Origin of the sequence: Neisseria sp. 27098_8_139, from assembly GCF_041433195.1 — a bacterium.
In the GTDB taxonomy this organism is placed as follows: Bacteria; Pseudomonadota; Gammaproteobacteria; order Burkholderiales; family Neisseriaceae; genus Neisseria; species Neisseria subflava.
This window is the reverse complement of the sequence record NZ_JAPWBA010000001.1, coordinates 1-56,838: the sequence shown is the minus strand read 5'-3', so window position 1 is coordinate 56,838 and position 56,838 is coordinate 1. Positions and strand designations below refer to the sequence as shown.

General features: G+C 45.2%; 63 protein-coding genes and 1 other RNA gene (1 of these 64 only partly in view). 31 read left to right on the top strand and 33 right to left on the bottom strand.

The window, feature by feature from the left end:
• On the top strand, window positions 1–528 hold the 3' portion of the coding sequence (locus O3660_RS00320) for a lactate utilization protein C (protein ID WP_049352253.1). 174 nt of this gene lie to the left of the window's left edge; 528 of the gene's 702 nt are visible here — the last part of the coding sequence; the start codon falls outside the window, past its left edge; the stop codon is at window positions 526–528.
• Window positions 525–1,976 (top strand): LutB/LldF family L-lactate oxidation iron-sulfur protein, encoded by a 1,452-nt coding sequence (locus O3660_RS00315; RefSeq protein ID WP_049352251.1) that lies wholly within the window; start codon window positions 525–527, stop codon window positions 1,974–1,976. The genes O3660_RS00320 and O3660_RS00315 overlap by 4 nt, the downstream gene beginning before the upstream one ends.
• Window positions 1,977–2,165: 189 nt before the next feature.
• On the opposite strand, the gene O3660_RS00310 is transcribed toward O3660_RS00315, so the two are convergent.
• Window positions 2,166–5,999, bottom strand: a complete 3,834-nt coding sequence (locus tag O3660_RS00310; protein WP_049352248.1) for an FAD/FMN-binding oxidoreductase — start codon at window positions 5,997–5,999, stop codon at window positions 2,166–2,168.
• Between the two features lie 260 nt (window positions 6,000–6,259).
• Here O3660_RS00310 and ffs point away from each other — a divergent pair.
• Window positions 6,260–6,356: signal recognition particle sRNA small type (ffs, locus tag O3660_RS00305), an RNA gene on the top strand.
• A 117-nt stretch (window positions 6,357–6,473) separates the two neighbouring features.
• On the opposite strand, the gene O3660_RS00300 is transcribed toward ffs, so the two are convergent.
• The 6 genes from O3660_RS00300 to O3660_RS00275 all read right to left on the bottom strand — a co-directional run bounded on the left by O3660_RS00300 (window position 6,474) and on the right by O3660_RS00275 (window position 11,580).
• Window positions 6,474–7,691: a uracil-xanthine permease family protein gene (locus O3660_RS00300; RefSeq protein ID WP_049352246.1), complete on the bottom strand. Its 1,218-nt coding sequence runs from the start codon at window positions 7,689–7,691 to the stop codon at window positions 6,474–6,476.
• 167 nt (window positions 7,692–7,858) lie between these two features.
• Window positions 7,859–8,170, bottom strand: coding sequence for a hypothetical protein (locus tag O3660_RS00295; protein ID WP_003679235.1), 312 nt, complete (start codon window positions 8,168–8,170; stop codon window positions 7,859–7,861).
• A gap of 63 nt (window positions 8,171–8,233) precedes the next feature.
• Entirely contained in the window at window positions 8,234–8,845 is a 612-nt protein-coding gene (locus tag O3660_RS00290) for a hypothetical protein (protein WP_049352243.1), read from the bottom strand.
• Window positions 8,845–10,107 carry a multifunctional CCA addition/repair protein gene (locus O3660_RS00285; RefSeq protein ID WP_049352240.1) on the bottom strand — a complete coding sequence of 421 codons (1,263 nt, stop codon included), beginning with the start codon at window positions 10,105–10,107 and terminating at the stop codon, window positions 8,845–8,847. Before O3660_RS00285 ends, O3660_RS00290 begins: the two co-directional genes overlap by 1 nt.
• A 75-nt stretch (window positions 10,108–10,182) precedes the next feature.
• A complete protein-coding gene (locus O3660_RS00280; RefSeq protein WP_039863787.1) occupies window positions 10,183–11,145 on the bottom strand; it encodes an SPFH domain-containing protein in 963 nt (320 codons plus the stop codon).
• Between the two features lie 9 nt (window positions 11,146–11,154).
• The gene (locus tag O3660_RS00275; protein ID WP_049352239.1) at window positions 11,155–11,580 is read right to left on the bottom strand and encodes an NfeD family protein; all 426 of its coding nucleotides are present in this window, start codon (window positions 11,578–11,580) and stop codon (window positions 11,155–11,157) included.
• 125 nt (window positions 11,581–11,705) lie between these two features.
• Between O3660_RS00275 and ung the strand changes: the two genes are divergently transcribed.
• Window positions 11,706–12,365, top strand: coding sequence for a uracil-DNA glycosylase (gene ung / locus O3660_RS00270; protein ID WP_049352237.1), 660 nt, complete (start codon window positions 11,706–11,708; stop codon window positions 12,363–12,365).
• Between the two features lie 54 nt (window positions 12,366–12,419).
• Here the strand turns inward: ung and O3660_RS00265 are convergent, their stop codons facing one another.
• From O3660_RS00265 to O3660_RS00245, 5 genes are all read right to left on the bottom strand, one after another.
• On the bottom strand, window positions 12,420–13,493 hold the full coding sequence (locus O3660_RS00265; protein ID WP_049352234.1) for a sulfate/molybdate ABC transporter ATP-binding protein: 1,074 nt from the start codon (window positions 13,491–13,493) through the stop codon (window positions 12,420–12,422).
• Window positions 13,490–14,350 carry a sulfate ABC transporter permease subunit CysW gene (gene cysW / locus O3660_RS00260; RefSeq protein WP_049352232.1) on the bottom strand — a complete coding sequence of 287 codons (861 nt, stop codon included), beginning with the start codon at window positions 14,348–14,350 and terminating at the stop codon, window positions 13,490–13,492. The genes O3660_RS00265 and cysW overlap by 4 nt, the downstream gene beginning before the upstream one ends.
• 84 nt (window positions 14,351–14,434) lie before the next feature.
• Window positions 14,435–15,271: a sulfate ABC transporter permease subunit CysT gene (cysT, locus tag O3660_RS00255; protein WP_371464421.1), complete on the bottom strand. Its 837-nt coding sequence runs from the start codon at window positions 15,269–15,271 to the stop codon at window positions 14,435–14,437.
• Between the two features lie 160 nt (window positions 15,272–15,431).
• Window positions 15,432–15,881: a DUF4124 domain-containing protein gene (locus tag O3660_RS00250; protein WP_049352227.1), complete on the bottom strand. Its 450-nt coding sequence runs from the start codon at window positions 15,879–15,881 to the stop codon at window positions 15,432–15,434.
• A 13-nt stretch (window positions 15,882–15,894) separates the two neighbouring features.
• Window positions 15,895–16,089, bottom strand: a complete 195-nt coding sequence (locus O3660_RS00245; protein WP_049328530.1) for a hypothetical protein — start codon at window positions 16,087–16,089, stop codon at window positions 15,895–15,897.
• Window positions 16,090–16,274: 185 nt separating this feature from the next.
• Between O3660_RS00245 and O3660_RS00240 the strand changes: the two genes are divergently transcribed.
• A complete protein-coding gene (locus O3660_RS00240; RefSeq protein ID WP_003683571.1) occupies window positions 16,275–17,903 on the top strand; it encodes an ABC-F family ATPase in 1,629 nt (542 codons plus the stop codon).
• 223 nt (window positions 17,904–18,126) lie between these two features.
• Here the strand turns inward: O3660_RS00240 and O3660_RS00235 are convergent, their stop codons facing one another.
• The gene (locus O3660_RS00235; RefSeq protein ID WP_049352226.1) at window positions 18,127–19,344 is read right to left on the bottom strand and encodes a D-alanyl-D-alanine carboxypeptidase family protein; all 1,218 of its coding nucleotides are present in this window, start codon (window positions 19,342–19,344) and stop codon (window positions 18,127–18,129) included.
• Between the two features lie 208 nt (window positions 19,345–19,552).
• Between O3660_RS00235 and ilvA the strand changes: the two genes are divergently transcribed.
• Window positions 19,553–21,076, top strand: coding sequence for a threonine ammonia-lyase, biosynthetic (ilvA, locus tag O3660_RS00230; RefSeq protein ID WP_371464419.1), 1,524 nt, complete (start codon window positions 19,553–19,555; stop codon window positions 21,074–21,076).
• A gap of 59 nt (window positions 21,077–21,135) precedes the next feature.
• On the opposite strand, the gene trmB is transcribed toward ilvA, so the two are convergent.
• The 3 genes from trmB to O3660_RS00215 all read right to left on the bottom strand — a co-directional run bounded on the left by trmB (window position 21,136) and on the right by O3660_RS00215 (window position 24,403).
• Entirely contained in the window at window positions 21,136–21,852 is a 717-nt protein-coding gene (gene trmB / locus O3660_RS00225) for a tRNA (guanosine(46)-N7)-methyltransferase TrmB (protein ID WP_049352220.1), read from the bottom strand.
• A gap of 137 nt (window positions 21,853–21,989) precedes the next feature.
• A complete protein-coding gene (locus O3660_RS00220; protein WP_003680203.1) occupies window positions 21,990–22,646 on the bottom strand; it encodes a response regulator transcription factor in 657 nt (218 codons plus the stop codon).
• Entirely contained in the window at window positions 22,643–24,403 is a 1,761-nt protein-coding gene (locus O3660_RS00215) for a histidine kinase (protein WP_049352219.1), read from the bottom strand. The genes O3660_RS00220 and O3660_RS00215 overlap by 4 nt, the downstream gene beginning before the upstream one ends.
• A gap of 258 nt (window positions 24,404–24,661) precedes the next feature.
• Between O3660_RS00215 and mobA the strand changes: the two genes are divergently transcribed.
• On the top strand, window positions 24,662–25,243 hold the full coding sequence (mobA, locus tag O3660_RS00210; protein ID WP_049328535.1) for a molybdenum cofactor guanylyltransferase MobA: 582 nt from the start codon (window positions 24,662–24,664) through the stop codon (window positions 25,241–25,243).
• A 128-nt stretch (window positions 25,244–25,371) separates the two neighbouring features.
• Here mobA and O3660_RS00205 read toward each other — a convergent pair whose 3' ends face one another.
• From O3660_RS00205 to O3660_RS00190, 4 genes are all read right to left on the bottom strand, one after another.
• Window positions 25,372–26,211 carry an NAD-dependent epimerase/dehydratase family protein gene (locus O3660_RS00205; RefSeq protein WP_049352215.1) on the bottom strand — a complete coding sequence of 280 codons (840 nt, stop codon included), beginning with the start codon at window positions 26,209–26,211 and terminating at the stop codon, window positions 25,372–25,374.
• Between the two features lie 41 nt (window positions 26,212–26,252).
• Window positions 26,253–26,735: a DUF2269 domain-containing protein gene (locus O3660_RS00200; RefSeq protein ID WP_049352212.1), complete on the bottom strand. Its 483-nt coding sequence runs from the start codon at window positions 26,733–26,735 to the stop codon at window positions 26,253–26,255.
• A complete protein-coding gene (locus O3660_RS00195) occupies window positions 26,732–27,121 on the bottom strand; it encodes a DoxX-like family protein (RefSeq protein ID WP_049352211.1) in 390 nt (129 codons plus the stop codon). The genes O3660_RS00200 and O3660_RS00195 overlap by 4 nt, the downstream gene beginning before the upstream one ends.
• A 263-nt stretch (window positions 27,122–27,384) precedes the next feature.
• The gene (locus tag O3660_RS00190) at window positions 27,385–27,903 is read right to left on the bottom strand and encodes a GbsR/MarR family transcriptional regulator (protein WP_049333867.1); all 519 of its coding nucleotides are present in this window, start codon (window positions 27,901–27,903) and stop codon (window positions 27,385–27,387) included.
• 244 nt (window positions 27,904–28,147) lie between these two features.
• Between O3660_RS00190 and ygiD the strand changes: the two genes are divergently transcribed.
• On the top strand, window positions 28,148–28,933 hold the full coding sequence (gene ygiD / locus O3660_RS00185) for a 4,5-DOPA dioxygenase extradiol (RefSeq protein ID WP_049352208.1): 786 nt from the start codon (window positions 28,148–28,150) through the stop codon (window positions 28,931–28,933).
• A 244-nt stretch (window positions 28,934–29,177) separates the two neighbouring features.
• Here ygiD and O3660_RS00180 read toward each other — a convergent pair whose 3' ends face one another.
• From O3660_RS00180 to O3660_RS00130, 11 genes are all read right to left on the bottom strand, one after another.
• Entirely contained in the window at window positions 29,178–29,486 is a 309-nt protein-coding gene (locus tag O3660_RS00180) for a TrbM/KikA/MpfK family conjugal transfer protein (RefSeq protein ID WP_371464417.1), read from the bottom strand.
• Between the two features lie 81 nt (window positions 29,487–29,567).
• A complete protein-coding gene (locus O3660_RS00175; RefSeq protein WP_371464416.1) occupies window positions 29,568–30,077 on the bottom strand; it encodes a DUF4189 domain-containing protein in 510 nt (169 codons plus the stop codon).
• A 56-nt stretch (window positions 30,078–30,133) separates the two neighbouring features.
• Window positions 30,134–30,700 carry a type IV secretion system protein gene (locus O3660_RS00170; protein WP_371464509.1) on the bottom strand — a complete coding sequence of 189 codons (567 nt, stop codon included), beginning with the start codon at window positions 30,698–30,700 and terminating at the stop codon, window positions 30,134–30,136.
• A gap of 45 nt (window positions 30,701–30,745) precedes the next feature.
• Window positions 30,746–30,976: a TrbM/KikA/MpfK family conjugal transfer protein gene (locus tag O3660_RS00165; protein WP_371464508.1), complete on the bottom strand. Its 231-nt coding sequence runs from the start codon at window positions 30,974–30,976 to the stop codon at window positions 30,746–30,748.
• A gap of 36 nt (window positions 30,977–31,012) precedes the next feature.
• Entirely contained in the window at window positions 31,013–31,540 is a 528-nt protein-coding gene (locus O3660_RS00160) for a DUF4189 domain-containing protein (RefSeq protein WP_371464415.1), read from the bottom strand.
• A gap of 55 nt (window positions 31,541–31,595) precedes the next feature.
• The gene (locus tag O3660_RS00155) at window positions 31,596–32,171 is read right to left on the bottom strand and encodes a type IV secretion system protein (RefSeq protein WP_371464507.1); all 576 of its coding nucleotides are present in this window, start codon (window positions 32,169–32,171) and stop codon (window positions 31,596–31,598) included.
• Between the two features lie 45 nt (window positions 32,172–32,216).
• The gene (locus O3660_RS00150; RefSeq protein ID WP_053090745.1) at window positions 32,217–32,525 is read right to left on the bottom strand and encodes a TrbM/KikA/MpfK family conjugal transfer protein; all 309 of its coding nucleotides are present in this window, start codon (window positions 32,523–32,525) and stop codon (window positions 32,217–32,219) included.
• Window positions 32,526–32,614: 89 nt separating this feature from the next.
• A complete protein-coding gene (locus O3660_RS00145) occupies window positions 32,615–33,124 on the bottom strand; it encodes a DUF4189 domain-containing protein (protein ID WP_049352206.1) in 510 nt (169 codons plus the stop codon).
• Between the two features lie 31 nt (window positions 33,125–33,155).
• Window positions 33,156–34,301, bottom strand: coding sequence for a type IV secretion system protein (locus O3660_RS00140; protein WP_049352204.1), 1,146 nt, complete (start codon window positions 34,299–34,301; stop codon window positions 33,156–33,158).
• 94 nt (window positions 34,302–34,395) lie between these two features.
• The gene (locus tag O3660_RS00135) at window positions 34,396–35,166 is read right to left on the bottom strand and encodes a hypothetical protein (RefSeq protein WP_152333342.1); all 771 of its coding nucleotides are present in this window, start codon (window positions 35,164–35,166) and stop codon (window positions 34,396–34,398) included.
• Between the two features lie 133 nt (window positions 35,167–35,299).
• A complete protein-coding gene (locus O3660_RS00130) occupies window positions 35,300–35,926 on the bottom strand; it encodes a hypothetical protein (RefSeq protein WP_371464412.1) in 627 nt (208 codons plus the stop codon).
• A gap of 115 nt (window positions 35,927–36,041) precedes the next feature.
• Between O3660_RS00130 and O3660_RS00125 the strand changes: the two genes are divergently transcribed.
• The 15 genes from O3660_RS00125 (at window position 36,042) to O3660_RS00055 (ending at window position 49,237) form a co-directional block, all read left to right on the top strand.
• Window positions 36,042–36,218, top strand: a complete 177-nt coding sequence (locus O3660_RS00125; protein ID WP_371464411.1) for a hypothetical protein — start codon at window positions 36,042–36,044, stop codon at window positions 36,216–36,218.
• Window positions 36,219–36,220: 2 nt separating this feature from the next.
• The gene (locus tag O3660_RS00120) at window positions 36,221–37,369 is read left to right on the top strand and encodes a TrbI/VirB10 family protein (RefSeq protein ID WP_371464407.1); all 1,149 of its coding nucleotides are present in this window, start codon (window positions 36,221–36,223) and stop codon (window positions 37,367–37,369) included.
• A 330-nt stretch (window positions 37,370–37,699) separates the two neighbouring features.
• Entirely contained in the window at window positions 37,700–39,391 is a 1,692-nt protein-coding gene (locus O3660_RS00115; protein WP_049352198.1) for a type IV secretory system conjugative DNA transfer family protein, read from the top strand.
• 63 nt (window positions 39,392–39,454) lie between these two features.
• Complete coding sequence (locus O3660_RS00110; protein ID WP_224783486.1) at window positions 39,455–40,108, top strand: hypothetical protein; 654 nt, start codon at window positions 39,455–39,457, stop codon at window positions 40,106–40,108.
• 11 nt (window positions 40,109–40,119) lie between these two features.
• Complete coding sequence (locus O3660_RS00105) at window positions 40,120–41,829, top strand: calcium-binding protein (RefSeq protein ID WP_053090744.1); 1,710 nt, start codon at window positions 40,120–40,122, stop codon at window positions 41,827–41,829.
• An 84-nt stretch (window positions 41,830–41,913) separates the two neighbouring features.
• Window positions 41,914–42,933 (top strand): P-type DNA transfer ATPase VirB11, encoded by a 1,020-nt coding sequence (gene virB11, locus O3660_RS00100; RefSeq protein ID WP_049329383.1) that lies wholly within the window; start codon window positions 41,914–41,916, stop codon window positions 42,931–42,933.
• A gap of 428 nt (window positions 42,934–43,361) precedes the next feature.
• Window positions 43,362–44,687: a replication initiation factor domain-containing protein gene (locus O3660_RS00095; RefSeq protein ID WP_318251850.1), complete on the top strand. Its 1,326-nt coding sequence runs from the start codon at window positions 43,362–43,364 to the stop codon at window positions 44,685–44,687.
• Between the two features lie 53 nt (window positions 44,688–44,740).
• Window positions 44,741–45,037: a hypothetical protein gene (locus tag O3660_RS00090; RefSeq protein WP_003780479.1), complete on the top strand. Its 297-nt coding sequence runs from the start codon at window positions 44,741–44,743 to the stop codon at window positions 45,035–45,037.
• A 3-nt stretch (window positions 45,038–45,040) separates the two neighbouring features.
• A complete protein-coding gene (locus O3660_RS00085) occupies window positions 45,041–45,238 on the top strand; it encodes a hypothetical protein (RefSeq protein WP_049351586.1) in 198 nt (65 codons plus the stop codon).
• Window positions 45,239–45,315: 77 nt separating this feature from the next.
• Window positions 45,316–45,534: a major capsid protein gene (locus tag O3660_RS00080; protein ID WP_049351585.1), complete on the top strand. Its 219-nt coding sequence runs from the start codon at window positions 45,316–45,318 to the stop codon at window positions 45,532–45,534.
• 12 nt (window positions 45,535–45,546) lie between these two features.
• Complete coding sequence (locus O3660_RS00075) at window positions 45,547–45,822, top strand: hypothetical protein (protein WP_371464404.1); 276 nt, start codon at window positions 45,547–45,549, stop codon at window positions 45,820–45,822.
• A gap of 127 nt (window positions 45,823–45,949) precedes the next feature.
• Window positions 45,950–46,270, top strand: coding sequence for a hypothetical protein (locus O3660_RS00070; protein ID WP_080974656.1), 321 nt, complete (start codon window positions 45,950–45,952; stop codon window positions 46,268–46,270).
• Window positions 46,215–47,762, top strand: a complete 1,548-nt coding sequence (locus O3660_RS00065; protein WP_318250406.1) for an IgG-binding virulence factor TspB family protein — start codon at window positions 46,215–46,217, stop codon at window positions 47,760–47,762. Before O3660_RS00070 ends, O3660_RS00065 begins: the two co-directional genes overlap by 56 nt.
• 1 nt (window position 47,763) lies before the next feature.
• Window positions 47,764–48,054, top strand: a complete 291-nt coding sequence (locus O3660_RS00060; protein WP_049351584.1) for a DUF2523 domain-containing protein — start codon at window positions 47,764–47,766, stop codon at window positions 48,052–48,054.
• Window positions 48,055–48,058: 4 nt separating this feature from the next.
• Window positions 48,059–49,237, top strand: a complete 1,179-nt coding sequence (locus O3660_RS00055; protein WP_049351583.1) for a zonular occludens toxin domain-containing protein — start codon at window positions 48,059–48,061, stop codon at window positions 49,235–49,237.
• Window positions 49,238–49,389: 152 nt separating this feature from the next.
• Here the strand turns inward: O3660_RS00055 and O3660_RS00050 are convergent, their stop codons facing one another.
• Complete coding sequence (locus O3660_RS00050; RefSeq protein ID WP_318250410.1) at window positions 49,390–49,686, bottom strand: hypothetical protein; 297 nt, start codon at window positions 49,684–49,686, stop codon at window positions 49,390–49,392.
• Between O3660_RS00050 and O3660_RS00045 the strand changes: the two genes are divergently transcribed.
• The 8 genes from O3660_RS00045 to O3660_RS00010 all read left to right on the top strand — a co-directional run bounded on the left by O3660_RS00045 (window position 49,588) and on the right by O3660_RS00010 (window position 56,179).
• Window positions 49,588–50,496, top strand: coding sequence for an IS110 family transposase (locus O3660_RS00045; RefSeq protein ID WP_318250408.1), 909 nt, complete (start codon window positions 49,588–49,590; stop codon window positions 50,494–50,496). The two genes, O3660_RS00050 and O3660_RS00045, sit on opposite strands and share 99 nt — an antisense overlap.
• A 285-nt stretch (window positions 50,497–50,781) precedes the next feature.
• Window positions 50,782–51,093, top strand: a complete 312-nt coding sequence (locus O3660_RS00040) for a helix-turn-helix transcriptional regulator (protein WP_049351581.1) — start codon at window positions 50,782–50,784, stop codon at window positions 51,091–51,093.
• 74 nt (window positions 51,094–51,167) lie between these two features.
• Entirely contained in the window at window positions 51,168–51,494 is a 327-nt protein-coding gene (locus O3660_RS00035) for a hypothetical protein (RefSeq protein ID WP_318250403.1), read from the top strand.
• Entirely contained in the window at window positions 51,455–51,763 is a 309-nt protein-coding gene (locus O3660_RS00030) for a hypothetical protein (RefSeq protein WP_283126942.1), read from the top strand. The genes O3660_RS00035 and O3660_RS00030 overlap by 40 nt, the downstream gene beginning before the upstream one ends.
• A gap of 103 nt (window positions 51,764–51,866) precedes the next feature.
• On the top strand, window positions 51,867–52,220 hold the full coding sequence (locus O3660_RS00025) for a hypothetical protein (protein ID WP_250590028.1): 354 nt from the start codon (window positions 51,867–51,869) through the stop codon (window positions 52,218–52,220).
• Between the two features lie 222 nt (window positions 52,221–52,442).
• Window positions 52,443–54,779, top strand: coding sequence for an autotransporter outer membrane beta-barrel domain-containing protein (locus tag O3660_RS00020; RefSeq protein ID WP_371464401.1), 2,337 nt, complete (start codon window positions 52,443–52,445; stop codon window positions 54,777–54,779).
• Window positions 54,780–55,031: 252 nt separating this feature from the next.
• Entirely contained in the window at window positions 55,032–55,838 is an 807-nt protein-coding gene (locus O3660_RS00015; protein ID WP_080974655.1) for a hypothetical protein, read from the top strand.
• Window positions 55,835–56,179, top strand: coding sequence for a hypothetical protein (locus tag O3660_RS00010; protein ID WP_003686500.1), 345 nt, complete (start codon window positions 55,835–55,837; stop codon window positions 56,177–56,179). Before O3660_RS00015 ends, O3660_RS00010 begins: the two co-directional genes overlap by 4 nt.
• A 282-nt stretch (window positions 56,180–56,461) precedes the next feature.
• Here O3660_RS00010 and O3660_RS00005 read toward each other — a convergent pair.
• The coding region (locus tag O3660_RS00005) for a histidine phosphatase family protein (protein WP_371464399.1) at window positions 56,462–56,838 on the bottom strand (377 nt) is incomplete at its 5' end.

The following is a 56,838-nucleotide window of genomic DNA, read 5'->3' as shown; positions in this document are numbered from 1 at the left end:
GTTACTAAAACCAACTGGCCGCAAGTATTCCGCCAAGCAGCCGAAGGCAAAGGCTTGAAAAACATTCTGCTCCCATTGGAAACAGAACATGGTCAGCTGGCCCGTGCAGCTTTGGCCGATACCAATATTGAACCGCGTGGTTTTGAGCGAAAAATCGACGATTGGAAAAACGAATTCTTTACCGATATTGAGGCGGGTTTTAGCGGCTCTAAATGCGGTATTGCCCGTACCGGTACGATTATGCTGGAGTCCAGTCCTGTCGAGCCGCGCAGCCTGAGTTTGGTTCCGCCTGTGCATTTCTGCCTGTTTGACACCAGCAAAATGTACAACGAATTCCATAATGCTGTTGAAGGCGAAAAACTGGTAGAAAAAGGCATGCCTACCAACGTTATTTTGATTTCCGGCCCATCTAAGACTGCCGATATTCAATTGACTTTGGCCTATGGTGCACACGGCCCGCGCGATTTGGTGGTTTTGGCCGTTCTGCCTGATCATATTTCCCCTGCCGATTTGGAGGAAAAAGCATGAGTTCCCAAACCATTAAATTCCATATGAAGCCGGAAACGTTCAAGCAAAACGCTGCGATTTCTTTGCAAGACAAGCCTCTGCGTAAAAGCTTGCGCACGGCGATGGATATGCTGATGACCAAGCGCAAAGCCGTTTTGACTGATGAAGAAGAGCTGCAAAGTCTGCGTGACTTGTGTGAACATGTCCGTCAACGTTCGTTGTCCAAATTGCCTGCATTGTTGGAGCAATTGGAAGAAAACCTGACCAAGTTGGGCGTTAAAGTCCACTGGGCGGAAACACCTGCCGAAGCCTGCCAAATCATTCACAACATCATTACCGATAAAAACGGTAAGCTGATGGTGAAAGGCAAATCTATGGTCAGCGAAGAGATTGAGCTGAACCATTATCTGCAAGACCAAGGCATCAAAGCGATTGAGAGCGACTTGGGCGAGTTTATCGTTCAAATGGCCGGCGAGAAACCAACCCATATCGTGATGCCTGCCATTCATAAAACCAAAGAGCAGGTTAGCGAGCTTTTCCATCAAAACCTCGGCACTCCATTAACAGACGACGTAGACCAACTGACCGGATTTGCGCGTAAAGCCTTGCGCGATATTTACAGCACTGCCGATGTCGGTTTGAGCGGTGTGAACTTTGCCGTTGCGGAAACAGGCACTTTGTGTCTGGTCGAAAACGAAGGCAACGGCCGCTTGAGTACCACTGTACCGCCTGTGCACATTGCCATTACCGGTATTGAGAAAGTGGTTGCGAAGCTGTCGGATGTTCCGCCTTTGTACAGTCTGTTGCCACGTTCTGCCATCGGTCAGAACATTACCACTTATTTCAATATGATTACCGGTCCTCGCCGTAGCGAAGAGCTGGACGGCCCTCAAGAAATGCACTTGGTACTGCTTGATAACGGCCGTAGCCAAGCGTATGCAGAAGATCAAATGCGCCGTACCTTGCAATGTATCCGTTGCGGTGCATGTATGAACCACTGTCCGGTTTATACCCGTATCGGTGGCGCGGCTTACGGTACGACTTATCCCGGCCCGATTGGCGAGATTATCTCTCCGCACTTGTTGGGCTTGGATGCGACACGCGATCTGCCGACTGCGTGTACCATGTGTGGTGCCTGTGTTGAGGTTTGTCCGGTACGCATTCCGATTACCGAGCAAATGCAACGTCTGCGTGTTGAAGCTCAACGTTCACCAACCGAAATCGTTCCACATCCTATCCGTGGTCAAGGCGCATCGCATACTTTCGGCGAACAAATGGCGTGGCGTACGTTTGACGGTATTTTCAGCGGCAGTAAAGCTTACCGTGCATTCGGTTGGACAGCCACTAAATTCCGTGCATTGACGCCTAGCAAGCAGCTGGGCTGGACGGATAACCGTGTTCCGATGAAACCGGCTAAGAAAACGCTGCATCAACTGATGGCAGAGAAACTCCAGAAAGAAAAAGCATAAGGCTTGATAAATAAAACCTGAGAAATAAAAGGCCTTAGGTTTTATTTTTTATTGAATACTACTGGTGTGGCATCGCTATTTGTAAAGGCGTTTGATTTGATTATTTTATCTTGATTCTTTTGAATAAAAAGGCCGTCTGAAAGATTTTCAGACGGCCTTTATTACAGGCCAAAGGTTTTGCCTAAGTCCTTAGAGCAATACTTTTTCTACACCGCCGTTATTGGCTTTTTTCACAAACTCATCTAGCCAGTTTTCACCGAGAATGTGTTTCGCCATTTCGATGACGATGTAGTCTGCAGGCATATTGTTGTCGTCGGCGTAACGGCTCAAGCCTTGCAGGCAGGCTGGGCAGGAGGTAAGCATTTTGACTGGTTCGCCCTGCGGCAGCTCTTTGAGGTTTTTCTCAATTTCCTCTTGTTTGCGGAACTTGACCTGAGTGGCAATGTCTGGCCGTTTGACGGCAAACATACCGGACTCGCCGCAGCAGCGGTCGCTTAAGACGACTTTCTGTCCCATCAGGCTGCTGGCCATTTGGGTGGCATTCATGGTTTTGATCGGGGTATGGCAAGGGTCGTGGTAGAGGTATTGCTGACCTTGTACTCCGTTTAACTGTACACCTTTTTCAAGCAGATATTCGTGGATGTCGATGATACGGCAGCCTGGGAAGATTTCCTCAAAACGGTATTTTTCCAGTTGGTCGTAGCAGGTACCGCAACTGACGACGACGGTTTTAATGTCGAGGTAGTTGAGGGTATTTGCCATACGGTGGAAAGCCACGCGGTTGTTGGTGCTCATTTCTTCGGCTTTAGCCTTATTACCGCCTGCATCTTGCGGATAGCCGCAACACATATAGCCGGGTGGCAGGACAGTTTGGACACCAACATGCCAAAGCATGGCTTGAACGGCAAGACCGATTTGGCTGAACAGACGCTCAGAGCCGCAACCTGGGAAGTAGAACACGGCCTCGGCATCTTCCGGAGAAGCCGGGTTACGGATGATAGGAATACTCTTGTCGTCTTCTATACCCAGCATGGAGCGCGGAGTTTTGGCTGGCACACTTTTTGGCAAAGGACGGTTGATGAAATGGATAACCTGTTCTTTGATTGAGGCGGTACCGACGGTGGCTTTCGGTTCGGCTTTTTGCTTTTTAGTGCCGATCGGAAGAAGCTTGCCGATTTTGTAGGCAAAGTTCTGTGCTGGGAAGCCGGTCTGTATCATGGCGGCGCGAAGGGCTTTGATGGTTTTGGGGCCTGTGGCGTTCAAAAATGCCATGCCCATTGAAGCCGCAGGCGCAAATCGTTTGTGGCCGGAATCGGCAAGGTAGTTGCGGATGGCTACGGTAACATCGCCGAAGTCGATGTTGACGGGGCAGGGTTTGACGCAGCGGTGGCACACGGTGCAGTGGTCGCCGATGTCCATGAGTTCTTCAAAGTGTTTGATAGAAACGCCGCGGCGGGTTTGCTCTTCGTATAAGAAGGCTTCGGTCAGCAAGCCTACACCGAGGATTTTGTTGCGTGGGCTGTACAACAAGTTGGCACGCGGAACATGAGTAGAGCAAACAGGTTTACATTTGCCGCAGCGCAGGCAGTCTTTGACAGAATCGGCAATGGTGCCGAGGTCTGATTTTTCCATAATCAGCGATTCCGCACCTAAAAGCTCGAAGGATGGCGTGTAGGCGTTGCGTAAGTCCGAGCCTTTCATCAGTTTGTGACGATTGAAGGTGTGTTTGGGATCGACTTGGTTTTTGTAGTTCCAAAACGGTTGCAAATCTTCATCGGTCAAAAATTCGAGCTTGGTAATGCCGATGCCGTGTTCGCCGGAAATTACGCCACCGAGCGAACGAGCGATTTTCATGATGCGTTCGACCGAACGATAGGCCGTCTGAAGCATTTCGGCATCGTCTGAGTTAACCGGAATATTGGTATGAACGTTACCGTCGCCGGCGTGCATATGCAGGGCGACGAAGACGCGGCTGCGTACGGTTTTGGCGTGGATTTTGCCCAAACCTTGGATAATTTTGGTATCTGTTTTGCCGCTGAAGATTTCAGAAAGTGGCTTCATTACGTCCGCTTTGACAGACACGCGCAGACGGAAATCACGGAAGGCAATAAAGCAGCTTTCATTGTCTTTGGCTTCGGGAGCGGCGTGGACGGATGCGCCATAGCGTGCTTTATGGTCGGCAAGCGGCGCGTCTAAGTTAGCAAGCAGCCATTCCCATCGAGCTTTGACAGCGGAAACGTGGGCTAGGGCGTGTTTGCTGCGTTCGCCCAACAGTTCGGCGGTTGGCAGGTCTGTTCCCATTTTGTCGATGGGGAGTTTGCCGGACAGATATTGCTCCAAGGCGGCACAGAGTTTGAGTTTGTTTTGGATGGAAAGCTCAATATTGATGCGTTCGATGCCGTCTGAATACTCGCCGAGCCTCTCAAGTGGGATTACCACGTCTTCGTTGATTTTAAAGGCGTTGGTGTGTTTGGCGATGGCAGCGGTGCGGCTGCGGTCAAGCCAGAAGGTTTTGCGCGCTTCGGGAGATATGGCGATAAAGCCTTCGCCGTCGCGGGCGCGGGCGAGTTCGCAGATGTGTTCGGCGGCTGCCTGTACGGCGGCTTCGTCATCGGAAACCACGTCTGCCAACAAGACCATTTTAGGTCGGCCTTTACCTGCCGCTTTGGTGGCATAACCGACGGCGCGGACGTAGCGCCAGTCTAAATGCTCCAAACCGGCCAATCGTACGCTTTCATGGGCAAGCAGGAAATCGCGGATTTCGACGATGGATGGCGTAGCAGTGGCGACCGTACCGAAAAATTCCATACACACAGTACGCGTGTATTTCGGCATTTTATGCAACACGAAGGCAACGCTGGTGATGATGCCGTCCGTGCCTTCTTTTTGCACGCCGGGCAGGCCGCTCAAGAATTTGTCGGTAACGTCTTTGCCCAAACCGACTTTGCGGAATTTGTGGCCGGGGATTTCCAAGCGTTCGGTTTTAACGATATTGAGGCCGTCTGAATCCAGCGTGTGAATGTCGAACACGGCGGTTTCTTCATCGTGGATTTTGCCGAAATTGTGGCGCACGCGCTCGATGCGCAGCCATTCGCCCTGCGGGTTAACCATCTGCCAGTAGGCGAGGTTGTCCAACGCCGTACCCCACAACACGGCTTTTTTGCCGCCCGCATTCATCGCCACATTACCGCCCACGCAGGAAGCGTCGGCAGAAGTCGGATCGACGGCGAACACCAAACCCGCCTGATGCGCGGTTTCTTCTACTCGGCGTGTTACCACGCCTGCGCCGCAATGGATAATCGGATGTCTGCCGTCCAAGCCTGCCAGCTCAACATATTCGACGCCGCGATGCTTATCGAGTTTTTCGGTATTGATGACTGCGCTGTTTGCATCCAAAGGTACCGCACCGCCGGTATAACCCGTACCGCCGCCGCGTGGGATAATGACCAAGTCCAACTCGATTAAGGCGCGCACCAAAGGAGCGATCTCTGCTTCGGTATCAGGATTGACGACGACAAACGGATACTCCACGCGCCAGTCGGTTGCATCGGTAACGTGCGTTACGCGCGCCAATCCGTCAAACATGATGTTGTGCGGTTTGGTGATTTTGCTTAAGCGTTCCAAAATCTGATGGCGTTTTTGGATGGTTTCATCAAAACTGCTATCAAAACGCTCGACTGCTTTTTCTGCTGCGGCAACCAAGACATCCACTTGCTGATTGTCGTCACGGCGCTTGCGGATTTCATTTAAGCGGTGGCGCATTTCGCGTACCAGCGCGGCGCGGCGTTTCGGATGCTCCAGCAAATCATCGACCAGATACGGATTGCGCACGACCACCCAAATATCACCTAATACTTCAAACAACATTCGTGCCGAACGTCCTGTTTTGCGTTGACCGCGCAGGTCTTGCAGGATTTGCCACGCTTCGTCGCCCAACAGTCGGATGACGATTTCGCGGTCGGTATAAGAAGTATAGTTATAGGGAATTTCTCGAATACGCTGAGGGGCAGTAGTCGTGGTCATGGTCGTGTTCCGTTGATGGATGTAATGTTTTTATATTAAAGGCCGTCTGAAAAATGTAATTTCTTCTTGATGGCGTAAAGTGTTAATGTAGTGTAATTTTCGATATTTTTCAACGGAAAAGACAATAAACATTTCAATGGGAATGATTTGCAACTAGGCAATATTGTTTACAATCTTGTCGTGTAAATGGTTTTCAGACGGCCTGATAGATTTTATCGCTTGAGTTTTTCTGTAAAACCGCTATAATGCGTTTCTTCTACGGCGGGTCTCCCCGCATGGTAATTCGGAACACCGGGTCAGGGGCGGAAGCCAGCAGCCCACTCTGATGAGCCAGTGCCGGGGGTTCGGCTCGCCACCTTATTCAAAAATGCCGGAGATGGTTAAGTCTCCGGCATTTTTCATTGTATAAAGCGTAATAAAAAGGCCGTCTGAAATCTCATTTTCAGACGGCCTTTGCGTTTATGAGCCAGCTATTTATGCTTCTTCTGATTTTGTATTGGGCAAAACGCAGTTCAGGATAATGGCCAATACGGCGCACAAGCCTACACCGGCGAAGCTCAAAGTACCTACTTTGATAATCATGCCGCCGATACCGGTCGTCAATACGGAGCTGACGATAACCAGATTTTTCGGCTGCATCAAATCGACTTTCGCATCAATCAGTGTTTTGATGCCCAAAGAGGCGATTGTACCGAACAGCAGCAACATAATGCCGCCCATAACCGGCATAGGAATCGAAGCTAAAAATGCGTTGAATTTACCGAAAAACGCCATGAAAATCGCAAAAATTGCCGCCCAAGTCATGATGACGGGGTTGCTGTTTTTGGTAATCATCACCGCGCCGGTTACTTCGCCGTAAGTAGTCACAGGAGGGCCGCCAATCAAACCGGCCACGCACACGCCCAAGCCGTCACCGGCGAGGGTTTTGTCCAAGCCCGGGTCTTGAGTGTAGTTTTTGCCGGTTACATTACCGATGGCCATAATACCGCCGATGTGTTCGATGGCCGGGGCAATGGCGACGGGCAACATAAACAAGGCAGCCTGCCAGTTGACTTGAGGCGTTTCAAAATGAGGGACGGCAAACCAAGGAGCGTTGATGATGGCGCTGGTGTCGACCAGACCCATGATTAGAGCCAATACATAGCCGGAAGCTACGCCGATCAGAATCGGAATCAGCTTCATCATTTTGCTGCCGAAGACAGAAACAATGACGGTTACCGCAAAGGTAAAGCCCGATAGAATCAGTGAGTCGATATAGTCGATGACCTGTTTTCCATCTGCCTGACCCATGGCCATGCTGCTGGCTGCTGCGGCCACAGACAAGCCGATTACCATAATCACCGGGCCGATAACTACGGGCGGCAACAGTTTGTGTACCGCATCCAGACCGCGCCATCTGATCAGCGCGGCAAAGACAAAGTACATGAAACCTGCCGCAAACAGGCCGAACATGGTAGAAGGCAGGCCCCATTCATCGATGGAGTAGATAATCGGTGCAATAAAGGCAAAAGAAGAGCCGAGGAAAATCGGCACTTTACGTTTGGTAACCAATTGGAACAACAAAGTGCCCAAGCCTGCGCCCAATAATGCCAAAGCTGGGTTCAGTCCCGTCAGTAGCGGCACAAGCACCATGGCACCGAATGCGACAAACAAAATCTGCGCACCGGCCACCGCCGTTTTAAGCTGGTTCATAAAAGCTCCGAAGAAAATTCAAACGGCGCAGATTATACTGATTTATCCTAGTCGTGAACATTTATTTACAAAAGGCCGTCTGAACAAATGTAACGATGACACCTGTTCAGACGGCCTTGTTCGATAGCAAATGGTTAATAACTTATCAAAATCGATTGGGGAAATTTTTAGCCGCGTGTTTCGCGCCAAACCAAATAATCGCGCAGGGGCGGCATGGGCGGATTGATGCAATGCGGACAGATGCCGGTTGTATCCTCATCGTCGCTGTCGATATGGTAGTCGTTTGGATCAAAGCGCACCTGCTGCATGACGGCTTGCGCCAAAGCCTGCGCCTGTACGACATCAAAGCGGAATTTTTCAAGGATTTCGTTTAATAGGCGGATTTCGCCGTCGCTGAAAGATTCGCTGTGTTTGACAATGAGGCGTTGATAATCTTCATTGCTGATTTTTTCGTGAAGTAAATCGGTCTGGATAGTCATGATTTTTATTGTTGAAATAAGATGGTCAAGATGCAGATTATAGCGGATATCGTGGCGGCTGTTTCAAAGTCCGTGTTCTGGTTCGGAAAGTGTCCCTGTTTTGGCTTTTTTCGGTATTAGGTTGTTTAATTTAGAGTTAATTGCTTGGTAATCGTCGCTATAAAAAAATTCTCCAATGTATATGGTTTTACCATGATAAATAAATGACCATGCACCTTGTTTACTATTTGGTTGTCGTAAGGGGCTGGAGATGGTGGATGTATTCCTTCTCTGACTCAAATAGTTACGCAGTGTAATTTTAGTGTTTTTAGTATTTGCATAGTTCTCATGTGGCTGCCATTGTGATATTTCTACGAGTGAAAATTTTTTACCTTTTCCCAATCCAAACAGTGCGAATTGGTGTGAAAGTATTCCATTTTGAACATGGATATATTCTTGTCCAAAAAGTTGCCACAGTAAGTCATAAATACATTGGCAAGAAAGCAGGCCTAAAAATATGAGGAGTATGATATTAAATGTTGATTCAAAGTTTAAATTTGAAATGTTTGCCAATATCAATAGTACGATTACAAGATCTCTGCAAGTTAATAGAAGTTTGAGTCTGTTGCGTATAATTTTTGCTGACAAGGTAATTTTGCTAGGTGTTTGTTCAATTTTATAACGCGAAGATGTCATCAATAGCCTCCTATTTTTTCAGCCTGATACGCTTTTTGCAGCGGTGTAATTTGCGCCAAGCGGGCATGATCGATTTGTTCGGCAATTAAATGGGCTTTCCCTTGTGTGCGGCATTCGGCGGCAATTTTGCCTGCATCTACTTGGTTGGCGGCCTCAAGTAAGGCCAGCCAGTGTTCGCGTTGCGGATAGGGGGTATCTTCAAGATTCAGACGGCCTTGTTTGTCGGCCACGCAGACGTTTAAGGCCGTCTGAAAACGTTCGGGGCGGCGGAATGCGTCGGTTTTTTTCAAAACATTCAAAATGGTTTTGCTTTTGAACTGCTCGACTTGATGGAGCATGATGTGCCAGCGACAGACAAGTTCGGCAAGCTCGGCGCAGTGTTTGGGCGCACGCAGGCGTTGATTGACTTCGCGGACGGGTTCGACGCCGTTGACGTCGTGTCCGTAGTGTTTTGGCAGGATATCGGTCGGTGTTTTTGCCTTGCCTAAGTCGTGCAATAAGGCGGCATAGCGTTCGGCGAGGGAAAGGTTCATTTCTGCGGCTCGTTGTACAACCATCAGCGTATGAATACCGCTGTCGATTTCAGGATGATAATCGGCGCGTTGTGGTACGCCGAAAAGGGCATCAAGCTCGGGCAGTAAAACTTTGAGTGCGCCGCATTCGCGCAAAACTTCAATCATTCGGCGCGGATTTTTCTCCATCAAGCCTTTTGCCAGCTCTTGCCAGACGCGTTCGGCAACCAAGGCATCCGCTTCGCCGTTTTCTACCATTTGCCGCATCAGCGACATGGTTTCATCGGCAATTTGAAAACCATAACGCGCTGCAAAACGGGCGATACGCAAAATCCGCACGGGGTCTTCGGCAAAGGCAGGCGAAACGTGGCGCAGGATGCCGGCCGCCAAGTCTTGTTGTCCGCCAAAAGGATCGATGATCGTGCCGTCTGAATCCTGAGCCATGGCATTGATGGTCAGGTCGCGGCGCATCAGGTCTTGTTCCAGCGTAACGTCTTTATCGGCATGAAAGCTGAATCCGGCATAGCCTTTGGCGGTTTTGCGCTCGGTACGGGCGAGGGCATATTCTTCGTGGCTGTCTGGATGGAGAAAGACGGGAAAATCCTTGCCAACAGGTTGATAGCCTTGAGCCAGCATGGTTTGCGCATCTGCACCGACGACTACCCAGTCGCGGTCTTTGACGTGCAGGCCTAACAGATGGTCGCGGACGGCGCCGCCGACAAGATAGGTTTTGATGGTTTGTGTATTCATATAAAAATCGAACGATATAAAAAGGCCGTCTGAAAAGCCGTATTGGGTTTTCAGACGGCCTGAGTCAGAACGCTATTATGACGCTTTAGGCTTGTTGCCGTCGATGATTTTCAAACCGGCGGAGACCAAGCTGCCGATGTCGGCAACGTTGGCAGGCATAATCAGCGTGTTGCTTTCTTTAGCCAAATTGCTGAAGGCGGCAACGTATTGCTCGGCAACTTTCAGGTTAACAGCTTCAGCACCGCCCTCGGAGCGGACAGCCTCGGCGATTTTGCGGATGGCGTCGGCGTTGGCTTCTGCCACCAGGCGCAGGGCTTCGGCTTCACCTTGTGCGCGGTTGATGCGGGCGATTTTTTCACCGTTTGACGCGTTGATGGCGGCTTGCGCTTCACCTTCGGATTGTTGGATTTCTGCTTCGCGCTGACCGCTGGCAAGGTTGATCTGCTCGATTTTACGGCCTTCGGATTCGGCAATGCGCGCGCGTTTTTCACGTTCGGCTGTAATTTGCGCCTGCATTGAGCGGAGGATTTCTTGCGGCGGAACCAAGTCTTTGATTTCGTAACGCAAGACTTTCACGCCCCATGCGCCTGCCGCTTCGTCCAAAGCAGCAACAACAATGCTGTTGATTTCATCGCGCTCTTCAAAGGTTTTATCCAATTCCATGCGGCCGATGACAGAGCGCAAAGTTGTCTGCGCAAGCTGGGTAATCGCCATGATGTAGTTGCTGGAACCATATGAAGCGAGTTTTGGATCGGTGACTTGGAAGTAGATGATGCCGTCCACAGTCAGCTGAGTGTTGTCGCGGGTAATACAGACTTGGCTGGGAACATCCAAAGGAACTTCTTTCAGCGAGTGACGATAGGCGACGCGGTCGATAAATGGGATAAGGATGTTCAGACCTGCAGTCAGCGCTTTGTGAAAACGGCCTAATCGTTCGACCACATAAACTTCCTGCTGCGGTACAACGATAAAGGATTTGAAACCAAAAACAACAACGACGATGAGTATGAGGACGGGGAGACTGAGCAGAAATTCCATAATGTTTCCTTATGATGATGGTTGGGAGAGTGTGCGGATAATCAGAAGATTGCCGTTTTTGGCGGTAATGACTGCGCTTGAGGCCGTCTGAAAAGTATCTTGGGGCCGTTCGGCTTGTGCCTGCCAATGTGTGCCGCGGTAGGCGACTTCGTAAATATTGTCATGTAGGTGGCGTAGGATGCGGACGTTTTGCCCAATATCCAAATCATCGTTGAGCGCTTGGGGAGCCGAGCGGTTTTTCAGACGGCCGTGTACCAGCCAGATACCGAGTGCGCTGATGATGGCGGCGGTCAAAACGGCGGCAGAAAAGTGTCCGCTTAATCCGTATATGATTCCGGCGGCGACCAGCGCTACGCTGACTACCAAAAGATAAACCGTTCCGATAAATAATTCGACAATCAGAACAACGGCGGCGGCAACAAACCATATCGTCATGCGGCATATCCTTTTAATAATCTTTTGAGAATCCTTATCATAATGGCAACAGCTTGAAATGAAAAGGCTAAGGTTGAAATTTATTTCAGTTATAATAAGTCCGTTCAAATACGGAGCGGCAAATAATGCAGACTTGGCACGAGGCAATTGGTGCAGAAAAAGAAAAGGCGTATTTTCAAACGATTTTGGAGAAGGTACGCCATGAAAGGCAGGCGGGGATAACTGTTTATCCGCCTGAGCGCGATGTATTCAATGCCTTTCGGACGACTGAATTCGGAAATGTAAAAGTAGTGATTTTGGGGCAAGACCCGTATCACGGCGCGGGTCAGGCTCATGGTTTGGCGTTTTCCGTGCAACCTGAAATTGCGGTGCCGCCGTCACTGGTCAATATTTATAAAGAGCTGGCGACGGATATTGAGGGCTTTCAGATTCCGCAACACGGCTATTTGCAGCATTGGGCAGAACAGGGCGTGTTGCTGTTGAACACGGTATTGACTGTCCGTGCCGGTTTGGCGCATTCCCATGCGACTTTTGGCTGGGAGGCGTTTACCGATGAAGTCATCCGACAATTGGATAAGGAACGCGAGCATTTAGTCTTTATGCTGTGGGGCAGCCATGCGCAGAAGAAAGGCGTGTTTATCGACCGCAACCGTCATTTGGTGCTGACTGCGCCGCATCCTTCGCCTTTATCGGCATATCGCGGCTTTTTCGGCTGCAAACATTTTTCGCAGGCAAACGCTTATTTGCAGGCACATGGTTTAGAGCCGATTGATTGGCAGGTTTAAATAAGATGATAGGCCGTCTGAAAGCAGATTTTCAGACGGCCTTATGATTTAGTTTCAAATCGAATATTCAATCAGTTCGTTTTGAGAAAAGACATAAACCTGTTTCGGAATCAGCTTCAATTCTTTGCCTTCGGCGATTTGGTAACGCGCGGCATCGCTGCCTGCCAGCGTGATATGTACGTCTTGTTTGTCGTGTTTGACTAAAATATGCGTCAATGCGCCGACGGCGTGGATTTTTTCGATTTTGGCACGAATCATCGGTGTTTCGTTTTCGGCGGCAAGCTGCCATTCGTGAGGGCGGATGTAGCCGGTGGCGGTTTGTTCCTGCCATTTGTAGTGCGCGTCCAATTTCCACGCGAAGCCGTTGTAGTGCCAGATGCCTTTTTCGATGCGTCCTTCAAATGCGTCGGTTTCACCGAGAAACTCAGTAACGAAGGCGTTTTCGGGTTTGCGGTAAATGGCTTCGGCGCTTCCGGTTTGTTCGATTTTACCGTGGTTCATAACGACGATTTCGTCGGAAACTTCGAGGGCTTCTTCTTGGTCGTGCGTCACTAAAATGCTGGTTACGCCTAGGTTGTGATGGATGTCGCGCAGCCAGGTACGCAATTCTTTACGCACTTTGGCATCCAGCGCGCCGAAGGGTTCGTCCAGGAGCAGGAGTTTGGGTTCGACGGCGAGGGCGCGGGCGAGGGCGATGCGTTGGCGTTGGCCGCCGGAGAGCTGGTGCGGATAAGATTTGGCGAGGTGGGAGAGCTGCACGAGTTTGAGCAATTCTTCGACTTTGGCGCGGATTTGTTCTTTGGACGGGCGTTCGGACTTGGGCAATACGGTCAAACCGAAGGCGACGTTGTCAAACACGTTCATGTGGCGGAAGAGGGCGTAGTGTTGGAACACAAAGCCGACTTTGCGCTCGCGTACATGCTTGGCGGTTACGTCTTGGCCGTCAAAGAGAATTTGGCCGCCGTCGGCGTTTTCCAGTCCGGCGATAATGCGCAGGAGCGTGGTTTTGCCGCAGCCGGAAGGGCCGAGCAGGGAAACGAGTTTGCCGGTGGGGACGTTGAGGTTGATGTTTTTCAGCGCGTGGAACGCTCCGAAGTGTTTGTTTAAGTTTTGAATGGTGATGCTCATGCTGCGTTCCTTTCGGCGGCGGCGAGTTTTTTATCTTGTAATTTTGTGATGATGTTCTGCACCGCCAGCGTCGCCAGTGCTAAAAGTGCCAATACGCCGGAGAGGGCGAATGCGCCGGTGAAGTTGTATTCGTTGTAGAAGATTTCGACCAAAAGCGGGATGGTATTGGTTTCGCCGCGTATGTGTCCCGATACCACGCTGACCGCGCCGAACTCGCCCATCGCGCGGGCGTTGGTAAGGATGATGCCGTAAAGCAGCGCCCATTTGATGTTGGGCAGGGTAACGCGCCAAAACATCTGCCAGCCGCTTGCGCCGAGTATCAGGGCAGCCTGTTCTTCGCTGTCGCCCTGCGCCTGCATTAAAGGAATAATTTCGCGTGCGACAAAGGGGAAGGTAACGAACAGTGTCGCCAAAATAATGCCCGGGATGGCGAAGATAATCTGTATGCCTTGCGCTTCCAGCCAGCCGCCCAATGCCGTGTGCGCGCCGAACAATAAGACGAACATTAAACCGGCCACCACGGGCGATACGGAAAACGGCAAATCGAGCAGGGTGGTCAGTAACTGCTTGCCGCGAAAGTCAAAACGGGTCAGCAGCCACGCCATCGCCACGCCCAATACGGCATTGACGGGAACGACAATCAGCGCGGTAATCAGCGTCAATTTGATGGCAGACCATGCCTCGGGATCGGTCAAGGATTGCAGGTACAAATCCCAACCGCCTTTCAGTGCTTCGTAAAACACGGCGATAAGCGGTACGACCAGCATCAGCAGCAGAAAGCCCAAGGCAGTAGCGGTCAGCAATACGCGCAGCCAACGCGGTTCGCTCAGGTTTGGATTGGTAGAATGGGTTTTCATGTTAGTGAAGCCTCTATTTATTCTTGTATCCGTTTAGGCTGTCTGAAAAATGTTTGCTTGATGTTTCAGACGGCCTGTTGTTTGTTAAACCTTCGCTCCGGCGCGGCGGCTCAAAGTCCATTGCATAATGTTCAAAATCAGCAGGATGACAAACGAAATCATCAGCATAAACAGAGCAACGGCTGATGCACCCTGAGCATCGTATTGCTCCAGTTTGCCGGTAATAATCAAGGGTAGGATTTCAGACACCATCGGAATATTGCCCGCGATAAAGATGACCGATCCGTATTCGCCGGTAGAGCGGGCAAACATCATGCCTGCGCCGGTCAACAGGGCCGGTGTGATTTCTGGCAAAAGGACGCGGCGGAACGTAGTCCAACGGCTTGCGCCCAAAGTCGCCGCCGCTTCTTCATATTCCCCCGACAATTCTTCCAATACCGGCTGCACGGCGCGGACGATAAAGGGCAGGCTGACAACAATCAGCGCAATCCAAATGCCGATGGGCGTAAACGCGATTTTGATGCCCAAAGGCTCGAAAAAACGGCCTATCCAGCCATTGGGCGCATATAGGGTTGCCAACGCAATACCTGTTACCGCTGTCGGCAGCGCAAACGGCAAATCGACCAAAGCGTTTACTAACCCTTTGCCCAGAAATTCATAACGCACCAATACCCAGGCAACCAACGTGCCGAACACGATATTGGTCAACATCGCATAAAACGACATCCGCAAACTCAGCCAGACGGCCGCCAAGACATTGGGTTCGGTAATCGTGTTCCAAAATCCGCTCCAGCCGATTTCCGCCGCTTTGGCCGCCATCATCGCAAACGGCAAAACCACCAAAAGCGACAGGCATAAAACCGTCAAACCCAGGCTGAGTTTGAAACCCGGCAATACAGAAGGCGTTTTGAGTAACAACATAATGGCAATCGTCAGAATTTAATACACGCTTACTTTAACAAGGCCGTCTGAAAACTGGAAAGAATACTTTGTTTGGTATAAAGACGATTTTGTTATATTGAAAAGATGAAAAGGCCGTCTGAACATCAAATTTCAGACGGCCTTGCTGGTGTGGTAAGGATTAATAGGCAACAGGATCTTGAGATGCAGGCTGGCGTTGCGCCGCATCATAGTTTTCCTGAGCCGAGCGGACGGCTTTTTCCAAACCGTTGATCCGATCGAGATAGCGGGCATAGTTGCGTTCATTGCCATAACGCACTTTTTTGCCTTCTTCCAAATTTTTCTTGGCGGTATCTAAAGCACGCTTGGCCGCGCCGACATCAGTCGGATTGACCGGGGCGACAGCTTCTTCTGCCTGCTCGGCTTTGCTTGGGGAAATCGGCGTTGCCGGTGTTGAAACAGGCGCAGAAGTATATACGGACGGTTTGCCGATATTGCTGGCTTTGCAGTTTTTGCCGCCGGCTTGGGTATAGACTTTGCGGCCGGCAGAATCGGTACATTCAAAAATAGGCGCGGCGGAAACCGCAGTTGCCAAAGCGAGCAGTAATGTGCTGATCCAGAGTTTGTTCATTTTTTATTTTTCCTTAAAACCATTTCCACCAAACAAATAAAGCCGCAATCATGATGATGTTGGCGAAGAGGATGGGTTTCCACTGTCTGGGCGCACGTCGTAATTCAGTGCCAGAGCGCGTGCGGCGGATATGGAAAAACGGGCTGAGCAGCATGGAAGCGGCACATACCAAAATAATCACGGCGTAATAGATTTTGTGCGTTTCCATATAGATTCTCCGTTTCAGACGGCCTGAAATGCTGCCTACAACGCGTTTTTGCGTGAAGCGTTGCCTGTTTTCATCTTACATCGGCATTGGGCACATTTGCCATGGCCTCAATCCTGAGGTCTTTGCAAAAATATGCTACAATCGCGTCCGATTATAACATTCTATTTATAAAGGTTTTACGAATAATGATTTCTACCAACGGCATCACCATGCAGTTCGGCGCAAAGCCGCTGTTTGAAAACGTATCCGTCAAATTCGGCGAAGGCAACCGTTACGGCTTGATCGGCGCCAACGGCTCAGGCAAATCCACCTTCATGAAAATCCTCGGCGGCGATTTGGAACAGACTGCCGGCGAAGTAGCGATTGAAAACGGCGTGCGTTTGGGTAAATTGCGCCAAGACCAGTTTGCCTACGAAGACATGCGCGTGCTGGACGTGGTGATGATGGGTCACACCGAAATGTGGGCGGCGATGACCGAGCGTGATGCGATTTACGCCAATCCCGAAGCCACCGAAGACGACTACATGAAAGCCGCCGAACTGGAAGCCAAGTTTGCCGAATACGACGGCTATACCGCCGAAGCACGCGCTGCCGAATTGTTGAGCGGCGTGGGCATTTCCGAAGATTTGCACAATGCGACCATGGCAGAAGTCGCTCCGGGCTTCAAACTGCGCGTATTGCTGGCACAAGCCCTGTTCTCCAAGCCAGATGTATTGCTCTTGGACGAACCGACCAATAACTTGGACATTAATACCATCCGCTGGTTGGAAGGCGTGTTGAACCAATACGACTCCACCATGATTATCATCTCGCACGACCGTCACTTCTTGAACGAAGTCTGCACCCACATGGCGGATTTGGACTACAACACCATCACCATCTATCCTGGCAACTACGACGACTACATGCTCGCCTCCGCCCAATCGCGCGAACGCGCTCTGAAAGACAACGCCAAGGCAAAAGAGAAACTGCAAGAGCTGCAAGAGTTCGTTGCCCGCTTCTCCGCCAACAAATCCAAAGCCCGTCAGGCAACCAGCCGTCTGAAACAGGCAGACAAAATCAAATCGGAGATGGTCGAAGTCAAACCTTCTACCCGTCAAAACCCGTATATCCGTTTTGAAGCTGATGAAAAAGCCAAGTTGCACCGTCAGGCTGTGGAAGTTGAAAAACTGGCCAAACGTTTTGAAACCCAGTTGTTTAAAAACCTGAACTTCATCCTTGAAGCAGGCCAGCGCCTCGCCATCATCGGCCCGAACGGCGCAGGTAAATCTACCTTGCTGAAACTCTTGGCCGGCGCATACAACCCCGAATATTCAGACGGCCTGCTGCCGGACGAAGGCACCATCAAATGGGCGGAAAAAGCCAGTGTCGGCTACTATCCGCAAGACCATGAAAACGACTTCGACGTCGATATGGACCTGAGCGAATGGATGCGCCAATGGGGTCAGGAAGGCGATGACGAACAAGTCATCCGCGGCACTTTGGGCCGCTTGCTCTTCGGCAGCAACGATGTCGTGAAAAAAGTGAAGGTTCTCTCCGGTGGCGAAAAAGGCCGTATGCTTTACGGCAAACTGTTGCTGTTGAAACCCAATGTCTTGGTTATGGACGAACCGACCAACCACATGGACATGGAAAGCATCGAATCTTTGAACATGGCGCTGGAAAAATACAACGGCACGCTGATTTTCGTATCGCATGACCGTCAGTTTGTATCTTCATTGGCTACCCAAATCATCGAATTGGATGGCAAAGGCGGATATGAACACTACTTGGGTGATTACGAGAGCTATCTGGAGAAAAAAGGCTTAGTTTAAGCCCATACTGATAAGCTATTAAGGTATTGAAATGCCGTCTGAAAACCGTTGTGTTTTCAGACGGCATTTTTTGAAGCGTTTCATATTGGCAATCACTGAAACTGCTAAGATTAAAATGGATAAATTTCTTGTTAGGAATTTTTATTAAAGCCATAAAACAGATATACAAAAGGCCGTCTGAAAATTTCAGACGGCCTTTATTTATGTTTTGATAGAAAGAGGATTAACTGAATAAACTTTTAAACCACAACACAATCGCGTCCCACATACGGCGCAACCAGCTGCCTTCTTCTACGCCGGTCAGGGCGACGACGTCTTTTTCGGCAATAATTTTACCGTCTTTCATGACTTTCAGCTTGCCCAATACTTGGCCTTTTTCAATCGGGGCGAGGACGGGCTGAAGCGTTTCTAAGATTGGTTTGACGTTTTTACCGGTATCGTGGGGAATAGTAATGTAAACATCGTCCAAGAAGCCGATATCTACGGCTTTGGTGCTGCCTTTGTAAACTTTGACTTGGGAAATCACTTCTCCGCCGTTGTAAAGTTTAGGCGTATCAAATGCCTGCAATGACCAGTTGAGCAGTTTGCTGCTTTCGCTGGCGCGCGCTTCGGTGGATTCGGCACCGGCAAGAATGGAAACAATACGGCGGTTGTTGCGTTTGCTGGAAGCGGCAAGATGATAGCCTGCGCCTTCGCTATAGCCGGTTTTCAAACCGTCGATACTGCTGTCGCGATAGAGCAGGAGATTGCGGTTGGGCTGCTCGATATTATTGTATTTGAAAGATTTGTTTGCAAATAAAGGATAATATTTCGGATAGTCATTGATGAGCGCGGCAGCCAAGATGGCAAGGTCGCCAACGGTTGAAACATGGCCGTTAGAAGAAATACCGGTCGGGTTGTTGAAGTGGGTGTGCTTCATGCCCAAGCGTTTGGCTTCTTCATTCATTTGTTTGACAAATTCGTCGATAGAGCCGTTGCCAAGGGCTTCGGCAAGGGTAATGGCGGCATCGTTGGCTGACTGGATGGTTGTACCCTTAATCAAGGAGCTGACGCTGACAGGAACTTTAGGATCGAGGAACATGCGCGAACCTTCGACTTTCCATGCAGCATTGGAAACAGTCAGCATTTGGCCTGCCTCAAGCGTACCGTTTTCCAGTGCTTTAAAGGCAAGGTAGGCAGTCATCATTTGCGTCAATGCGGCAGGCTCGATAGGCGTGTCGGCATTGTTGGATGCCAAAGTTTGCTTGCTGTGCAGGTCGGTAACGATATAGGCAGTTGCTGCGATTTCCGGCGGCGTTGTCGGGCTGTTGATGCTGTGTAACAGCGGCTGCGTTTGAGCCTCGCTCTGTACGGCAGGTGCGGATGCAACCGGGCCGGCAGCAAGGGCAGCAGTATTCAGGAGGGCAGCAAAAATTAAGCTAAGTAGCGTTTTTTTCATCATTATGTGTGGATTTGAATATGAGTGGGCACTGTTTCTTTCAAAGTAAACAGTTTGGCATATTAAATAGATATTAAGTGGACATTATACCGTCTCATTTAGGCTTTGCTAAGATTTTTCTTGCCTTCAGACGGCCTCAGGGGTATGGTTTTAACTTTTTCCTCCGGTCGATTTGACCGAATTGCAATTTATTTCCGAACACTAAAATACCATGAACCATTCCCTTCCTCTTTCTGATTATCTAACCCGTATTTTGACCGCTTCCGTTTATGATGTAGCCGTAGAAACGCCTTTGGATTTGGCGCGCAGTTTGTCAGGCCGTCTGAACAATCAGATTTTGCTCAAACGCGAAGATTTGCAGCCGGTGTTTTCGTTCAAAATCCGCGGCGCGTACAACAAAATGGCGAAGCTGCCAAAAGAAGCCTTGGATTGTGGCGTGATTGCAGCAAGCGCAGGCAACCATGCGCAGGGTGTGGCTTTGTCGGCGCAATATTTAGGTTGCCGCGCCGTCATCGTGATGCCGGAAACAACGCCCAAAATCAAAATTGACGCGGTCAAGAGTCGAGGCGGTGAAGTGGTATTGAAAGGTGTGTCTTACAACGATGCCTATGATTATGCGATGGAGTTAGCAGAAAAGGAAAAACTGACTTATATCGCGCCGTTTGATGATCCTGATGTGATTGCCGGTCAGGGAACCATCGGCATGGAAATCCTTCGTCAACACCGCAATATCAATGCGATTTTTGTCCCGATTGGCGGCGGCGGTTTGGCAGCAGGCGTGGCGGCATTTATCAAACAGGTTTGCCCTGAAATTAAAGTCATTGGCGTGCAAACCGATGATTCTTGCTGTATGAAGCAATCGGTCGAAGCAGGGGAAATTGTACATTTGAAAGATGTCGGCCTGTTTTCAGACGGCACAGCAGTTAAAGTGGTGGGTGATGAAACTTTCCGCTTGTGTAAAGAGCTGTTGGACGAGATTATTACGGTCAATACGGATATGTTGTGCGGCGCGATTAAAGATATTTTTGACGATACGCGCAGCATTACCGAGCCTGCGGGCGCATTGGCCCTTGCCGGCCTGAAGGCTTATGTTGCGAAAAACAATATCCAAGGTCAAAATTTGGTTGCGGTCACTAGTGGTGCCAACATGAACTTCCACCGCCTGCGCCATGTTTCAGAACGCAGTGAGCTGGGCGAGGGTAACGAAGGTATTTTTGCTGTTACCATTCCTGAAGAAAAAGGCAGCTTCCTCAAGTTTATCAATGTATTGGGTAGTCGGAATATTACCGAGTTCAACTACCGCTACGGCAATGACAACAATGCTCATATTTTTGTCGGCTTGCAAACTGCCGGTGCGCAAGACTTGGCCGTCATCAGCAAACAACTGGCTGACGCAGGTTTGCCGAATGTTGATCTGACCAATGACGAAATCGCCAAAATCCATATCCGTTACATGGTCGGGGGGCGGACGGAAAAAGTTTCCAGCGAACGCTTGGTCAGCTTTGAATTTCCTGAGCGCCCCGGTGCATTGTCCCGTTTCTTGAACCATATGCGCGCCGAATGGAATATCACTTTGTTCCATTATCGCAATCATGGTGCGGACTACGGCCGTATTTTGGTCGGTATTGATGTACCTGAAAGCGACAATGAAGCCTTTACCGATTTCTTGGAGAGCTTGGGTTATGTTTATAAAGAAGAAACCGATAATCCGGCTTATAAACTTTTCTTGGCTTAATCAGTAAGATAAAAGGCCGTCTGAAATTTTTCAGACGGCCTTGTGTTTTATGTTTGGCTTTATTTTTTACGGAACACCAAGTCCCAAACGCCATGACCCAATCGTTTGCCTCGGGCTTCAAATTTGGTTTCAGGACGGTAATCAGGCGTAGGGGCGTAATCGGCAGCCGTGTTTTGCAAAGAGTCGAAACTGCTCAAAACTTCCAGCATTTGCACGGCGTATTCTTCCCAGTCGGTCGCCATATGGACATAGCCGCCGCTTTTAAGTTTGGGCAGCAGCTTTTCAACAAACGGCACTTGTACCAAGCGGCGTTTATTGTGACGTTTTTTGTGCCAAGGGTCAGGGAAGAAAATATGAATGCCGTCTAAAGACCCGTCTTCCAGCATCTTTTCCACTACTTCCACCGCATCATGACGCATCACGCGGATATTGGAAATGTGTTCTTCCTCAATCAGCTTCAAGATATTGCCGACGCCCGGGCCATGAACATCAATCGCTAAAAAGTCGGTATCGGGCAGACGTTTGGCGATTTCCACTGTTGCGACGCCCATACCGAAACCAATTTCCAAAACTTTAGGATTGTCCCGTCCAAAAGCGCGGTTCAAGTCCAAAGGAGCATCTTGAAAGTCCACACCAAATTGCGGCCACATCGTATCGATGGCGCGCTGTTGGGCCGCGGTCATATGGCCTTGGCGTAAGACGAAACTGCGGATGCTGCGTTTGTGTTCTTCCGGAACGGTATTTTCGGGTGTATTTTCTGGAATGTTTTCGGACATGTTGTTTTAAATCAGTGAAAAATCAAATAAAAAGGCCGTCTGAAAGAATCAGACAACCCTGCATATAAATCGGCGTGATTATAGCGAATAAACGCTTTTCCTGAAACCTTTTAAAAAGAAGGTTTCAGACGGTCTGATTAAGACAATACCGGTTGCGGTACTTTGTGTTGTACTGCATAAACCGCTGCTTGGACGCGGCTGCTTAGGTTCAACTTGCGCAACAGGTTTTGCACATGCACTTTGACGGTTGACTCTGCCAGATTCAAATGGCGGGCAATGATTTTGTTGCTGTGTCCGGCGGCAAGATAGCCCAAAATTTCCATTTCGCGCGGGGTCAGTTGCTCCAGCAGATGATCGGAGCGGGAAGGAGAGGGAGAAATCAGCGATTGCACCAAGCGGCTGGTCATTTCCGGAGAGAAGACATTGTCGCCATCGACGGCTTTGCGGATGCTTTCCAATAGGAAGTCGGCATTGATGTTTTTCAGCAAAAAGCCTTTTGCACCCATACGCATACATTCGGTCAAATCGTCGCTGTCTTCAGAAACGGTCAGCATGATGACGGTCAGCTGCGGATTGATACTTAAAATTTGAGCCAATGCTTCGCGGCCGTTCATAACCGGCATATCCAAGTCCAGCAAGACCACATCAGGCTTGAGCTGCTCAACCATTTTTACGCCGGCCAGGCCGTCTGAAGCTTCGCCGACGACTTCAAAATCAGGCTGGCGCGAAAGCAAGGCCTTGATACCGCTGCGAAATAGGGTGTGGTCGTCAATAAGGGTAATTTTAATCGTCATGATGCTGTTCTCATTTGTTGCGGCAAAGTCAGCATAACCGCCGTACCTTGCCCAATCTGCGATGTAATGGCCAATTCTGCGTTAATCCGTTGGGCCCGTTCTTGCATAATGCCCAAGCCGACATGTTCGCCTGAAGGCCGGTTTGATAGGTGTTCTTTATTAAAGCCTGCGCCGTCGTCACGAATCGTCATGACAAAATCGCCGTGGTTGGCAATTTCGACGCTGACATGTTGCGCACGCGCGTGCTTCCGGATATTAGACAGGCTTTCCTGCAAGATGAAGATGATCTGCAAATGCTCATCATAATTCAAAGCCTGCCCGTCGTCCTGCCATTTTAAATCAACTGGAATACCGGTTTGTCGTTCAAAACGCGCCAGCAGCGATTCTACCGCTTCAGGAAAATCTTTATTACTGATTTTGGTGCGGAAATTCATCAAAAGTTCGCGTACATCCTCGTAGCATTCCTGTACTCCGTCTTTGATGAAGCCGATATTTTCTCCTGCCTGCTCGCGTTGGTCTGAAGCAAACGCGCTTTCCAGCATTTGTACCTGCAAATTCAAAAAGGTCAAAGCTTGCGCGATGCTGTCATGCAAACCTTGCGCAATCAAGTTACGCTCCTGCAAGACTGCAAGCAGGCGGCGCTCTTGTTCCATGCGGTTGTTGGCGATGGAAATGCCCAGCTGTCCGCTTAAAGTATGCAGCAGTTTTTCGTCTTGCTCATCAGGCATATGGCCGTCTGAAAAATATAGGGTCAACACGCCGAGTTGTTCGTCTTGATAAACGATCGGAAATTCTACACGATTTCCTTTTTCGGTTTCACCGACACTTGCTGCCAAATCAGAACGTTTCCGTTCCTCATCGGAAAGATATACCGTACCGCCCAAAGCGGAAAACGCTGGTAGAATCTGAGTTAAAAATTCTTCTGCCGCTTGTTGCGGCGTAAAAGTTTGGTGCAGATTGCGCGTGGTTTGGTAGATCAGGGTCAAATCACGGTTTTGCCGCGCCAAGTCTTGGGTTTGTTTGGCAACTTGTCCTTCCAAGTCTGTATAAAACGTATGCAGACGGCGGCTCATTTGGTTGAAGCCCTTGCTTACTTGGGCAAACTCACGAATTTGGTCTGTCTCGATTTGAACACCGAAATGCCCTTTGCTGATGGTCTCTACACCATCGCGCAGTTTTTCCAAGGGTCGGATAATCCATGAATAATGCCAAACAATCATCAAACCGGCAGCCACAACAATCATCAGCATCATGGCCATTTGAAAGCGGCGCAGCCACAAGGTATTTTGCTCGTTGGCATTTTCCATCGCCTGTAAAAACAGCTCGATGTTGCCGGCAAAACGGTACAGGCCGATTTGGGTCGGACGCTCGTAATGTTGCAAAGACGGTTTGATATTGGATTCCCAATCAATCAACAGCATCGATTGAATCAAGTCGTAAGCCAGCGGCATTTGAGACGGAATCAGCGGATGAATGGCATCGCTTTGCGTCACATTGGCCAGCGTACGCTCAAATTCTTTGATTTGGTTGTCAATTTGCGCATTGGGTGTACGGACGCTTGCCATATAAGCCAAACGATACACCTGCATTTTCAAACTGCCTGCATCTTCAATCGTTTTGGCCGCGCTTTCCAAACGCCAAGAAAGCAGCAGGGTAAAGACAATCGACAAAAACGCCGAACTGACCCATAAAAAAGTCAGCAGTTTTAAACGCGAAGATAGGCTAAGGCCATCTGAAGATCCGGAGAATAAACGCATAAAGCACGCAGGGAACTAATCCGATAATCTTATAAAAATATCATTCTTTCGGTATATAAACAACCTGTCTAAAATAATTGTATGGTTATGATAAGAAAAAACAGGGGTTTAATGTAAAATCATGTTATGATAAAATTCATCTCAAGTGAATTAAATCATAAAAATAAGGTTTCAGACGGCCTGAAACCTTGAAACTTATCCAATAAACACAACATCTTGAACCACACTCCATACTCTGCTTCTCAAAGGACTACCAAAATGAAAATTTTCGCACTGATATTGGCCGGCGGGCAGGGAAGCCGGATGGGAGGTGTCGATAAGGGGTTGGTGCAATGGCACAACAAAGCCTTGATAGATCATGTTATCGAAAAAATCCGCCCACAAGTCAGCCACATCGCCATCAGTGCCAACCGTAATCTTGAATCTTACGCACAACGCAGCGCACACGTTTTCTCGGACGCGCGCCAATGGCAGCATTACGGCCCTTTAGCTGCTTTGTGTACAGCTGCTAACGATTTGCAAATTGCCACCGCCGATTGGCTACTTATCGTATCCTGCGATATGCCGCGTTTGCCGGAAAACTTGGTTTCCCAATTTGAAACCATCGCGCGGCGCACGCCATTGTGCAATGCGTTTTATGTGGAGACCCCTGCCAGACCGCATTACAGCGTGATGTTCATCCGGCCGCAAATCCTGCAAAGTACCGTGCCATACCTTTATTCAGGAATGCGCAGCATCCGCGGCTGGCTACAGCAACAGCGTGCAAGGGTTGTCCATTTCCCTCATGAACAGGATTTTATCAGCTACAACACGGAAAACGATTTGGCCCAGCCTTTGTAGTTGGGTAGGTAGAAGCAATAAGCCGATAAAAGTGTGAATTGTTTTGCAAAGAAGTATTTTATAAAAGCTTTAGGCCGTCTGAACAACAAACAGACGGCCTTTGTTTTGTCATTTTAAAACTAAACAAATTATAGGCAACCGGCAAAGTTTTTTGCTGCCAATGGTTCCCTGCCTAGTAAAGCTGCAAAATCAGAATAGTCAGCGCATGAGTCTTGCTTGAGCAGGGCAAAGCTGTTGCGGCTGATGATGCCGTTGCTGAGGATGTTTGCCAACGGCAGCGCAGGGTCAATCAGGCGCAGGGGGATGGGCAGAATATGTTGTGGCAGTTTGTGGTGCAGGGTTAAGCGGAGGGTGGTTAGGTATTCTGCCAAGGTCAGCGTTTGGCTGCCGGTCATGTTGATGATGCTATGGTCGGCATCGGTTTGGACGGCAAGTTTTGCCAAACCTTCGGCAACATCGGCAAGGTGTACGGGCTGCAAATGAAAGCGTCCGCCTTCCGGCAAAGGAAGCAAAGGGAGGCGGGCTAGTTTGATGAACAGTTCGCAGCTGGTTCCTCCTCGACCGTAAACAACGGATGGCTTGGCTATGGCAATCGGTATGCCGCTTTGAGCAATAGCATCATCGCCACGTCCTTTGCTGCCGACAAAGTTGATGGATTGAGATGGATCGGCTCCCAACGCGGATAGTTGCACCCAGCGTTTTATGCCAGCTGCTTTTGCCCATGCGGCGAGCTGTTTGGGCGTGTGGTGGTGCACAGTTTCGAGTATTTCGGCATGACGGCTCATAATTCCAATGCAGTTGATAAGAATGTCTTGTCCTTCCAATAAACGGCGTGCGGCTGTTTCATTGGGATAAAGAAAGTCGAAGGCGCGGCGGTCGGGCGTGAAAACTTGGTGGACTTGTTCTTTGAGGATTTGAACGGTACGGCTGCCGATAAAGCCGCTGCCTCCGAAAATGATGATGTTCATATGTTTTTCTTTATATTGTTGCTGAGGCCGTCTGAAAATCTTTAAATCGGTTTCATCACCATCAGGAAGTAAATCACAATAGTGGCGCAAAAGGCTGGATAGCCGAGCAATTCCCAGCGTCTGGCGTAACGCCAGTAGGGCTCCGGAATGGTGTCTGCGTTTTCTTTGTGTGCTTTTTCGGCAATCTTGGCCATACGGATTTGCAGCCAGACAACGGGCAGCCAGCAAATGCCTGAAAAGATGTATAAGGCAAGCGTCATCCATACCCAATTTTGTTCCAGCATAGTGGAAACAGTGTAGCCGCGTTCATACAGCATCCATAAACCGGACAAGGGTTGGAAAATAACGGCGGGGGTTGTAAACCACCAATCTGCTTTGATGACCCAATGGGAGACGACCGACTGCGCGGCAACCGAACCGCTGCGGTTTGCCCAAAAGAGGTAGAACGCCGTACCAAAGCCGGTGCCGACCATTAAGGTGGCCGAGATGATGTGCAGGGTTTTAACGATTAAATAGGTGTTCATTTTTTATCTCCTACGGATTGATACAAGAAAAACAAAGCAGCCATAATCGGCAGGTTTTTTACCAAAGGCGCAAATGGATGCGCCCACATTTCGGGCAGTCTGAAGGCAATAATCAGGCTGTATGCCGCGACGGTTATCAATTGCAGCAGCCATATTGCTGAACGGGAGCGAAAGCGGCTGAAGCATAAGAAGGCAAAACCGATGTCCAGCAGCGAAGCGGCGATTAATGTTGGCCATTGCAACGGATTGGGGATACCGACCGAATGCAGCAAATCCAATGACATTTCAGGCATGAAAAACAGAGGTTGGGTACCACTCCAGAGCCATAGCAGCCCCATCGAGTAAGGCAGGTAGGTGGGGAGGGTATGTGTAGAGTGGTCGGGCATATTGCTTTCCTGATTTCATTTCAGTTTAAAGATATAATTAGTTTGAAATTTCTATAATTTCTGTTAAAAGAGAAATTATAGGATAAAAAATTTTAGATAGTCTTCGGGATTGTTTCTTTAGGAGGGAAACCCATATCCAGTGATTCAAAATCTACCAAGGAACATTAAGCTTCAGATAAACATGCCCATACAAGGACACTATGAGCATGTTTCCATATCCTAAATAGCATTGGCTGTGTTTATTGCTCACAAGCCCATTGCCATCAACGGAAAAATTTTTGTATTCCGGCGCCTATTTTCAGAATTTTCACCATGGTTGAAGTAGAAAGTTTCAGCATTTCATTTGCCCACATGGTCAGCGTACTGATGAAATCATGGGTTTGCTGGATTCTCTGCTTAGCAGTTTCATTTTCCTGGCTAAATTCAGGGCTGTCGATCAGGCTTTGCAAAAATTGCCGCGTCGGTTCGATTTCACGCTGCATACGCACTTCTGCGATGGTGCGGAACAAAGTCCAGACATCATCCGAAGTTTCAAAATGATCGCGCCTGTCGCCCAAGATATGCACGGTATGCACCAGTCTCAGGTTTTGCAGCTCTTTGATGCTGTTGCTGACATTGGAGCGCGCTACGCCGAGCGTTTCGGTGATTTCTTCGGCGTTCATCGGTCTCCCTAAGATGTAGAGCAGGGCATGGATTTGCGCAACGGTACGGTTTACGCCCCATTTGGTACCCATTTCGCCCCAATGGAGGATAAATTTTTCAGTGGTCGGATTCAGTTTCATAGTGATGGTATTCTATTTTTATCTTTTATTTCTGTCAATACAGAAATAAAGAAATTTTTGGCCGTCTGAAATAAAATGTTCAGACGGCCTTTTATATAAATCCTTATCCTACATATTCTCTCAGAAACTCAAGCCCCTATCAGTCATGATTTCTTATTAGTAAAAAATGTTGTTCATAAACCGGTATTTTTTGAATAAAAATTTATCCGTACAATCTGCTGTATCCGATAACGAGGAGTAAATCATGAAAAAAATGCCTGTATTATTTGTTGGGCATGGTAGCCCGATGAATGCGTTAGATAAAGAAAATTCGTTCAATCAGAATTTCAGTCTAATTACGCAACAGTTTGCTAAACCAAAAGCCATTTTGATGATTTCAGCGCATTGGTACAGTAGCCGTTTGCAGGTTACGTCTGGCAAACGCCCTGAAATGATTTACGATTTCTACGGCTTCCCCGATGAACTCAGTCAAGTGCAATATCCTGCGCCTGGTTCGCCTGAGTTGGCGGAGCAAGTACGGTCATTATTACAGCCGGAAAATGTGGAGCTGAACCCAACACGAGGCTTTGATCATGGCGCATGGGCGGTGTTGAAATATCTCTATCCCGATGCCGATATTCCTGTGGTGCAACTGAGTCTTAATCGTTTGCAATCGGCAGAATGGCATTTCAACTTGGCGAAAAAGTTAGCTGCTTTGCGAGAACAAGGCGTGTTGATTATCGGCAGCGGCAACATTGTGCATAATCTGAGAACGATAAACTGGGAACATATTGATCAAATCGGTGCAGGGTATGACTGGGCGTTTGCTTTCCGTGAAGCGGTCAATCAGGCGATTGCAACACGAGATAATGAAACCTTGGTGCATTATGATCAGCTAGGCGAAAAGGCTAAGCTTTCTGTACCAACTCCAGATCATTACTTGCCGTTGCTTTACATCATGGCATTACGTGAACCGCAAGACGAGATTACGTTTTTCAACGATAATTTGATTGCGGGATCGCTCAGTATGACGTCGGTTTTGGTGGGGTAAAAAGGGAAGAATCAGAACAAAACAAACCATTCTTTATTTGTTCGATCCGCTTTGCGGATGGTGCTCAGTTGTTTCAGACGGCATTTCAAATCCATATAAAAGCCTTAACCTATATTGGCAAAGATAAGATTAAGCTTGTGTAAATAATCTAGCAGACTAGACGGTTAGATTTGAAGGTAACTTGCAAAATCTCTTTGTAAGAGAAAAGGCCGTCTGAATTTCAGACGGCCTTTGTATAAATAGATTATCGATGTACGACTATTTCGATAATAGGAGCAATCTCTTTGTCACGGGAAGCAGGACACTGCTGGAGGAAGCGGCGGCGAGCGCTGATGGTGTCTTGCGCGTATTTGTGGTGAATGGAATAGAATCTGTGCAGTGCAGGGTTGCATTCTTTAGGCGGCGTACCCGGAGAAGTCAGGCAGGCAATGGCCTCGCAGGCATATTTTTTATCGCCTGTCAGTAGTTTGCCGGCAATATCTGAAGCGTTGACGGCAGATGCAGAAAACGGTAGCAGAGCCGCTGTTAAAATAATAATTGATAAATTTTTCATTGTGCCGTACTCGTTAAATTTAAGGTGGGAATTTAGAAAAAAGTATTAAGTGCAGTCTGAGCGAGAGACGGCATTTCCTGATTAGAATCTGGGCATTGAGCAACCTTCGTTAGCAATAATTCTGCATTGTAAAGTTCCACGCTCTTGACATTTCCTTAAAGCCTCTGCTTCGGCCATCCCTGGAGGTGTTGTGCCATAAAAAAGTTTTCCATCTTTTCCTTGAGCAACGGCGATACAACTATTCCTAACCCAAACCAAAACTTTACACGGTTTATTTTTCCCACCATGTTCACAGGTTTTAATGGCTTGTTTTTTTGCAGCTGCATATGAATCCATCTCGAGCGCCCCACCAGATATACCTGTTTTAGGGTTGATTGCCCATGCACCGTATTTTGAAGGAACATTGATGTTGATAATTTCCGTAGGTTGTCTTTGTTGGCGGTAACCAGATGAGCCACAGTTAGGATTATAGCCGTATTGGCACAAGCTAGAGTCATTCTGCAGTGCACCTCTAGTTGCATCATAAGTAGGATTGGCAACGCTGATATTCAGGCTTGTCAGTCCCAATAATATAAAAAGCAGTTTTTTCATTTTAGATCCAATCTATTGGTTATTAAAATCTTTATTTATCTGCTACTACAAAAATACTAGGATTTGCTATCATTTTTACGCTGTTCACCAGACAGTTTCATTGTATCAGTGGTCATACTGTTAGCTTGGCTGCTACCAGTCGTCCATGTATTTTGTTTACCAATGTTTGAATCATTATTAACAGTATTAACAGCTGAATTCTGTACATTGATATTAGCCCGCTGACTTGCTCCTCCATCCAAATGGGGTGGTACTTCTTGGCGATTTCCATTACCGATGACTGAGTAAGCACTGAAGCTTGCCATCATTCCATTAAACCAAGAACCTGCCATAGGCGGTACGGTAATCAGCAGGGTGGAGAGCATCAGACCCAAGCCCAGCTGTTGGGTAACGGTTTCCATAATGCCGGTAGTGCCGCCTTCGCCGATGATGGTTGCCACAAATTTGCCGGCTGCCGCGCCGCCGAATAAGTTGCCCACCAAGTCCATGGAAATCTCCGCCATGACGCCGAGCAAGACGCTGGAGAAGATGGTAGCCAATCCGAAGTATAGCCATTTTTGGAACAGCGGGGCGGTTCTTTTGAATAGGAGGCACAAAATAAAGATAGGCGCGAAACCGACTATTTACAAAAGGCCGTCTGAATATCAGACGGCCTTTGTGTAGATAGATTATCGATGTACGACTATTTCGATAATGGGTGCAATCTCTTTGTCACGGGAAGCAGGACACTGCTGGAGGAAGAGGCGGCGTGCGCTGATGGTGTCTTGCGCGTATTTGTGGTGAATGGAATAGAACCTGTGTAGTGCAGGGTTGCATTCTTTAGGCGGCGTACCCGGAGAAGTCAGGCAGGCAATGGCCTCGCAGGCATATTTTTTATCGCCAGAAAATAGTAGGGAGATTAGAGGGAAGTATCAAGGATTGTCTAAAAAAGTTGGCTAGAATTTAGGTAGTGAGCAGGCCTCGTTTACAACAATTTTGCATTGTGAAAGTCCATGTTCTTGACATTTACTTAATGCTTCTATTTCAGCCATACCTGGTGGAGTTGTTCCGAAAAAATTTCTCCATGATTTACTATCCTTTCCTTGAGCAACAGCGATACAGCCGTTTCGAACCCAAACTAAAACTTTACATGGTCTATTTTGCCCACCTCGTTCACAAGTTTTAATGGCTTCTCTTTTCGCAGCTGCAAGTGAATTCATATCTAGTGCACCGCCTGCAATACCAGTTTTAGAATTTAATGCCCAAGCTCCGTATTTTGAAGGGACATCGATATTGATAACCCTAGGTTGACTCTGAGCAGAGCCACTAGAAGATTGTGGAGCACCCACATTATATAGGATTTGCCGACCAGAGCTATCAATAATACGACAGGTCCCAGTTGCAGGTTGGTATTCACCACCACAACCATTGGCATAAACATTAAGACTTACTAGTCCTGATAATAAAAAAAGCATTTTTTTCATTTTAAGTCCAGTCTGTTGACCATTAAAACTTTATCATATTGTTGCCGCATAAATACTAGGATTTGTTATCTCCTCTGCGCTGCTGACCAGGTAATTTCGTAGTGTCAGTGGTTGTGCTTTCTGGTTGACTACCACCAGGAGTCCACATATTTCTTTGTAGTACGGTGTCTGCTCTTGAGTTATCTGCATTTCTGTTGTCAAGATTTTGTACATTATAGTTGGCTTGAACCTGTTGGCTATTCATCCCCGGTGGTGTTGCAGGCTGACCGTTTCCCCAACCCTGCATTGCATTGTATCCGGAGTAGGATGCCATGATACCGTTAAACCACATGCCTGCCATAGGCGGCACGGTAATTAGCAGGGTAGAGAGCATCAAACCCAAGCCCAGCTGCTGGGTAACGGTTTCCATAATGCCGGTAGTGCCGCCTTCACCGATGACGGTTGCCACAAATTTTCCGGCTGCCGCGCCGCCGAATAAGTGGCCCACCAAGTCCATGGAAATCTCCGCCATGACGCCGAGCAAGACGCTGGAGAAGATGGTAGCCAATCCGAAGTATAGCCATTTTTGGAACAGCGGGGTGGTTCTTTTGAAAAGGAGGCACAAAATAAAGATAGGCGCGAAACCGACTATTTACAAAAGGCCGTCTGAATATCAGACGGCCTTTGTGTAGATAGATTATCGATGTACGACTATTTCGATAATAGGCGCAATCTCTTTATCATGGGAAGCAGGACACTGCTGGAGGAAGCGGCGGCGAGCGCTGATGGTGTCTTGCGCGTATTTGTGGTGAATGGAATAGAACCTGTGCAGTGCAGGGTTGCATTCTTTAGGCGGCGTACCCGGAGAAGTCAGGCAGGCAATGGCCTCGCAGGCATATTTTTTATCGCCTGTCAGCAGTTTGCCGGCAATATCTGAAGCGTTGACGGCAGAGGCAGAAAACGGTAGCAGGGCCGCTGTTAAAACAAAAATGGATAAGTGTTTCATCGTGCCGTACTCGTTAAAATTGAATTGGGGATTAGAAGAAGGTATCAAGTGCTGCCTGAAATTTCAGACAGTACACTTTTATCTAACTACTAAGGCAGAGAACAACCTTCGGGCATAATAATTTCACAATCATCCAATCCGCCCTTTTTGCAGTTTTGCAAAGCTATTTGCTCAGATGTTCCTGGATGGCCTGCACCGGTAACTACAACGAATTTATTTTTAATTTTTCCTACTGCTGATGCAACACAACCATTCTGTACCCATACAATTACTTTGCATGGGGTATTCTTGCTTCCACGTTGACAACGCTGAATTGCAGCCTGTTGAGCTTCAGCCTTAGAATTATGATTCAGAGACCCCGCAATATGACCAACCTTTGAACTATATGCTAAAGCGCCAAATTTTGGGGGTCTATGAACATAAATGTGTTCAATTGTTTGTTGTGACTGCTTATGTGCCTGAGAACAATTAGGATTGTAACCATATTGGCATAGCGTTGGATCATTTTGTAATGCACCTTTGGTTACATCATATGTAGGATTTGTTGCCAAAGCTGTATTTACCAATCCTATTGCAAATATAAAATATAAGTATTTCATCAGTAAGATCCTTTGTCCGATTTTGTTTTGCCTATTGAGGTTCTTGAGTCTGACTAGCACCAAATTTAGACTGACCAATAGGTTTAACAGTATTAGAACCAAAGCCTTGGTTAGCGTTTCCATATCCTCCTGTAGTATAACTCGATATAGGTTGCTGATACTGATCCTGGTAATAATTCATAGGCTTATCAATATTTGAAATTTGTTGTCTACTTGCCCCACCATCCAAATGAGGCGGAACTTCTTGGCGATTTCCATTTCCATTGCCGATGACTGAGTAAGCACTGAAGCTGCCCATCACACCGTTAAACCACATACCTGCCATAGGCGGTACGGTAATCAGCAGGGTAGAGAGCATCAGACCCAAGCCCAGCTGTTGGGTAACGGTTTCCATAATGCCGGTAGTGCCGCCTTCACCGATGATAGTTGCCACAAATTTGCCGGCTGCCGCGCCGCCGAATAAGTGGCCCACCAAGTCCATGGAAATCTCCGCCATAACGCCGAGCAAGACGCTGGAGAAGATGGTAGCCAATCCGAAGTATAGCCATTTTTGGAACAGCGGAGCGGTTCTTTTGAACAGAAGGCATAAAATAAAAATAGGCGCGAAACCGACAAACAGGGAAATCGCGATACGGTACATGATGAGCATGGTGCCTGCCACGACGGCTGGACCTGCCGTACCTACCCCGGCAAACCATTTGGCTTCGGAAAGCTTATCTTCCAGATGGTCGTCATCTGCTGTATCGATGGCAGAAAGGCTGGATAGGACAAGTTGAGTTGTTTTCAGGTTTAAGTCGATTTTACAGCCGGTAATATAGGAGGTCTGTTCGGTCAGACACTCGCTGCCGAAATCGTTACTACCATGCATAACTTGACTGATGCCATTGGCAAGATTATCAGTCAACACACGGACGCTAAAGCTGCTACCTAAGGAGACCCCAAGTGCAATGGCAATAACAACATAGTTTTTACCAAGGTTAAAAATAAATCCTTTGAGGCCTTCCTGACTCCGACCTGTTACGATCAGATAGCCCTGAACCATAATCCATAATGTCAGCAATGCCAAAACCATTGTAAGGGCGAGATTTAAGTTCTTAGATAAGACTACTTCGGTAAAGTAGCCGATTCGCGCATAAAGATAGTCGCGAATGCCGGTATAAAGGAGTAAATCCATCATAATGAGAAGAGCTTTCGATTAATTTTTGTAAAACAATGGGATGATTGATTTGTTTGGGCCGTCTGAAACCGATCCGGTTCAGACGGCCTTATACTCAATTGGATTTATAGATCGGTTTGGTTTTGCTTTCGATTTCTTTTCTATCATCAACTACGTCTTTTGCTTTTTCTCTAAAGCGATTCGTAGCTTCAGTCAGTTTGCCGTATGTAGTTACTTGAGTAATTTTTTTGTTCAAACTGCTGCCGGTAAGCTGCTCTTTGGTCAGCATTTTACGCATTGAGTTGTAATGTGCAATCATACTGTCTAAAGTTTCAATTCGGTTCTTGTACTGATTATACTTGGCAATTACGGCATTTACTTGTATCTGTACATTGTTTTCGGCAGTTTCAGCTTTACCTGCCTGATTCGAGTAATTAAAACCTTTCGTGTCTTTAGACAAAGGGGTTGCAGCAGCCATTGAATTTGCTGATTTGCCTTGAGATTTTACCAAGCCGTTGATTCTATCAAAATCATCTTTAAGCTCCTTATCTATTTTAACCAGCAGGTCATATTTTTCTTGTTCTAATCCTGTAATTTTTAGACAAATCGTACCTGAGGCAGGGTTGTTTTGTTGTATTTCCCTGCATTTTTTCTTGCGTCGCTCAAACATTTTTTTTGCTTGAGAAGATTCTCGAACATTTGTATCTGCGCCTTTTAATTTGTCCAATCCCCCACGAGTGAGAGCGGATAATTGAGCCTGCCAGTTCATCAGCTGTTGGAAGGCATTGGTCATCGCTGCTCCATCAAATACCGGAATACCTGTTGCCGTTACGGATGTATTTCCCAGCATTCCTGAGCACACTAAAACTGCTGCCAGTTTTTTCATTGTGTTTTTCATTTGCTTACAATCTTTCTTAAATTAAATTATTTAAACGTATCCAAGTTTTTTGTTTTTCAGTAAGGAACATCTGAAATACTTGCTGCTTTCAGACGGCCTTTGGGTTTATTCGTCTATACGACTAATCCGCGTTGCGCATCACGTTGGTGGCTGCTTTCTTACCAGAACCCTTACGTTCATCGTAGAAGGTCTGTAACCAATCCTCCGGTCTTACCGCATCGATGCCGACACCAAGACGTTCGGCCGTTTTTTTGATGATGCCGTCCATGATGTCGATGTTGTCGGTACTGGCGGAGATAACTGCCAATTCATCGTCAAATCCGCGTAGGTTGAGCTGGCATACTGCGGAAGCATGACCCTGTTTGACCAAGAAGCAGCGGCTGCGCTCGTCCAGGCTTTTAATCACTTGGAACTCTGAATCGGTCAGCTTCAGTCCATCGATGTAGTCTTTTTTATCTGCATTCGGATTTGGCAGCAGTATCATGGTAGCTGTCTGCTCAATCAGTGCGGCGGAAATATCGCTTTTGAGGGCGTCTTCCGGAGACTGGGTGGCAAAGATACCCATACCGTTTTGCTTACGGATGGTTTTTTGTTTGTTTTTAGCAAACTCTTTCAAGCCGCCTTCGCCATCAAGGATTTTCCAGAATTCATCCATGATGTAGATGAAGCGGCGGCCATCGATAAGCTCTTCCATTCGATGAATAAGATAACCGATGACTGGATCGCGTACCTGTGGGTTTTCAATCACGTCGGTGTAGTCGAAGCCGATGATGTTGGCACCACTGAAGTCGATTTTGTCCTGAGGGTTATCAAAGACCCAGCCGATAAAGGTTTATGATGACGGTAGATTTACTTATGTACATTTGAGTAAGGGAAAATTCACAGGAGATTTTCCTACCGTTTATGGTCGAAAGTTTGAAAGAGGGACTGAGTTTGTCCTAAATAGTAATGTTGAAGGTAATGTGGTTATTATCCATGGAACTTATCCGTTTTTAGTTTTAAGACATGGAGATGATGTAGTTGGGTTGAGGAGAAATTGAGTATGTCTGATAAGCTAAATAATGAACATCATAAAGATAGTGAGTCATCACAAAACTTATATTCAAATCAGTATGAGCAAGATCAATTGGCAGGGCTGGAGGAGAATGCTCCTCAACTGAATGCTCCAGTTGATCGTACTGTTAACAAAAAAGCAATTGCTTTTATTGTGGCAGCGGGATTTGGATTGGCTGGGTTAGGGGCATTTGCATATCATCAATTTAGTGGCACTGAGGAGACACCTCCACCGGAACGTCCTCAGGTGGTTACTGTTCCAGATTTACCTGCTCCGGAGCCTCAAGCTACTCAGATACCTCCGGTTGACTTAGTGGAAGAGCAGAAGCCTGATCCAGAGAGTTCTAAAACTACCGAATCTGTTACACCACCAATAGAAACACTATCTCCACCGATAATAGATACCCCTCCGCCTATAATTCCTAATATTCCCGTGCAGCCTGCGGATATGTATGCCAACACGGATTCTAAATTTGTTGAAGATGGGGAGGCTGCTCAGAAAGAATCGGGAGCAGGCATAGCTCAAGCTAATGCTGTCCGTTATATGCATAACAGGGATAAATTACTTTTGCAGGGTACTTATTTACGCTGTGTATTAGAAACTAAAATTGTTTCTGAAGTAAAAGGGTTTACATCTTGTATCATCACTGAGCCTGTATACTCTGCCAGTGGAAAATATCTCTTGTTGCCGAAAGGTTCGAAAGTAATGGGACAATATGGTTCCAGTAATCCTACTGGCCCGCGGATGGAGGTCATTTGGAATCGAATCATAACACCAGAAGGCGTTGATGTAACACTAGAATCCCCTGGAGTAGATAATCTTGGTGCGGCTGGCCATGTTGGTAAATTTAAGTCTCATTGGGGATCACGTTTGGCATCGGCTTTATTGATTAGTATGATTTCAGATGCTTTTAAATATGCTGCTACTGAATATGGTCCACAAGGACAAACAGTTACAACCAACACATCGACTACCACTAATCCTTACAAGAGTGATACAGCCAATACATTGAAGCAACAGGCTATCAGCCAGCTTGAGCGAAATAATGCTCGTCCTAATACAGTAACGATCAACCAAGGGACCTTGATTAATATTTATACTGCCCAGGACATTGATTTTAGTTCGGTTATGCAGTAATTTTAAAGGGCCGTCTGTTTTTTCAGACGGCCTAATCATTATGTGTTTATCATAAAGGATAATTGCTGATGAAGCCTCTCGTCCTACTATTATCTATAGTTCTATTGCCAGCTGTATCCCTAAGAGTTTGTATAGAGCAGTGTGCATGAGTATTATCAAAAAAAGCAAAAAATATTTAGTTCAAACATACAGTGAAACTGCCAAGGATAGTACTAAAAGAGAGTGATAAATTTCATAATACACTCATCACCTTAACCTTAGGCTATCTGAAAACTAATATCTTCACTAGAAAGCTAAAATAATCTATTACTTTGACTTACAGGTATTGAAATGACTCTAAAAAACAAATCTATTATTACGGTAGTTTTACTATTAATTTCTTTCATATTAGGCTGTTACCTTTCAGGCTTTATCCTGCTGCAATGGTTAGGCTTAGATAAAACTCCCTTACTACTTACAACATGGTTCAAATATTATAATACGCTGGATATTCCTCAGGTTGCCAAATATTCACTACAAATTAAAACATCAGGAATTGTTGGATTTGGTTTTACTTTTCTGATTGGTCTGCTTGGTTTAATTCCTATTTGGCGTACAGCTTCCCAAAGTCTTCATGGAGAAGCACGATTTGCCGGGATGGCTGATTTGACAAAAGCAGGATTTTTCAAACAAACGGATACTTCAATTGTCGTCGGTAAATACAACGGCAAATTGTTACATTACAATGGCCAGCAATTCGCATTGTTGGCAGCGCCAACACGTTCGGGTAAAGGTGTCGGTATCGTTATTCCGAACCTGTTAAGTTATAAAGGATCGGTAGTGGTTTTGGACATCAAACAGGAGAACTTCAATTTGACTAGTGGCTACCGCAAAGAAGTATTAGGTCAGGAAGTCTATTTGTTCAACCCGTTTGCCGAAGATGGAAGGACGCACCGTTGGAATCCGTTTACCTATGTTTCTTCCGATCCTGACCAGCGAGTATCGGATTTAATGTCGATAGCTGCAATGCTATATCCTGATGGGGATAGTCGTGATAAGTTCTGGGTAGCGCAGGCAAGAAATGCGTTTTTGGCGTTTTCACTTTATTGTTTTGATGAGTATGAAGCAATGGCTGATTTTCCCGTGGTGGGCAAAGAAAATGAGCCGGCCTGTACATTAGGAAAAATATACCGTCTTTCATCAGGTAATGGAACAGAACTCAAGGAATACTTTACATCTCTATCACAACAACCATACCTCAGCGAGGCTACAAAAACTGCTTTTTCCGGTTTAATCTCTCAAGAAAAAGAAACCTTCGGTTCTATCATGGGTACATTTAAAGAACCCCTCAACCCGTGGATTAATCCTGTCATTGATGCCGCCACTTCCGCTGATGATTTTCTGTTGACTGACGTACGTAAAAAGAAAATGACTATTTATATCGGCATTCTTCCTAACAAACTTGCTGAGTCAAGAGTCATTGTTAACCTCTTTTTCTCTCAACTTATCAACCAAAATACGAAAGAGCTGCCTCAGGACAACCCAGATTTGAAACACCAATGTATGTTGTTAATGGACGAATTCACAAGTATTGGTAAAGTTGAAATTATTGCTCATTCCGTCAGCTATATGGCAGGTTACAACATTCGCCTATTTCCGATTATCCAATCAGTCGCCCAGCTAGATGCTGTTTATGGCAAAGAATATGCGCGTACTATTATCACTAACCATGCTTTGCAAATCATCTATACACCTAGAGAACAGCAGGATGCAAATGAATACTCCGAAATGCTAGGTTATACCACAGTGAAAAGAAAAAATGTCAGCCGTGGACGTGAACGTAGTGTCTCAGAAAGCGAAGAGCGTCGCGCACTGATGTTGCCGCAAGAGTTAAAGGCAATGAGCCAAGATAAAGAAATTATCCTTTACGAAGGTATGTCACATCCGGCGCAAGTGGGGAAAATCCGTTATTACCAAGATGGAACATTTACCAAACGACTGATGGAGACAGTGAAAGTTGCCTCGTTAAAAGGAAAACGGTAATAGTAATAAAAGCTCAAGGCCGTCTGAAAATTAAATTTCCAGAATGATTAAAAAGGAATTTATATGAAACTATCAGCGATTACAGCCATATTAACTGTATGCTTGGTGACCTCCTGTACTCCGCAGATTAGTAATAAAAATATTAAGGATTCTTCCAAGATGCAGAATATACAAAAGGAAATAACTATGGAACAAGTGCGCAATCGTTGCCGAAGTATGTTGCACAAAGTGGAAAATCGGGATGATCTAATTAAGCAGATGTATGATACGGCATTTAAAGATGACTGCCTTTATACGATGTACGCAAGTGAATTACAAGAGATTTGGCAAATACCCGTAATAGAGGCATATGATTATATGCAACATAATCAAGATATTCATTCATCTATAGGTATGTATGTCGTTTTCAGGCATACTGAACTTAAATCTAGTTTATATATTACTCAAACAAAAGAGTACCTAGATAAAATAGGTAGCATATTTCCTGAAAATGCATTCCCTAAATTTTTTCCAAAGCCTATGACACATGAAATACCTGAGGGGGTGTATTTAGATTTTGAGTATTCAGCCAAAAGAAAAGATGATGACTCAATAAAAGAAAGACTAGATTATTATTGGAGAGAATCAGGCCGTGAAATAATTGCTACTAATTCTGGGGGAGGTGCAATTTTAGCTTTAGAGTTTTGTAGCAATCTTAAAATGAGCCCAATGCCATAAGGAGTTTTAGGATGCCAAAGATTATACTGAATAAAAGAGCAGAAGCAGAATTGATGACACTTGGTTTTCATAAAATAAGATTCAATAATCAAATGTCTGAACTAGATAGAATTAAGCAAGACTCAGAATTAGTGGAGCAAATTAACCATTTCGCTAGTAAAGGGGGACATATCAAACCTGCTCCAAAAAATCGTGAAGGAGCATATTATGATCCGAAAAATAAAAGTATCCATTTTGAACAAGATATCCGATATATTACCGCTAGAACAATGTCTCATGAGGTAGGACATGCATTAGGTAAACATCAAGCTAAATCAGCTAGTTATTATGATACTGCTAAGGCTTATGCTCAAGCGCGAGGCTATGGAGAAGCTGAGGCGATCTTTAACGAAGCGCGTATGGTTGCTTACGAAGAAAGATATAATGGTAGGGCATATAGTACAGGAATTAGTGGTAATCTTTACCCATACGTTAAAGGTAAGAGTTTTGGAGAGGTTAAAGATTTAATTGCTCGCCAGAATATGTATGGTATGTACCCAAGTAATGGAACTGGATCAATCAGAATGACTTATTATGAAACTGATATTGAACATTTCCTGAATACCCGTACTAATTTTTCCAAAGACTTTAAAGAAGCATCCATAAGCCCTAATTCCAAACAAGTATTTGTTAAACATATGGCAAATTATGACACTTTTGGAAATAAGGGCAACAATAAAATTGTTGCTGATGGATCATATAGCCGTGATAGTTTATTAATAGGCAGGGCTAAGACTTATTTAAAAAGTGGGGCATATATGTATGGAGATGCCGGAGATGATGTTTTAAAAGGTACTAATCAAAATGATATTTTATTAGGCGGTAGTGGTAATGATGTATTAATTGGTGGTAATGGTAATGATATTTTAGCCGGTAATTCTGGAAGAGATAAATTGTTTGGTGGTAAAGGACATGACAAATATCGTGCTGACAATTTAGATATTATCCGAGATTCAGACGGCAAGGGTGAAGTATCATTGAATGGCTATATATTACAGGGTGGTGTACGTGATTTATCTCAACCAAACCGTTTCGTTTACCGTAGTGCTGGAATGGTATATGAATGGGATAGAAATACGGGGACATTAGATATAAATGGTCTTAAAATTGAAAATTTCAAAAATGGGGATTTAGGCATTCATTTACAAGAAAAGAAAACAGGCCAATATAGTAGTGGTGTCAGAGATAGTAATAGTATTAGAGTACATTCTGCTACAGGAATAGAGAGTACTAAGATTTTACATCAACCTAAGAGCAACATAGCGCATGCTCCTGTTCCTGGCGATTGGGATAATATGCAATCTGTGAAGCCTTTAAAGTTGGAAGCTATCCCACAACATGCTCAAAATATCTATCAGCAAAGTAAACAAATTTTTACTGAATTCTGTAATAAAAAGGATATTAGCTACGATGAAAGAAGCTTAGATAATATTGCTATGGCATTGGCTGCTGAAGGATATGCAAATAAGATGCGAGGGGCTTCTTTAATCAATATCAAAGAGAATGGTCAGATTCTTATTGGTGATAAGGCTCCTGAATTAAGAACTGCTTCTGTGGATATGCAAAAAGCTGCAGTTACACCGATAGAGGAAAGTCTTATAAAGGTACAGGTAACAGCTCAGCAATTTGAATTAGAAACACAGCAAAGACAGTTGTCACAAGTACAAGCTCGGGGAATATAGGTGTTTCTTAATCTTGAATAAAAAACTTCCTCAAGTTTTAAATTTCATTATAATCGCATATTTTAAATTAATTTATTTTTAACTATGGATGAATTAAACTCAACAATTTCAGCGGATTTCTTAGATTATCAATATGAAGTATTGGGAATTACCTCTTTCTTAAAAGATCCTGATGTGACTGAGATTTGTATTAATAGACCAGGAGAGGTATTTTTAGAAACCTCTCAGGGTTGGAAAAAGGTAGAAGTAAATACGCTAAACTTTGATAGGGCACGTCAGTTCTGTACAGCTGTTGTTAATGAAAGTAATACTGGTCAACGAATTACAGAAGCAGAGCCGATGGTATCGTTGACATTCCCAACAGGACAACGTGCCCAATTTGTGATTCCTCCTGCCTGTGATGCAGGAAAAGCTTCAATTACGATCCGTTTGCCATCAAAACACACAAAGAGCTTAAGTCAGTATAGTAAAGATGGTTTCTTTAGTCAGATTATTGAGTTAAATGGAGAATTATCTCCTCAAGATAAGGAATTAGTAGAACTGAAGAACAATCGGAACTACGAAGAATTTTTTAAAAAAGCCGTTGAATATAAAAAGAATATAGTCGTTTCAGGTGCAACTGGCAGTGGTAAGACTACTTTCATGAAAGCATTGGTTAATCACATTCCTTTAAGTGAGCGACTAATCAGCATTGAGGATGCTAGGGAACTATTTATTCCTCATGAAAATGTAGTTCATTTGCTTTACTCAAAAGGTGGACAAGGTAGTTCAAATATTACGGCAAAAAGTTGTATGGAATCCTGTCTGCGTATGAAGCCGGACAGAATTATTCTAGCAGAGCTACGTGGTGACGAATCATTTTATTTTATTCGAAATTGTGCATCTGGACACCCGGGATCTATTACAAGTTGCCATGCTGGTAGCACAGAACAAACATGGGATCAATTGGCATTAATGGTAAAAGCATCACCAGAAGGAAGTGGTCTGGAGTTTGAGGTTATTAAAAACCTGCTTAGGCAGACCATTGATATTGTTGTGCACATTAAAGCTCATGCTGGACAACGTTATATTACGGGTATTGATTTTAACCCTATTAAAACTTAATGTTGAAGATGACGCAATTGAAGCAATATATCATTGGATGATACAGAATGTGTGAAACATGCAAAGCAACTGTAGGCTTATGTTGTTAAGGTTGTGATATTAATGAAGGTTTAAAGGCTGTCTGAAAATCTTTCAGACGGCCTTATATATTGCGCCCTATCGCAGGGGCATTTTTAACATAACTAAAGCCCCTTTAACAAAGGGGCTTTTCTCATGTGCATAGTTTTCTACACCGTCAATTCCGAACCACCGACTTTTCCGAAGTCATTTATCGTCCGTATTTTCAAAGAAGATGACACAGATTTCCTTTGTCTTCGAACCGTCAATTTTCCTATCTCTTCACCCGACCGCATTTATAAAACCCAAAACGAAGCCAATGAATACGGCCGGTTGTCCGTTCGTGAAATTATGAGTAAGGAACTCCCACAATGATGAATCAGGAAATTAAGAAAGCGCGTATAGCCGCCTTTGGCGGTGGCGGCGTAAGCGACACGCCAAAGGCGGATTCACGCGCGCCGATGGCGCCCCCCTTATCTAACAGGGGGGGAGCAGAAACCGAAGCGGCTTTGAGTACCGAACACGAAACCTTTGAGAAATACACCACGTTTCTTACTGATTCAAAAGGCCGTCTGATTGAAGTGCCTTTGCGTCGTGGCAAAGCCAATTCCGCTTTCATCGACCAAATCAGTTTTTCAATCCACGAAGATACATTTTCCCTGCTCGCCGGTTATCCATTGGTTGCTGATGATGAATACATCGTCCGCGCATCTATGGTTCTGGCCGATATTTTTGGTTTCGGTATTACCGAAAAAGCCAAGCATTCAGGTGGCCGTTTTTATGATTCCTGCTGGTTGATGGGTACAGACAATGCCCAATATGGCCGCGTTCATTTCGGTGGGCAAAACAATACCATGCTGATTGAAGTCACGGCCACGGGTTGCAATGCAGCATCTGACGGTTGGGAATCACGGCTTTATAACTTCATCATACAGGCAGTCCGTCCAAAAATTACCCGTATCGACATTGCCAAAGACTTTTTTCAAGGCGAATACACGCCCGAGCAGGCCAAATCCGACCGCCTCGCAGGTAAGTTCACAAACCATCACATGATGCCTGATGGCGAATCGGTCGGTACGGATTGGGAATCAAACAACGGCAAGGGAAAAACCTATTACGTCGGTTCCCGTGAATCATCTAAATACGTTCGCGTTTACGAAAAAGGTAAACAGCTCGGCGACAAAGAAAGCCAGTGGGTGCGTTTTGAAATCGAATTCAAAGCTAAGGATATTGTGATTCCGTTCGAAGTATTGACAGTTCCGGGGGAGTATTTCGGCGGGGCATACCTTGTATGTGCCCAATTCCAAGAGAAAGCCAAACGTATAGAAGCAGTGAAAAAGAATCTTGAATTGACATTTGAACGCTGCATCGAAGTAGCAAAAAACCAAGTCGGCCGTGCCATCAATGCCGCGAAATCCATGTTTCCGCACAAAGACCGTTCGGAAATCTTAGCCATGTTCGAAGCCGATCATGACTTATTGCCTAAACGCTTAAGCCTTGAAGTTTATTCATGTACCGAAAACCACGCACCGGCCATACACGATAAGCCCGAAGGCAGTTTATGGCTTAACGAATCCGCCCAAATTTTGCTTGAAATGGAAATTGAACAGAAAAACAAAATGACGAAGCTCATTGAGGCCAAGCACGAACAAGATTATCTGAATCTGATGTACGACCGATACGCATATAGATTTTAAAAGGCAAAACGCTGCCGCCTTCAAGTGCAGTGTATTGAATAAGGAAACACATCATGCAAATGCAAATTCAAGGCCAAATCATGGGCGTTAAACGCTTTAACGGACAAATTGACGGTAAAACCTTTGACTATTGCCGCGTTATCGTGTCTACACCGTTGGACAGCAGCCAAGGCAACGCATTAGGTAGCTCGGCTACTGAATACGACTACGGCGGCTCCGTGAACTTCGAACAGTTCAAAAGTCTGTCATTTCCTTTTGAAGCCTCTTTGACGGTTGAATTAGTGACCAACGGCAAAAGCCAAAAACTCAAAATTTTAGGTTTCCAGCCTAAAACCCCAAACAAAGGCTAAAACATGACAATTACCCGCGTTTACATTGTTCAGTCACGGGAAACGGGCGACTTCCTTTATCCGTCTGATACGGGTGATGTGGGTAATACACCGTTTGTCAATGAAGCCGGTTATTTCTACGACCGAAACGAAGCGGTAGAAACCGCGTTATCCGAAATCGGTGAAAACTTTATTGTCTTCAGCTTTTTATCAGAATTTTAATTCAGGCTACGGGTGCGGTCTGAATCATAGAAAAAGCACCTATTCAATTTTGTTTAACTCACTAAAGGAAAAACATCATGAAATTGATGAACACTTGCCGTAAATACGGCGCAAAACTGGCCGTTGTTGCCGCTGCTCCCCTGGCTTTGGCTACACAAGCCTATGCCGCTTTGCCCGAAGCAGCAAAAACAGGTATTGAAGCCGCTAAAACTGACGGCCTTGAAGCCGGTTGGCTGGTAGTCGGCGTATTTGCCGCTCTCTTCGTAATTGCCATTGTGAAACGCTTGTTACGCTAATAGGTAATTAAGATGTACTACCAAGTCGGGAATAAATGTCTTGAGCAAAGCCAAGCTGAAAACGTCTATTTCAGCTTGGTAGTACCTCAAATAACCCAAGACGGCAAAATCATCAAACCTGAGTACAACGGCACAATTTGGAAACTAAACGGACAAACGATTAAAGCTGATCTACCAAAATGCGATCCAGGCGAAAACCTGAAAAGCGGTTTGGATACAGGATGGCTCTTGTTTGGCGTGATGGCCGCTGTTTATTTCGTATCCATTTTGAAAAGGGTTCTCAAATGATGGATTACTATTTTTACTTGGGGCTGGCGGTACCTGTTTTAATAGGGGCGATTTTATTCAAGGATTGATACCCTATTCGGGTAATGGCAAAATCTAACTTTCAGCAACCATTACGAAAGTTAGCATTATGTTTTATATTTCAGAAGAAGAATTGAGATTTAAAAAAGATACGAATCCTAATTATTCAAATGAAAAATTGTGTCATGTGTTTATGACTGAATTATTCAATTTGAAAAATTTGTATCCGTTCCATAATTTTATTGAGATTGCAAAAAACGCAATGCAATATTATTTGAACAGAAGTTACTTAGATGAAGTAATTGTATTTTTTGAAGATTGTTCAATTCTGAAAGTGAATTTCACAAAAGATGGGTTTGAGTGGTCTGAACATTATGATGAAGATATTACAACGGCTTTTTATTACGGTCGTTATACTTTTAGGGTTTAATTTTTCGTTCGCTGATGTCGATATACACGTTGAAAAAAATGGTCGTATGCGTGTACCGGCTGGCGGATTTAATCAGAATGGGATACGCCCTTGGATGTATCTTGATAATAATGGACCTAAGTTTCATCATGAATATGTTTCAAGATTTGATAAATCACTTCACGTCCGTGAAGCCTCCACCGGTCTCCGCTCTGCCTCAACTGTCCCCGTAACGTTAGAAGCTCGAGTATCCCGAAAAGCCGTCCTTTCAGGCGCATTTGGCCTGGTAAAAGCAGGCGCAAAACTTGGTTTAAAAGCTTTACCATACGTTGGAGCTGCTTCATATGCTTATGATGCCTATCAATTAGTAAACCCCACATTAGAATCAGCAGGTTATCATTATTCTGAAAATGCCGATACATATCTTAAAGTTTATGATGATGCTTTATGTATGGGTAAGTTAGGGAATCAACCTGGCTATCATTCATGCATTGGAGTAGATTCTTCCGTAATGCTTGCTCTTTCAAAGGGAGGAAAATCAGCACAAGATGCTAAATCCCTCCTAATAATGCAAGTTCAATCTGACTATGAAAAAATACATAAAGATTTAATGAAGCAACATTATCCAGAATATGAAAATGTTTCCCCTAAATGTCGCTGGAATGGCTGGGGCGTTAGTTGTGATATAAAATCATTAGCTATATCCTACAAATTTATAAAAAATCATAGCGAAGAATTAACCACCAATAAGTTTTTAGAAATTGCAACATCTAAAATTGATAGTAATCCTACCCCTTTTATAGAAGGATCAGGCAGACCAGGCTACAACGAAAAAGTATCAGTCCCTGCCGGTACAGTCGTAACCATTGGCCCTGTCACCCCCGAAAACGGCAAACCGGTGCAAATCACCATTACTTTCGGAAAAGACTCCAACGGCAATACAACGGCAGAAGTCGCAACTACTCAACGTCCTGATCTTGATCCAGGTAGCCCAGCAGCGCCAAATACCAAGCCTGATCCAGATCCTAATCCTAATCCAGATGGAAAGCCCGATAAAAAACCTGATGGTAATCCCGATGGAAAGCCCGATAAAAAACCTGATGATAATCCCGATGGAAAGCCCGATAAAAAACCTGATCCGGATGAAGATTCATCTGATAAAGATAAAAGAAAAGAAAATAAAAAAGATGATAAGAAAGAAGAATCAAAAGGCTTACTTTGTGATTATTTTCCAGACATTTTAGCTTGTGACAAAATGGGCAAACCTCAAGAAGGTATGTTCGATGACATTAAAATTCCTCAAGTAACTGATGAAAAAACGTGGGATAGTGACAATTTCTTGCCGCCAAATGGCGTTTGTCCTCAACCCAAAAGCTTCAACATTTGGGGAAGACCGGTACAAATAACCTATGAACCGCTCTGCGTTTTCATGGAAAAAGTTCGTTTTGCCGTTCTTCTTGGATTCATTATCATGTCCGCCTTTATCGTATTCGGCTCTTTGAGAAAGGGATAATATGCCACTGCTCGCCGGATTGATTCCTCTTTTGGGAATCCTGTTAAAAATGCTCATTGTCAGAATAATTATTGCTACTGGCATGACATTTGTAACATATGCAGGCTATATTATTGCGCTAAATAAATTTAAGGATTACACCCTAAATGCAATAAATTCCATGCCGTCTGACATACTTAATTTACTTTTAATAGGTGGTTTTGGCCAAGGTCTTGGTTATTTATTCGGCGCATTCAGTTTTTATATTGGTATGCATACATTAAATAAATTAACTTTTGTTATGCCAAGGTAGCGTTATGATTTATTTGTTTACTGGGAATATGGGCACTGGCAAAACATCACGCGTTGTTGCCATGATTCTGAACAACGAAGACGGCTTATTTAAAATGAAGCTTGAAGACGGTACTGAAGTAGATCGTCCGCTTTATTTCTGTCATATCGACGGCTTGGATAAACGTAAATTCAACGCCCACGAACTCACGGAAGAAGAAATAATGTCTGCGCCTTTAAGGGATATTATTCCAACCGGTGCAGTCTTGATTGTTGATGAAGCGCACTATACCTATCCTGTTCGCGCTGCCGGTCGCCCTGTTCCGCCTTATATCCAAGAATTAACAGAACTCCGTCACCACGGCCATACAGTTATATTGATGACTCAACACCCTAGTCAGCTTGACGTATTTGTCCGTAATCTTGTGTCAAAACATACGCACCTTGAGCGTAAAGCAGTAGGCATGAAGCAATACACCTGGTATAAATGCGTTACCAGTCTTGATAATCCTGCCGCAGTAACAGGCGTTGAATCATCAAGTTGGAAGCCGCCAAAAGAAGCGTTTAAATACTACAAATCATCCAGCCAGCATCAGAAGTTTAAAAAGAACATTCCGCTTGCTGTTTGGGCTTTGGTAGCTATTTTTGCTTTCATGGCTTGGAAAGGTTTCAACGTTTATCAGATTTATAAAAAAGGTAGCGGCCAAGTTGAAGAAGTTCAATCTGTTTCTGATTCTTCTGTAAGTGAACAGCAGGCAATTAATGAAATTGAACAACCTAAAATTCAACAAGATATAAATTCAAATCTTAAGCCTGAAGATTTTGTACCTACTCTAGCCGAAAAACCTGAAAGTAAACCCATTTATGACAATGTAAGACAAGTTAAAACCTTTGAATACATCGCCGGTTGCGTTGAAGGTGGTAATAGTGGTTGTACTTGTTATAGCACCCAAGGCACACCGTTGAAAGAAGTGACTAAGGCAATGTGCAAAGACTACGTCAAAAACGGTTTGCCGTTTAACCCATATAAAGACGAACAGCACACCGTACAACAGCCACAAACAGCACCGCAGACAGCCTACACGCCTGAAAATGGACAAGTGCTTACAATGGGCGGTAAAAGCCCTCAAAACCTGATGTATGACGGTTATGTTGAAGCAGGCGAAAAAACAGGCTTCCAAAACGGTGCAAAGGTCGGCAGTTAAGAGATATTTATTTAATTGTTGATGTAGCCTAAGCGGAATCAACGGTTAAATAAATATCAACGGGGTGCGGGAACGCCCGCTACTTTGAATACTAGGATAACTATCCGAAGCTGTAAGCTCTTTTATTTAGACGGCTTACAGGTTCGGATTAGCTACCCGAACCGAAAAACGCCCATCTTGAAACGGCCTAAGTCATCAGACTGTAGAAAAGATGAAGAGGGCGTTTTTTTGTTGTCTGAAAATTGAGTAGCATCAAAGAACACACAAAAGTGTGAATCTGCATAGTAAGGGAAATTATGAGAAACGCTGTTGGTTTGGATATATCGCAAAATACCTTTGACGCTGCCGCTATTGTCAACGGTAAGCGCAAGCAAGCTCTGTTTGACAACAGTATCAACGGCTTTGAAAACTTCAAAGCCTGGCTTGACGGCTTTGACTGTGACTTGCATATCTGCATGGAAGCAACCGGCAATTATTTTGAAGATGTTGCCGATTATATCGGCCAGTTTTACACCGTTTCCGTTATCAACCCCTATAAAATCAGCGAATACGGCAAAAGCCGCTTTCATCGCACAAAAACAGACAAACAAGATGCAAGGCTTATTGCCGAATATTGCCATACGGCCATGCCCAAAGATTTACCCGCTCGGCAAAAAATAAGCATAGGTCACTACCGCTTGAAACGCCTATTGGCTCTATACGAACAGCTCAAAACCCAAAAGACCGCCCAAAAGAACAGGCTGAAAGTAGCTAAAGACGAATTTGTTCGAAAAATTCATCAAGTTCAAATCCAAGAATTGGATCAACACATTCAGCAAGTCGAAGCAGAAATACAGGCAATAACGAACGGCAATCAAGATTTGAAAACCGTTTCAGAAGTCCTACAAACCATTCCAGCCATTGGCAAACTAACAGCGGCCATACTCACAAATTATCTGCTTAGCGGAGACTTTAAAACCGCCAATCAATTCACCGCCTTTGCCGGCTTGAATCCGCAACAAAAAGAATCAGGAACCAGCGTAAAAGGTCGTTCAAGCATGACACGCTACGGAAACAGACGGCTAAAATCAGCTCTGTTCATGCCTGCTATGGTTGCGCTCAATAGGGATTACTTTCCCGATTTCGTTAAACGTTTAAAAGCCAAGAACAAACCAAAGATGCTGATATTAGGTGCGCTCATGCGTAAGCTGCTTGTCGTGTCTTACTACGTCCATAAAACCCAAAAACCTTACAATCCTGAACGCTACAAACTTACCTAGAGTTTGCACAAAATAACAAAGCTGTTTTTGCCTGATTGTCAAGCAAAAACAGCTTAAAACGCTTGCGCCCTGCTTAATTATATAAAATAAATATCAATAAAAATCAATATCCTATGAAAATTACTCAAAATTGCGCTAGACGATTAAAGTAGCATCTTTTCTTTTAAGCAGCTAAGGTTAAATAATCCTGATTTAAAAAACCTTCTTAAATTCCCTTTGACATTCCCCCTCATTCCCTTTAAAATGAGTTTAAGTTTTTAAACATATAAACTCAAGAAGCCGAATATGCCGCAACAAACCATGAATTTAATGCGCGAGTGCATTCCCATTTTTACCGTGTTGAGTGATGAAAACCGCCATCAAATCCTGCGCGTGCTGTGGGAACACGGCAGGATGAATGTGAATGAGCTGACCGAGCATCTGCATCTGTCGCGCCCTGCGGTGTCACATCATTTGAAAATTATGTTGCAAGCCGGTGCGGTGGCGGTGGAACAGGTCGGCAAAGAGCGGTTTTACAGTATTGCCATGGCGGATGCGGTGGCGAAGTTGAAACAGCTTGCCGATTTGATGGCTCAAAATTGCCCGCTTTCAAAATAGGGTTATCCGTTAACCCTTTAATTTTTACCTGAATACGTTTACATTTTTAAACTTATCAACTTAAAGGAACGATTATGTTATTCACGCCATTCGCTTTTCAAAACGGCAAAACCGCTAAAAACCGTATCTTTAAATCCGCCATGGAAGAGCAACTTGCCCAAAACGACCAGCCGTCTGAAAAACTCGTCCGCCTGTACGGCACTTGGGCGCAAGGCGGCGCAGGCGTTTTGGTAACGGGCAATGTGATGGTCGCCGAAAGCGGCAAAGGTTCGATAAACGATGTGGTGATTTCAGACGACCGCAGCCTTGAGATGCTGAAAAATGGGCGAAAGCCGGCACGCAAAACGACACGCTGCTCATCATGCAAATCAATCATGCGGGCAAGCAGTCGCCTGCGGTAGTCAATAAAACGCCGCTTGCGCCGAGCGCTGTACCATTGGTAGGCATGGATGGCTTTATCAATCCGCCGCGCGAATTGACTGCCGATGAAATCAACGGGCTGATTCAGCAATTCGTGCAAACCGCCAAAATTGCCGAGCAGGCAGGCTTTTCAGGCGTACAAATTCACGCCGCGCACGGCTATCTCATCAGCCAATTCCTCTCGCCGCACCACAACCGCCGCCAAGACCAATGGGGCGCATGCCGGTTTAACCGCAGCCTATTTATTTAATAAAGGTCGTCCGGCTAAATCGGTTTTCACCATTCATAATTTTTGGAACAAGGCACAAGAACAAACACAGTTACAATCACAACAAAAATTCCAACAAGATTTGGTGGCTGCAGTTCAAGCTCAAGATGAGAAAAAAGTGAAAGAAGCGATTGAAACATTTAATCAATCAGTAAAAGATACAATTACAAGCTTAGATGCATTAGATGTAAAAGCAGAATCAATTAAATCTATCAAAGAGCAAACCAAAAATGTATTAAGCTTGGCGAGTGGTTTATTGGTTGATCAAGCTAATATGAGTTTCACTAACCCGACACAAACACCGGAGCAACAAAAAGCTTATGCTGAAAAAGCTGAAGTATTAAGAAATGCAATGGCCGAGTTACAAAAACAAAGTGTCGAATTAGAACAAAAATTTAATCCTGCACCGGTCGCAGCGCCGGCACAAGACGCAAAATAATATTCTGACTTATTTATCTAAAAATAAATCGCCTTATTGTTCCGCAGTAAGGCGATTTTTTATATGAAATATACCTTGAAAAATTACCGCACTTTTTGGATTTAATTAGAAAAGTGCGGTGAGTTTTCTGTCAGTTTTTTCCGAAACACTCCTTTAATTTGTGTTGGGGTATATGTCGTGCTAAAATTTGAACTCTGTTTAATTAAAAACGAGGATAAAATAATGGAATTCAAGCTTAATAAGCTTACATTAGTTTTATTATCAGCTCCGCTTATTGCTAATGCGAGTATCACTCATAACGGAACCAACGTTCTGCCAAGTGGCTTAGCTACAAACATCACGGATAATCAAGAGCATACTATAAATGGGTTTTTAACCATTGCGGAGGGGGGTAAAACAACCCCTGCAGGGCAAGCAAATGGTGAAATGACCATTGATAATGGCTCTAAGTTAAATATCAGTGATACAGTAATGATTGGAAATCAAAACAATGACGGTTTCGGTGGTAAATTGACTGTCACTGGTGCCGGAAGTGAATTAAATGTAGGCGGGATATTAAATATCGGTAACTACAGTAATGCGAATCTCTCTATTTTAGAGGGCGGAAAGGTAAGCTCAACATTTCATGGTGATCCTAACGCGCCTCACTTTTGGGGATGGCTTCTTCATAAGCCAGATGGTCGAACAGCTATTAATACTAAAATTATTATTGATGGTGAAGGTTCTGAACTTTCTTATCATAAAGACTCATTAATTCGTGTAGTTGGTGGCGGCCACAAAGAAACAAATGTTGATGTATTGATTTCTAATGGCGGTAAACTCAGCGCAGGTGTGTTGCAATTAGAAAATGGCACAGCCAATATCCAAATTGGCAACAAAGGTAAAGGTGGAACACTAGATGTTAAACGTTTTTCTATTGGTCTTACAAAACCAACATTCACCTTTGACCAAAATGATGAGTTGAATTTTACCCCTATTATCCACACGTATGGTTCACTGAAAGAATCTCATGTTAATTTCATACAAAGTGGTTCTGGCACAACGTTATTTGCGCCAACAAGCATGAGAGGCGTAAATTCTAAGATTGATATTACCGATGGTACATTGAAAGTCGGTAGAGATAATGTCTTTTTTGGTGCTGGAACTAAAACCAATGAGATTAATATTGGTTCCAAAGGTACATTAGCATTAAATGGTCATAATGCTGATGCGTTAACCGTTAATAATGAAGGTACTATTCGTCTTGCCTCTGATGATGAATCGGCAAATAAAACACTTCGAGTGCTTGACTATACTTCTAATAACGGAAAATTGATTGTCAGTTCCGTTTGGAATAATGATTCAAGTACAACCAAGTCAGATCTTTTGTATATTCTACGTTCAGCAACCGGCCATACTGTAGTTGAAACGGCTAGTGGTTATATTGAAGGAGACATTCTTCGTAAAGCTCATGAAGATGCTTATTCAGCTCCTGTGGTTTGGGACGCAAATATAAATTCTCAAGCTACGTTTACTGGAACGGCTAAAACAAGAAATGCCGGAGAAGCTCAGTTAACCAAGAAGGATCGTTCTATTTACGCATGGACATTAAAAGCATTTGGCCATGATATTTATGCGGTACCGGTTTCTGCGTATATCCAAATGCCACGAGTCAATATGGAATTAGGTTATAGCGTGTTGGATACGTTACACCAACGTCGTGGTGAAATTAGTCAATCACCAAATTCTTCCGTTTGGGCGCGTGTTTCCGGTAAACGCTTGGAAACCGAGGGACGTTCCCGTTTAGACGTTGATAGTTCACAATATGTCGCACAAGTAGGTTATGACTTTAACCGCAGCGAAATGCAAAATGGCGTACCACAATCTCTAAGCGGTGTATATTTTGCTTATTCTCGTGCAGATAGTCGCTTCTACGACCAATATCGTGCTGAAAACGGCGTTGTGGCTGCTGATAAATATACCGGTAAAGGTAAAACAACAGCAGCAAACATCGGTGTATATCACTTATACCGTGCAGTAAATGATGCTTATGTGGATACTGTGGCTCAATTCTCTTACTTAACCAATAAGTATAATCCTAATCTTAGCCGTGAAGTAAGACAACATGGTTGGAGCGGTGCGGTATCTGTTGAGGGTGGTCACAGCTTTGCATTAGGCAATTCCAACTGGCGCCTTGAACCACAAACCCAATTGGTTTACCAACATTTAAAACTTCAATCATTCCATGATGGAGTTCGTGATGTTGCACAAGGTTCGGACAACAACTTACGTGGACGTATTGGTGTGCGTTTAAGCCACAGCAAAGACTTCCAACGTAACCCAAACGTGTATTTTGTCGCAAACGTATGGCATGATTTTGTTAAAGCAAAATCTGTCTTAATCGGTGATACCAAATATGGCGAGAATTATTCCCGCACTTGGTTGGAAGGTGGTGCAGGTTTAAATGTACCATTCGGTAATCACGCTATTCATGCAGATCTTCGTTTAGAACATTCTCTAGGCAATAAAGGTAACCGTTCTGGTGCGAAAGCCGTGTTAGGTTATAGCTACGCTTGGTAATTCAAATAACAAATATATAAAACAAAATCCACCTTCTTCTGAAGGTGGTTTTTTATTAGATGTTTTGGTTCTTATAATATGGTTGCTAATTTGTTTCAGCAATAAAAAAGTGATATGATCGCGCCCCGTCTTAATTCTGAGACAGAGAGGAAAAAAACTATGGAATTTAAACTTAATAAACTTACGTTGCTTCTATTAGCCGCGCCATTGGCTGCGAATGCAAGCGTTACTTTGTAAGGGACTAATGACGGAATTCCGGAAACCCTTGGGAAGGTAAACCCAGATACGGTTAACGGCTTAGTTCAAGTTGGTAGTGGTAATGGTAATGAAGGTAATCTTAGAATTGATGGGGGCTCTGTTGTAAATATACAAGGGACATTACATATAGCCAACCATCGCAAGTCTAAAGGAACTGTTGTCGTTGACGGGCAAGGCAGTAAACTCATTGTAACCAGTGATGCCAATAATTCAATGAATATCGGTAACTTTGGTAGTGGTAATTTATATGTTTCCAATGGTGGGCAGGTAATCGGTGAATTTGAAGGGACTGAACCGACACCTCACTTTTGGGGATGGCTTCGTGATACCCCGGAAGATGTCACCAATACGGTAATTTCAGTTACCGGTAAAGGTTCATTGCTTCAGTACCCGAAAAACGCCGAAATTCGTGTTGCCGCAAGTGATTGGAGCTCTAAAACCAATACTGTTAATGTATTAGTTGCAGATGAAAGTAAACTTACTGCGGGGACATTAAGAGTAGGAAATGGTACAACCAACATCCAAATTGGTGATAACAACAAAGCAGGCACGTTTGATGTAGAAAAAATTAAACTTGAAGAGAATCCTCAAAAGGTCAAATTTGATTTCGCACAAACAGATGATTTTAACTTCACGCCTGAAATGACCTCAGCTTCCCCTACTACTAAGATTGTTGACTTTGTTCAAAGAGGGAGTGGCACCACTTTATTTGCACCAAGAAACATGAGTGATATTAGCTCTAATGTCAGTATTACTAACGGTACATTAGAAGTTGGTAGAGATTCAGCCAAGCTCCGTTGATTATTACGGGTGGCTTCCGTTCGCAAAACGCCATGGAAGATGCACTCGCCAGCGGCCATTTGGATTTGGTCGGCGTCGCCCGCCCGTTTGCCTTAGTCCCTGATTTGGCAAACAAAATGCAAAACGGCACTTACCAAACCGTGCAGACCGATCGCATCCAAACGGGCGTAGCGTTGGTTGATAAAAAAGCGGGCGCGATGCTGGAAATGAACTGGTATATGACGCAAATGGACTTGATCGGACAAGGCAAACAGCCCAATCCTAAATTGTCGGCGTGGAAAGTTTTACTGAAAACCTTGTGGGAAAACGGCAAGGCAGGGTTAAGTACGGGTAGAGCTTGATGGGGCAAGCAGTTGGATTTTAAAGTTGATTTGCAAAAACACCTGAAAATTTGACCGTATTTAAAAGCATGGAATATAAATAAATTGATACTAAAAAACCGTTTAAATCGTTAAGTACAAACGGTTTTTTAGAAGTTACGGTAGAGGCATTAATACAGAAAAGACGCTGCTTTGGTTGAGATTTAAAATAAAAAATAATGAGTAGATTTAAAACGAGCGTATTGGGGCTTGAGCTAACAGACTAACAGTGTGTCGATGTGTGAATTAGGTAACAGATTGTGATCATTGTAAATGAGCCACATTGTTAAGCTGCTCAATATGAAAACCACTTTCACTATCGTATTTCACAATACTGATAGAAGTATTCAATAATGACACGGATTTACCCTCATCACGATGGTTTTCCAAAGTCGCTCCGCCTAATAAGGACAATAAAAGCCGCAAGGTGTGGCCATGCGATACCACTAAAATATTAGCGCCCGATTGATGTACCTTAATGATATCGTAAAGGGCGGCCATTGCACGTACTGCCAATTGTTCAAAGGTTTCGCCACCATTGCTTAATGCTTTATAAGCTGCCGGGTCATTGGTCAGTTGTTTGAATTCTGTTAGCTTCCGCAGGTCAGCGATCTGCATACCTTCCCAACTTCCAAATGATT

Excerpts from the sequence above, each read along its gene's own strand:
- O3660_RS00060 (WP_049351584.1), top strand. The coding sequence starts at position 47,764 with ATGCCACTGCTCGCCGGATTGATTCCTCTTTTGGGAATCCTGTTAAAA.
- trmB (WP_049352220.1), bottom strand. The coding sequence starts at position 21,852 with ATGTCCGAAAACATTCCAGAAAATACACCCGAAAATACCGTTCCGGAA.
- O3660_RS00280 (WP_039863787.1), bottom strand. The coding sequence starts at position 11,145 with ATGGAATTTCTGCTCAGTCTCCCCGTCCTCATACTCATCGTCGTTGTT.
- virB11 (WP_049329383.1), top strand. The coding sequence starts at position 41,914 with ATGGATGAATTAAACTCAACAATTTCAGCGGATTTCTTAGATTATCAA.
- O3660_RS00220 (WP_003680203.1), bottom strand. The coding sequence starts at position 22,646 with ATGACGATTAAAATTACCCTTATTGACGACCACACCCTATTTCGCAGC.
- O3660_RS00105 (WP_053090744.1), top strand. The coding sequence starts at position 40,120 with ATGCCAAAGATTATACTGAATAAAAGAGCAGAAGCAGAATTGATGACA.
- O3660_RS00205 (WP_049352215.1), bottom strand. The coding sequence starts at position 26,211 with ATGAACATCATCATTTTCGGAGGCAGCGGCTTTATCGGCAGCCGTACC.
- O3660_RS00300 (WP_049352246.1), bottom strand. The coding sequence starts at position 7,691 with ATGAACCAGCTTAAAACGGCGGTGGCCGGTGCGCAGATTTTGTTTGTC.
- O3660_RS00235 (WP_049352226.1), bottom strand. The coding sequence starts at position 19,344 with ATGATGAAAAAAACGCTACTTAGCTTAATTTTTGCTGCCCTCCTGAAT.
- O3660_RS00115 (WP_049352198.1), top strand. The coding sequence starts at position 37,700 with ATGACTCTAAAAAACAAATCTATTATTACGGTAGTTTTACTATTAATT.
- O3660_RS00080 (WP_049351585.1), top strand. The coding sequence starts at position 45,316 with ATGAAATTGATGAACACTTGCCGTAAATACGGCGCAAAACTGGCCGTT.
- O3660_RS00240 (WP_003683571.1), top strand. The coding sequence starts at position 16,275 with ATGATTTCTACCAACGGCATCACCATGCAGTTCGGCGCAAAGCCGCTG.
- O3660_RS00245 (WP_049328530.1), bottom strand. The coding sequence starts at position 16,089 with ATGGAAACGCACAAAATCTATTACGCCGTGATTATTTTGGTATGTGCC.
- O3660_RS00275 (WP_049352239.1), bottom strand. The coding sequence starts at position 11,580 with ATGACGATATGGTTTGTTGCCGCCGCCGTTGTTCTGATTGTCGAATTA.
- O3660_RS00090 (WP_003780479.1), top strand. The coding sequence starts at position 44,741 with ATGCAAATGCAAATTCAAGGCCAAATCATGGGCGTTAAACGCTTTAAC.
- O3660_RS00150 (WP_053090745.1), bottom strand. The coding sequence starts at position 32,525 with ATGAAACACTTATCCATTTTTGTTTTAACAGCGGCCCTGCTACCGTTT.
- O3660_RS00070 (WP_080974656.1), top strand. The coding sequence starts at position 45,950 with ATGTTTTATATTTCAGAAGAAGAATTGAGATTTAAAAAAGATACGAAT.
- O3660_RS00190 (WP_049333867.1), bottom strand. The coding sequence starts at position 27,903 with ATGAAACTGAATCCGACCACTGAAAAATTTATCCTCCATTGGGGCGAA.
- O3660_RS00055 (WP_049351583.1), top strand. The coding sequence starts at position 48,059 with ATGATTTATTTGTTTACTGGGAATATGGGCACTGGCAAAACATCACGC.
- O3660_RS00035 (WP_318250403.1), top strand. The coding sequence starts at position 51,168 with ATGTTATTCACGCCATTCGCTTTTCAAAACGGCAAAACCGCTAAAAAC.
- cysT (WP_371464421.1), bottom strand. The coding sequence starts at position 15,271 with ATGTTGTTACTCAAAACGCCTTCTGTATTGCCGGGTTTCAAACTCAGC.
- O3660_RS00140 (WP_049352204.1), bottom strand. The coding sequence starts at position 34,301 with ATGATGGATTTACTCCTTTATACCGGCATTCGCGACTATCTTTATGCG.
- O3660_RS00040 (WP_049351581.1), top strand. The coding sequence starts at position 50,782 with ATGCCGCAACAAACCATGAATTTAATGCGCGAGTGCATTCCCATTTTT.
- O3660_RS00110 (WP_224783486.1), top strand. The coding sequence starts at position 39,455 with ATGAAACTATCAGCGATTACAGCCATATTAACTGTATGCTTGGTGACC.
- O3660_RS00265 (WP_049352234.1), bottom strand. The coding sequence starts at position 13,493 with ATGAGCATCACCATTCAAAACTTAAACAAACACTTCGGAGCGTTCCAC.
- O3660_RS00020 (WP_371464401.1), top strand. The coding sequence starts at position 52,443 with ATGGAATTCAAGCTTAATAAGCTTACATTAGTTTTATTATCAGCTCCG.
- O3660_RS00095 (WP_318251850.1), top strand. The coding sequence starts at position 43,362 with ATGATGAATCAGGAAATTAAGAAAGCGCGTATAGCCGCCTTTGGCGGT.
- O3660_RS00120 (WP_371464407.1), top strand. The coding sequence starts at position 36,221 with ATGTCTGATAAGCTAAATAATGAACATCATAAAGATAGTGAGTCATCA.
- O3660_RS00200 (WP_049352212.1), bottom strand. The coding sequence starts at position 26,735 with ATGAACACCTATTTAATCGTTAAAACCCTGCACATCATCTCGGCCACC.
- O3660_RS00315 (WP_049352251.1), top strand. The coding sequence starts at position 525 with ATGAGTTCCCAAACCATTAAATTCCATATGAAGCCGGAAACGTTCAAG.
- O3660_RS00195 (WP_049352211.1), bottom strand. The coding sequence starts at position 27,121 with ATGCCCGACCACTCTACACATACCCTCCCCACCTACCTGCCTTACTCG.
- O3660_RS00085 (WP_049351586.1), top strand. The coding sequence starts at position 45,041 with ATGACAATTACCCGCGTTTACATTGTTCAGTCACGGGAAACGGGCGAC.
- O3660_RS00135 (WP_152333342.1), bottom strand. The coding sequence starts at position 35,166 with ATGAAAAAACTGGCAGCAGTTTTAGTGTGCTCAGGAATGCTGGGAAAT.
- O3660_RS00180 (WP_371464417.1), bottom strand. The coding sequence starts at position 29,486 with ATGAAAAATTTATCAATTATTATTTTAACAGCGGCTCTGCTACCGTTT.
- O3660_RS00075 (WP_371464404.1), top strand. The coding sequence starts at position 45,547 with ATGTACTACCAAGTCGGGAATAAATGTCTTGAGCAAAGCCAAGCTGAA.
- mobA (WP_049328535.1), top strand. The coding sequence starts at position 24,662 with ATGAAAATTTTCGCACTGATATTGGCCGGCGGGCAGGGAAGCCGGATG.
- O3660_RS00285 (WP_049352240.1), bottom strand. The coding sequence starts at position 10,107 with ATGAATACACAAACCATCAAAACCTATCTTGTCGGCGGCGCCGTCCGC.
- O3660_RS00050 (WP_318250410.1), bottom strand. The coding sequence starts at position 49,686 with ATGCAAGTCACAGTCAAAGCCGTCAAGCCAGGCTTTGAAGTTTTCAAA.
- O3660_RS00250 (WP_049352227.1), bottom strand. The coding sequence starts at position 15,881 with ATGAACAAACTCTGGATCAGCACATTACTGCTCGCTTTGGCAACTGCG.
- O3660_RS00065 (WP_318250406.1), top strand. The coding sequence starts at position 46,215 with ATGATGAAGATATTACAACGGCTTTTTATTACGGTCGTTATACTTTTA.
- ilvA (WP_371464419.1), top strand. The coding sequence starts at position 19,553 with ATGAACCATTCCCTTCCTCTTTCTGATTATCTAACCCGTATTTTGACC.
- O3660_RS00145 (WP_049352206.1), bottom strand. The coding sequence starts at position 33,124 with ATGAAATACTTATATTTTATATTTGCAATAGGATTGGTAAATACAGCT.
- O3660_RS00160 (WP_371464415.1), bottom strand. The coding sequence starts at position 31,540 with ATGAAAAAAATGCTTTTTTTATTATCAGGACTAGTAAGTCTTAATGTT.
- O3660_RS00215 (WP_049352219.1), bottom strand. The coding sequence starts at position 24,403 with ATGCGTTTATTCTCCGGATCTTCAGATGGCCTTAGCCTATCTTCGCGT.
- O3660_RS00310 (WP_049352248.1), bottom strand. The coding sequence starts at position 5,999 with ATGACCACGACTACTGCCCCTCAGCGTATTCGAGAAATTCCCTATAAC.
- O3660_RS00030 (WP_283126942.1), top strand. The coding sequence starts at position 51,455 with ATGCAAATCAATCATGCGGGCAAGCAGTCGCCTGCGGTAGTCAATAAA.
- O3660_RS00295 (WP_003679235.1), bottom strand. The coding sequence starts at position 8,170 with ATGACTATCCAGACCGATTTACTTCACGAAAAAATCAGCAATGAAGAT.
- O3660_RS00175 (WP_371464416.1), bottom strand. The coding sequence starts at position 30,077 with ATGAAAAAACTGCTTTTTATATTATTGGGACTGACAAGCCTGAATATC.
- O3660_RS00290 (WP_049352243.1), bottom strand. The coding sequence starts at position 8,845 with ATGACATCTTCGCGTTATAAAATTGAACAAACACCTAGCAAAATTACC.
- ygiD (WP_049352208.1), top strand. The coding sequence starts at position 28,148 with ATGAAAAAAATGCCTGTATTATTTGTTGGGCATGGTAGCCCGATGAAT.
- cysW (WP_049352232.1), bottom strand. The coding sequence starts at position 14,350 with ATGAAAACCCATTCTACCAATCCAAACCTGAGCGAACCGCGTTGGCTG.
- ung (WP_049352237.1), top strand. The coding sequence starts at position 11,706 with ATGCAGACTTGGCACGAGGCAATTGGTGCAGAAAAAGAAAAGGCGTAT.